At 40.5% G+C, this 57,671-nt stretch carries 54 protein-coding genes and 2 tRNA genes (2 of these 56 cut by a window edge); 19 read left to right on the forward strand and 37 right to left on the reverse strand.

The window, feature by feature from the left end; all coding sequences use genetic code 11:
- The 3 genes in view from sdhA to sdhC are tightly spaced (each overlapping or abutting the next) and all read right to left on the reverse strand, a layout consistent with a single transcriptional unit that may run on beyond the window.
- Window positions 1-1,275, reverse strand: partial view of a succinate dehydrogenase flavoprotein subunit gene (gene sdhA / locus AUR67_RS09530; RefSeq protein WP_058585092.1) — the 5' portion only. 498 nt of this gene lie to the left of the window's left edge; 1,275 of the gene's 1,773 nt are visible here — the first part of the coding sequence; it begins with the start codon at window positions 1,273-1,275; its stop codon lies beyond the left edge, outside the window.
- Complete coding sequence (sdhD, locus tag AUR67_RS09535; RefSeq protein ID WP_054551371.1) at window positions 1,276-1,623, reverse strand: succinate dehydrogenase, hydrophobic membrane anchor protein; 348 nt, start codon at window positions 1,621-1,623, stop codon at window positions 1,276-1,278.
- Window positions 1,614-1,991 carry a succinate dehydrogenase, cytochrome b556 subunit gene (gene sdhC / locus AUR67_RS09540; protein WP_082401567.1) on the reverse strand — a complete coding sequence of 126 codons (378 nt, stop codon included), beginning with the start codon at window positions 1,989-1,991 and terminating at the stop codon, window positions 1,614-1,616. The genes sdhD and sdhC overlap by 10 nt, the downstream gene beginning before the upstream one ends.
- A gap of 409 nt (window positions 1,992-2,400) precedes the next feature.
- Here sdhC and AUR67_RS09545 point away from each other — a divergent pair, with 409 nt between their 5' ends.
- From AUR67_RS09545 to AUR67_RS09555, 3 genes are all read left to right on the forward strand, one after another.
- Window positions 2,401-3,687: a citrate synthase gene (locus tag AUR67_RS09545; RefSeq protein ID WP_058585093.1), complete on the forward strand. Its 1,287-nt coding sequence runs from the start codon at window positions 2,401-2,403 to the stop codon at window positions 3,685-3,687.
- A gap of 111 nt (window positions 3,688-3,798) precedes the next feature.
- Entirely contained in the window at window positions 3,799-5,013 is a 1,215-nt protein-coding gene (locus AUR67_RS09550; RefSeq protein WP_058585094.1) for an aminotransferase class V-fold PLP-dependent enzyme, read from the forward strand.
- Window positions 5,014-5,026: 13 nt separating this feature from the next.
- Window positions 5,027-5,440 carry a SufE family protein gene (locus tag AUR67_RS09555; RefSeq protein ID WP_058585095.1) on the forward strand — a complete coding sequence of 138 codons (414 nt, stop codon included), beginning with the start codon at window positions 5,027-5,029 and terminating at the stop codon, window positions 5,438-5,440.
- A gap of 3 nt (window positions 5,441-5,443) precedes the next feature.
- Here the strand turns inward: AUR67_RS09555 and tcdA are convergent, their stop codons facing one another.
- Genes tcdA through AUR67_RS09590 form a run of 7 tightly spaced genes read right to left on the reverse strand, consistent with a single transcriptional unit; the run spans window position 5,444 to window position 12,514 of the window.
- The gene (gene tcdA / locus AUR67_RS09560; RefSeq protein ID WP_058585096.1) at window positions 5,444-6,238 is read right to left on the reverse strand and encodes a tRNA cyclic N6-threonylcarbamoyladenosine(37) synthase TcdA; all 795 of its coding nucleotides are present in this window, start codon (window positions 6,236-6,238) and stop codon (window positions 5,444-5,446) included.
- The gene (locus tag AUR67_RS09565; RefSeq protein WP_058585097.1) at window positions 6,239-6,913 is read right to left on the reverse strand and encodes a TIGR01621 family pseudouridine synthase; all 675 of its coding nucleotides are present in this window, start codon (window positions 6,911-6,913) and stop codon (window positions 6,239-6,241) included.
- 2 nt (window positions 6,914-6,915) lie between these two features.
- Window positions 6,916-7,671 (reverse strand): 3-deoxy-manno-octulosonate cytidylyltransferase, encoded by a 756-nt coding sequence (gene kdsB / locus AUR67_RS09570; RefSeq protein WP_055021960.1) that lies wholly within the window; start codon window positions 7,669-7,671, stop codon window positions 6,916-6,918.
- Complete coding sequence (locus tag AUR67_RS09575; RefSeq protein ID WP_036968654.1) at window positions 7,659-7,856, reverse strand: Trm112 family protein; 198 nt, start codon at window positions 7,854-7,856, stop codon at window positions 7,659-7,661. Before AUR67_RS09575 ends, kdsB begins: the two co-directional genes overlap by 13 nt.
- A complete protein-coding gene (gene lpxK / locus AUR67_RS09580; RefSeq protein ID WP_058585098.1) occupies window positions 7,846-8,823 on the reverse strand; it encodes a tetraacyldisaccharide 4'-kinase in 978 nt (325 codons plus the stop codon). The genes AUR67_RS09575 and lpxK overlap by 11 nt, the downstream gene beginning before the upstream one ends.
- Window positions 8,823-10,565 (reverse strand): lipid A export permease/ATP-binding protein MsbA, encoded by a 1,743-nt coding sequence (gene msbA, locus AUR67_RS09585; protein WP_058585099.1) that lies wholly within the window; start codon window positions 10,563-10,565, stop codon window positions 8,823-8,825. The genes lpxK and msbA overlap by 1 nt, the downstream gene beginning before the upstream one ends.
- A gap of 59 nt (window positions 10,566-10,624) precedes the next feature.
- The gene (locus tag AUR67_RS09590; protein ID WP_161936938.1) at window positions 10,625-12,514 is read right to left on the reverse strand and encodes a DNA internalization-related competence protein ComEC/Rec2; all 1,890 of its coding nucleotides are present in this window, start codon (window positions 12,512-12,514) and stop codon (window positions 10,625-10,627) included.
- Between AUR67_RS09590 and AUR67_RS21475 the strand changes: the two genes are divergently transcribed.
- Window positions 12,453-12,581, forward strand: a complete 129-nt coding sequence (locus tag AUR67_RS21475; protein WP_268801426.1) for a hypothetical protein — start codon at window positions 12,453-12,455, stop codon at window positions 12,579-12,581. The two genes, AUR67_RS09590 and AUR67_RS21475, sit on opposite strands and share 62 nt — an antisense overlap.
- 293 nt (window positions 12,582-12,874) lie before the next feature.
- The gene (locus AUR67_RS09595) at window positions 12,875-13,384 is read left to right on the forward strand and encodes a DUF2062 domain-containing protein (protein WP_054561579.1); all 510 of its coding nucleotides are present in this window, start codon (window positions 12,875-12,877) and stop codon (window positions 13,382-13,384) included.
- Between the two features lie 92 nt (window positions 13,385-13,476).
- Here the strand turns inward: AUR67_RS09595 and AUR67_RS09600 are convergent, their stop codons facing one another.
- The 21 genes from AUR67_RS09600 to AUR67_RS09700 all read right to left on the reverse strand — a co-directional run bounded on the left by AUR67_RS09600 (window position 13,477) and on the right by AUR67_RS09700 (window position 42,577).
- Window positions 13,477-15,213 carry a DUF3466 family protein gene (locus tag AUR67_RS09600; protein WP_058585101.1) on the reverse strand — a complete coding sequence of 579 codons (1,737 nt, stop codon included), beginning with the start codon at window positions 15,211-15,213 and terminating at the stop codon, window positions 13,477-13,479.
- An 11-nt stretch (window positions 15,214-15,224) separates the two neighbouring features.
- The gene (locus AUR67_RS09605) at window positions 15,225-17,135 is read right to left on the reverse strand and encodes an ABC transporter ATP-binding protein (RefSeq protein ID WP_058585102.1); all 1,911 of its coding nucleotides are present in this window, start codon (window positions 17,133-17,135) and stop codon (window positions 15,225-15,227) included.
- A gap of 14 nt (window positions 17,136-17,149) precedes the next feature.
- Window positions 17,150-17,383 (reverse strand): glutaredoxin family protein, encoded by a 234-nt coding sequence (locus tag AUR67_RS09610; RefSeq protein WP_054551385.1) that lies wholly within the window; start codon window positions 17,381-17,383, stop codon window positions 17,150-17,152.
- Window positions 17,376-19,493 (reverse strand): bifunctional 23S rRNA (guanine(2069)-N(7))-methyltransferase RlmK/23S rRNA (guanine(2445)-N(2))-methyltransferase RlmL, encoded by a 2,118-nt coding sequence (gene rlmKL / locus AUR67_RS09615; RefSeq protein WP_058585103.1) that lies wholly within the window; start codon window positions 19,491-19,493, stop codon window positions 17,376-17,378. Before rlmKL ends, AUR67_RS09610 begins: the two co-directional genes overlap by 8 nt.
- A gap of 178 nt (window positions 19,494-19,671) precedes the next feature.
- Entirely contained in the window at window positions 19,672-20,202 is a 531-nt protein-coding gene (locus AUR67_RS09620; protein ID WP_058585104.1) for a cell division protein ZapC domain-containing protein, read from the reverse strand.
- A gap of 120 nt (window positions 20,203-20,322) precedes the next feature.
- The gene (pyrD, locus tag AUR67_RS09625; RefSeq protein ID WP_058585105.1) at window positions 20,323-21,333 is read right to left on the reverse strand and encodes a quinone-dependent dihydroorotate dehydrogenase; all 1,011 of its coding nucleotides are present in this window, start codon (window positions 21,331-21,333) and stop codon (window positions 20,323-20,325) included.
- A 114-nt stretch (window positions 21,334-21,447) separates the two neighbouring features.
- A complete protein-coding gene (locus tag AUR67_RS09630) occupies window positions 21,448-26,286 on the reverse strand; it encodes an NAD-glutamate dehydrogenase (RefSeq protein WP_058585106.1) in 4,839 nt (1,612 codons plus the stop codon).
- A gap of 212 nt (window positions 26,287-26,498) precedes the next feature.
- A complete protein-coding gene (locus AUR67_RS09635; protein ID WP_058585107.1) occupies window positions 26,499-28,823 on the reverse strand; it encodes an efflux RND transporter permease subunit in 2,325 nt (774 codons plus the stop codon).
- Window positions 28,823-29,827 carry a WD40/YVTN/BNR-like repeat-containing protein gene (locus AUR67_RS09640; RefSeq protein ID WP_058585108.1) on the reverse strand — a complete coding sequence of 335 codons (1,005 nt, stop codon included), beginning with the start codon at window positions 29,825-29,827 and terminating at the stop codon, window positions 28,823-28,825. Before AUR67_RS09640 ends, AUR67_RS09635 begins: the two co-directional genes overlap by 1 nt.
- Before the next feature lie 123 nt (window positions 29,828-29,950).
- Window positions 29,951-31,315 (reverse strand): DUF1329 domain-containing protein, encoded by a 1,365-nt coding sequence (locus AUR67_RS09645; RefSeq protein ID WP_058585133.1) that lies wholly within the window; start codon window positions 31,313-31,315, stop codon window positions 29,951-29,953.
- Window positions 31,316-31,327: 12 nt separating this feature from the next.
- Window positions 31,328-33,412: a DUF1302 domain-containing protein gene (locus AUR67_RS09650; protein ID WP_058585109.1), complete on the reverse strand. Its 2,085-nt coding sequence runs from the start codon at window positions 33,410-33,412 to the stop codon at window positions 31,328-31,330.
- Between the two features lie 298 nt (window positions 33,413-33,710).
- Window positions 33,711-33,932, reverse strand: a complete 222-nt coding sequence (locus AUR67_RS09655) for a DUF2835 domain-containing protein (RefSeq protein WP_058585110.1) — start codon at window positions 33,930-33,932, stop codon at window positions 33,711-33,713.
- On the reverse strand, window positions 33,932-36,526 hold the full coding sequence (gene pepN / locus AUR67_RS09660; RefSeq protein ID WP_058585111.1) for an aminopeptidase N: 2,595 nt from the start codon (window positions 36,524-36,526) through the stop codon (window positions 33,932-33,934). Before pepN ends, AUR67_RS09655 begins: the two co-directional genes overlap by 1 nt.
- Window positions 36,527-36,567: 41 nt before the next feature.
- On the reverse strand, window positions 36,568-38,049 hold the full coding sequence (nhaC, locus tag AUR67_RS09665; protein WP_054561590.1) for a Na+/H+ antiporter NhaC: 1,482 nt from the start codon (window positions 38,047-38,049) through the stop codon (window positions 36,568-36,570).
- A 178-nt stretch (window positions 38,050-38,227) separates the two neighbouring features.
- Window positions 38,228-40,252 carry a carboxy terminal-processing peptidase gene (gene prc, locus AUR67_RS09670; protein ID WP_058585112.1) on the reverse strand — a complete coding sequence of 675 codons (2,025 nt, stop codon included), beginning with the start codon at window positions 40,250-40,252 and terminating at the stop codon, window positions 38,228-38,230.
- Between the two features lie 27 nt (window positions 40,253-40,279).
- Entirely contained in the window at window positions 40,280-40,930 is a 651-nt protein-coding gene (gene proQ / locus AUR67_RS09675) for an RNA chaperone ProQ (protein WP_055022158.1), read from the reverse strand.
- A gap of 14 nt (window positions 40,931-40,944) precedes the next feature.
- Window positions 40,945-41,223 carry a hypothetical protein gene (locus AUR67_RS09680; protein ID WP_054561593.1) on the reverse strand — a complete coding sequence of 93 codons (279 nt, stop codon included), beginning with the start codon at window positions 41,221-41,223 and terminating at the stop codon, window positions 40,945-40,947.
- A complete protein-coding gene (locus tag AUR67_RS09685; RefSeq protein WP_054561594.1) occupies window positions 41,220-41,681 on the reverse strand; it encodes a GAF domain-containing protein in 462 nt (153 codons plus the stop codon). Before AUR67_RS09685 ends, AUR67_RS09680 begins: the two co-directional genes overlap by 4 nt.
- A gap of 125 nt (window positions 41,682-41,806) precedes the next feature.
- Window positions 41,807-42,202, reverse strand: a complete 396-nt coding sequence (locus AUR67_RS09690) for a hypothetical protein (RefSeq protein ID WP_054561595.1) — start codon at window positions 42,200-42,202, stop codon at window positions 41,807-41,809.
- A 152-nt stretch (window positions 42,203-42,354) separates the two neighbouring features.
- Window positions 42,355-42,445: transfer RNA gene (locus AUR67_RS09695), tRNA-Ser, on the reverse strand.
- Window positions 42,446-42,486: 41 nt separating this feature from the next.
- A tRNA-Ser gene (locus tag AUR67_RS09700) sits at window positions 42,487-42,577 on the reverse strand.
- Between the two features lie 259 nt (window positions 42,578-42,836).
- On the opposite strand from AUR67_RS09700, the gene AUR67_RS09705 reads away from it, so the two are divergent.
- From AUR67_RS09705 to AUR67_RS09760, 12 genes are all read left to right on the forward strand, one after another.
- Complete coding sequence (locus AUR67_RS09705; RefSeq protein ID WP_058585113.1) at window positions 42,837-43,502, forward strand: Bax inhibitor-1/YccA family protein; 666 nt, start codon at window positions 42,837-42,839, stop codon at window positions 43,500-43,502.
- A gap of 55 nt (window positions 43,503-43,557) precedes the next feature.
- Window positions 43,558-43,911, forward strand: a complete 354-nt coding sequence (gene tusD, locus AUR67_RS09710) for a sulfurtransferase complex subunit TusD (protein ID WP_058585114.1) — start codon at window positions 43,558-43,560, stop codon at window positions 43,909-43,911.
- Entirely contained in the window at window positions 43,908-44,264 is a 357-nt protein-coding gene (tusC, locus tag AUR67_RS09715) for a sulfurtransferase complex subunit TusC (RefSeq protein WP_058585115.1), read from the forward strand. Before tusD ends, tusC begins: the two co-directional genes overlap by 4 nt.
- A 47-nt stretch (window positions 44,265-44,311) precedes the next feature.
- Window positions 44,312-44,527 (forward strand): DsrH/TusB family sulfur relay protein, encoded by a 216-nt coding sequence (locus AUR67_RS09720; RefSeq protein ID WP_235591819.1) that lies wholly within the window; start codon window positions 44,312-44,314, stop codon window positions 44,525-44,527.
- Between the two features lie 3 nt (window positions 44,528-44,530).
- Window positions 44,531-44,860 (forward strand): TusE/DsrC/DsvC family sulfur relay protein, encoded by a 330-nt coding sequence (locus AUR67_RS09725; RefSeq protein ID WP_058585117.1) that lies wholly within the window; start codon window positions 44,531-44,533, stop codon window positions 44,858-44,860.
- Window positions 44,860-45,507, forward strand: a complete 648-nt coding sequence (locus AUR67_RS09730) for an rRNA large subunit pseudouridine synthase E (RefSeq protein ID WP_058585118.1) — start codon at window positions 44,860-44,862, stop codon at window positions 45,505-45,507. Before AUR67_RS09725 ends, AUR67_RS09730 begins: the two co-directional genes overlap by 1 nt.
- Entirely contained in the window at window positions 45,500-45,934 is a 435-nt protein-coding gene (locus AUR67_RS09735; protein ID WP_058585119.1) for an NUDIX hydrolase, read from the forward strand. The genes AUR67_RS09730 and AUR67_RS09735 overlap by 8 nt, the downstream gene beginning before the upstream one ends.
- A gap of 177 nt (window positions 45,935-46,111) precedes the next feature.
- A complete protein-coding gene (mnmA, locus tag AUR67_RS09740) occupies window positions 46,112-47,212 on the forward strand; it encodes a tRNA 2-thiouridine(34) synthase MnmA (RefSeq protein ID WP_058585134.1) in 1,101 nt (366 codons plus the stop codon).
- Complete coding sequence (hflD, locus tag AUR67_RS09745) at window positions 47,212-47,814, forward strand: high frequency lysogenization protein HflD (protein WP_054561602.1); 603 nt, start codon at window positions 47,212-47,214, stop codon at window positions 47,812-47,814. The genes mnmA and hflD overlap by 1 nt, the downstream gene beginning before the upstream one ends.
- A 33-nt stretch (window positions 47,815-47,847) precedes the next feature.
- Entirely contained in the window at window positions 47,848-49,218 is a 1,371-nt protein-coding gene (gene purB / locus AUR67_RS09750) for an adenylosuccinate lyase (protein ID WP_054561603.1), read from the forward strand.
- Window positions 49,219-49,291: 73 nt separating this feature from the next.
- A complete protein-coding gene (locus tag AUR67_RS09755; RefSeq protein ID WP_058585120.1) occupies window positions 49,292-50,437 on the forward strand; it encodes a cupin domain-containing protein in 1,146 nt (381 codons plus the stop codon).
- A 12-nt stretch (window positions 50,438-50,449) separates the two neighbouring features.
- Window positions 50,450-50,908, forward strand: a complete 459-nt coding sequence (locus tag AUR67_RS09760; protein ID WP_054561605.1) for a GNAT family N-acetyltransferase — start codon at window positions 50,450-50,452, stop codon at window positions 50,906-50,908.
- Between the two features lie 54 nt (window positions 50,909-50,962).
- On the opposite strand, the gene AUR67_RS09765 is transcribed toward AUR67_RS09760, so the two are convergent.
- The 6 genes from AUR67_RS09765 to AUR67_RS09790 all read right to left on the reverse strand — a co-directional run bounded on the left by AUR67_RS09765 (window position 50,963) and on the right by AUR67_RS09790 (window position 56,176).
- Entirely contained in the window at window positions 50,963-51,409 is a 447-nt protein-coding gene (locus AUR67_RS09765; protein WP_054561606.1) for a DUF4826 family protein, read from the reverse strand.
- A 113-nt stretch (window positions 51,410-51,522) separates the two neighbouring features.
- Window positions 51,523-52,053, reverse strand: coding sequence for a DUF924 family protein (locus AUR67_RS09770; protein WP_058585121.1), 531 nt, complete (start codon window positions 52,051-52,053; stop codon window positions 51,523-51,525).
- A 9-nt stretch (window positions 52,054-52,062) separates the two neighbouring features.
- Complete coding sequence (locus AUR67_RS09775) at window positions 52,063-53,307, reverse strand: lipoprotein-releasing ABC transporter permease subunit (RefSeq protein ID WP_058585122.1); 1,245 nt, start codon at window positions 53,305-53,307, stop codon at window positions 52,063-52,065.
- Entirely contained in the window at window positions 53,297-53,995 is a 699-nt protein-coding gene (gene lolD, locus AUR67_RS09780; RefSeq protein ID WP_054551414.1) for a lipoprotein-releasing ABC transporter ATP-binding protein LolD, read from the reverse strand. Before lolD ends, AUR67_RS09775 begins: the two co-directional genes overlap by 11 nt.
- On the reverse strand, window positions 53,988-55,205 hold the full coding sequence (locus AUR67_RS09785) for a lipoprotein-releasing ABC transporter permease subunit (protein WP_058585123.1): 1,218 nt from the start codon (window positions 55,203-55,205) through the stop codon (window positions 53,988-53,990). The genes lolD and AUR67_RS09785 overlap by 8 nt, the downstream gene beginning before the upstream one ends.
- Before the next feature lie 89 nt (window positions 55,206-55,294).
- Window positions 55,295-56,176, reverse strand: a complete 882-nt coding sequence (locus AUR67_RS09790; RefSeq protein ID WP_082665611.1) for a LysR family transcriptional regulator — start codon at window positions 56,174-56,176, stop codon at window positions 55,295-55,297.
- A gap of 110 nt (window positions 56,177-56,286) precedes the next feature.
- Here AUR67_RS09790 and AUR67_RS09795 point away from each other — a divergent pair, with 110 nt between their 5' ends.
- Both AUR67_RS09795 and fghA read left to right on the forward strand, forming a co-directional pair.
- Entirely contained in the window at window positions 56,287-57,408 is a 1,122-nt protein-coding gene (locus AUR67_RS09795; protein ID WP_058585125.1) for an S-(hydroxymethyl)glutathione dehydrogenase/class III alcohol dehydrogenase, read from the forward strand.
- 55 nt (window positions 57,409-57,463) lie between these two features.
- Window positions 57,464-57,671: the beginning of an S-formylglutathione hydrolase gene (gene fghA / locus AUR67_RS09800; protein WP_058585126.1), read on the forward strand. Its footprint extends 629 nt past the window's final position; the window shows 208 of its 837 coding nt (coding positions 1-208); it begins with the start codon at window positions 57,464-57,466; the stop codon falls past the right edge of the window.

Here is a 57,671-nt window from a genome sequence, read left to right on the forward strand (position 1 = left end):
ACCGTTAAGGTACTTACCTAAGAAGTTACCAGCAGCGCGGCCGAATACAACTAAGTCAAGTAGCGAGTTACCACCTAGGCGGTTAGCACCGTGTACAGATACACAAGCAATCTCACCAACAGCGAATAAACCTTCAACTACTTTCTCTTGGCCGTTTGCATCAATTTGTAATGCTTGACCATTTACGTTAGTTGGAACACCACCCATCATGTAGTGACATGTTGGGATAACTGGAATTGGTTCTTTAGCTGGATCAACGTGTGCGAACGTTTTCGCAAGGTCACATACGCCTGGAAGACGTAGGTTAAGCGTTTCTTCACCTAAGTGGTCAAGCTTAAGCTTGATGTGAGGACCATAAGGACCTTCACAGCCACGACCCTCACGGATCTCAGTCATCATTGAACGAGCAACAACGTCACGAGACGCTAAGTCTTTTGCATTTGGTGCGTAACGCTCCATGAAGCGTTCGCCGTCTTTGTTCAGAAGGTAACCACCTTCACCACGACAACCTTCAGTCACAAGTACACCGGCACCGGCGATACCTGTTGGGTGGAACTGCCACATTTCCATATCTTGCATTGCAACACCAGCACGTGTAGCCATACCAACACCGTCACCAGTATTGATGTGTGCATTCGTTGTCGATGCGTAGATACGGCCTGCACCACCTGTTGCTAAAACAACAGCTTTTGACTTGAAGTAAACAACTTCGCCAGACTCGATGTCGATTGCTGTACAACCAACAACGTTACCGTCGCTGTTTTTAACTAAATCTAGTGCGTACCACTCAGAAAATACGTTAGTTTTGTTCTTAACGTTCTGTTGGTATAAACAGTGTAATAGCGCGTGACCAGTACGGTCAGCAGCTGCTGCAGTACGTGCAGCCTGTTCACCACCAAAGTTTTTCGACTGGCCGCCGAAAGGACGTTGGTAAACACGGCCATTTTCAAAACGAGAAAATGGTAAACCCATGTTTTCTAATTCAGTAATAGCTTCTGGGCCTGTTTTACACATATATTCGATAGCGTCTTGGTCACCGATGAAATCGGAACCTTTAACAGTATCGTACATGTGCCATTCCCAGTTATCTTCATGTGAGTTACCCAGAGCAACCGTAATACCACCCTGTGCTGACACAGTGTGAGAACGTGTAGGGAAAACTTTTGAGATAAGCGCACAGGTTTTGCCTGATTCAGTGATAGCTAGTGCTGCGCGCATACCCGCACCACCGGCACCAATCACTACAGCGTCAAATTCACGAACAGAATAATTCACTTAAACACCCCATAAAACGATTAGACCAATTGCTACGTAAGCAACAGCCATAAGGTTTAATACAAAGCCTAAAACAGCACGTAATTTAGCGCATTTAACATAGTCAGTAAGAACTTGCCAAAGGCCGATACGGGTGTGAACCATGATGCAAACTAGGGTAATTAAGGTAAACCCTTTCATTGCTAGGTTAGAGAATAGGCCTTGCCAGGCTTCGAAAGTGACTTCTGGCGTACATAAAAAATAGCCGATAATAAAAATCGCGTAAGCGCTGATTATTAATGCTGTTGCACGTAGTGATACGAAATCTTGTACACCATCACGTTTAAGAGTTGCTTGATTTAAAACCATATCCACACTCCTGCTAGAATTGCAGCTACAACACCTAAAGCTAATGCAACTTTAGCGCTGAAGTTACCTGATTCAAGTTCTTCCCAGTGACCCATGTCCATAATGATATGACGGATACCACCGATTAAGTGATACGCCAATACAGAAATGGTGCCCCATGCTATGAATTTGGCAATGAATCCGCTGAACAGACCCTTGACGAATTCAAAACCTTCTGCAGAAGAAAGAGACTCAGACCAAGCCCAAATGACAAACGTTAAAGCAAAAAATAATGCAACACCGGTGACGCGGTGAAAAATTGATGCTTTAGCCGTTGCCGGCATAGATATAGTTGTTAGATCTAGATTTACAGGTCTTTGCTTTTTCACAGTTACTTGCCCATCTTGCCCACTAAGGAGCTCATCTACTTGTTTTTCTAAAACCCATCAAAATGAATTTCGATGGAACTATCTAAGTAAACCGTGTTGATACACAAAAAGTTCACACTTATGCAAAACTCAAATGTAAAAATAAAGTTTACCTACAGACAATACGGTATAAAACCTTGGATAGTATATATAGCCAAAGGTCTTTTTACAATTCTTGTTTAGTAAGAGACGTTTGCGAATTAGCCAATAGTATAATATTTAATCCTGGCAGAATATTTATTATCCATTTGTGCATAATGTTTATAAAAATTGACTTTATACCCCTCTTTCACGTTAAAATGAAAAGAATGTGCTTAAACAGATTCAGAACATAACAATCAGAGTTGTTATCTTAATAGGAGATAAATAGATGGCGGATAAGAAAGCCACGGTCCATATTGATGGTCTTGATCCAATCGAACTTCCAATTTACCAAGGCACTGCTGGCCAAGACGTAATCGACGTACGTACGTTAGGTTCACACGGTCACTTCACTTACGACCCAGGTTTCATGTCGACCGGTTCTTGTGAATCTTCAATCACTTACATCGATGGCGGCAAAGGTGTTTTATTACACCGTGGTTACCCAATCGAGCAATTAGCTGATGAATCAAACTACATCGAGCTTTGCTACTTACTATTAAACGGCGAATTACCGACTAAAGAACAATACGAAGCGTTTGCTCAAGAAATCACGCACAACACAATGCTTGATACTAAAATCGCAAACTTCTTCCAAGGTTTCCGCTTTGACGCTCACCCAATGGCAATGCTGTGTGGTGTTGTAGGTGCTCTTTCTTCTTTCTACCACGAAGATTTAGACATCACTGACGCAACACAACGTAAAACAAGCGCAATCAAGCTAGTTGCTAAATTACCAACTATCGCTGCGATGGCTTACAAATACAATGTAGGTCAACCGTTTGTTTACCCGCGTAACGACTTAAGCTTCGCTGAAAACTTCTTACACATGATGTTCTCAGTACCAGCTGAAGAATACAAAGTAAGCCCTGTTCTTGCTAAAGCAATGGACAAAATCTTCATGCTTCACGCTGACCACGAGCAAAACGCATCAACGTCAACTGTTCGTCTAGCTGGTTCTTCAGGTGCTAACCCTTACGCGTGTATCGCGGCTGGTATCGCATCTCTATGGGGCCCTGCGCACGGTGGTGCTAACGAAGCATGTCTTAACATGTTAGAAGAAATCGGCTCTGTTGACCGTATCGACGAGTACGTTGCTAAAGCGAAAGATAAGTCTGATCCTTTCCGTCTTATGGGCTTTGGTCACCGTGTATACAAAAACTTCGACCCACGTGCGACAGTAATGCGTCAAACATGTCACGAAGTACTTGAAGAGCTAAATATTCAAGATCCACTTCTTGATATCGCTATGAAGCTTGAGCAAATTGCTCTAGAAGACCCATACTTCGTTGAGAAGAAACTTTACCCTAACGTAGATTTCTACTCAGGTATCATCTTAAAAGCAATCGGTATTCCAACAAGCATGTTCACTGTAATCTTTGCAATGTCACGTACTGTTGGTTGGATCTCTCACTGGGATGAGATGCTTTCTCAACCTGGTCACAAGATCAGCCGTCCTCGTCAGTTATACACTGGTGAAACTTCACGCGATTACGTACCAACAGACAAGCGTTAATACGAATTTGCGTTTAAAAAAGGCCGCTATGCGGCCTTTTTTGTTGCTCTGCACTTGTCTATTTGTGCAAAGTAATTAAAATCGTCGCATTCTTGTAGCTTAAGGCCTTCCATGTTCGATATCACAAAAATACGTGCTGACTTTCCAATACTGAATGAAACAGTCAATGAGCAGCCTTTGGTGTATTTAGACTCAGCGGCTACCTCGCAAAAGCCACAGGCAGTTATTAATGCTCTTAGCCGTTTTTATAGCCACGAGAACGCCAATGTGCACCGCGGCCGCCATACACTCAGTGAAAACGCGACACGCCAATATGAGCATACACGAACGCTACTTGCAGATTATTTTTCTGTAAAAAATAATGAGATAGTGTGGACCAAAGGGGCAACCGAATCGATAAATTTAATCGCAAATGGTCTGGCTTCGAGGCTTAATCCTGGCGATAAAATTGCCCTATCTGCTATTGAACATCACGCTAACATAGTCCCTTGGCAACAGCTAGCTCAGCGTACCGGTGCAGAAGTCATTATTTTGCCGATAGAAAATGATTTAATTATTAATAGCGTGCACTGTAGTGAATTTATCAAGCAACAAAAGCCAAAAATTGTCGCTATTACCCATGCATCAAATACCCTTGGTAACATCACTGATTTAGCGCCAATCATTAGCGCATGTAAAGCCATTAATGCTATTTCTGTTGTTGATGGTGCGCAGGCAGCGATGCATTTACGCCCTAATTTACAAGAAATTTCCTGTGATTTTTACGTATTTTCTGCCCATAAAATGCTCGGGCCGACAGGTTTAGGAGGCCTATATGGCCGATTTGAGCTGTTAGATTCGCTCGATGTATACCAAACCGGTGGCGAAATGATCGAAACAGTAACCCTAACACACAGCACTTTTCGTGATGCACCGGGTAAATTTGAAGCAGGAACACCGAATATTGCAGGTGTCATTGCCTTTAGTGAGGCTATAAATTATTTAACATCGTTAGATTTTCAGCAAATGCGTCAACATGAGCATACAGTTTTTGACTATGCGATAAAACAATTATCAGCTATTGATGGTATTAATATCTATTCAAACCAAACAGATAACATTGGTAACATTAGTTTTAATTATCGCGATGAACATCCGTTTGATTTAGCCACCCTACTTGATGGATTTGGCGTTGCCGTGCGTAGTGGTCATCATTGTACGCAACCTATAATGAGCCATTTAAATATACCAGGAACTGTACGAGCAAGTTTTGCGTTATATAACAATAAAGCTGATGTCGATGCCTTTATCAGTGCTGTTAAAAGTAGTATCGAGTTATTAGATTAATTTTGGATAAGTTATGAATTCAGCGTTTGAAGCCGTTAGTAAAAACATTGAAACAGCTGCTGGCTGGCAGCAAAAATATCGCCAAATAATGCTCTTAGGTAAGCAATTACCTGTTATGCCTGACGTGCTCAAAGTAGATGATGCCCTAGTTAAAGGCTGTGAAAGTAAAGTTTGGCTATATATCGACTTTGATCATACTGAAAACAGCCTGGTTTTAGCGGGCGATTCAGATACTCGCATCGTTAAAGGACTATTGGCTTTAATTTTAGCCTTATACAATGGTCTAACACCGGAGCAAGCAGCGCAAATTAATGCCTATGATGAATTTGAACGACTCGGTCTAATTAGCCATTTGAGCCCTTCTCGTGGTAATGGTATTAAAGCCATGGTTGATAAAATTCAAACCATGGCTGAACAAAAACAATAAGTTTTATAAACTACGCTGTTTTTTATCAAGGTATTTTCTAATCGCTTTGGCTGCAACAAAAAAGCCAAAGCTGCCTGTCACCATGGTTGCAGAGCCAAAACCATTATTACAGTCCATATTCATTGAACCATCTGCACCTTGTTTTGCTTGGCAAACCTCACCTTCAGAGGTTGGATATACAAGCTGCTCTGTAGAATAAACACAATCGACGTTAAATTTTCGCTTTGGATTGCTACTAAAGTTGTACTGTTTTCGCAAAATATAACGTACTTTTGCAAGCAATGGATCATGAGTTGTCTTTGCAACGTCACCAAAACTGATTTGACTAGGGTCGGTTTGCCCGCCTGCTCCTCCGGTGGTAATAACCGGTAGTTTTATGCGTTTACAGTGAGCAATAAGCGCAGCTTTTTCTTTTACAGCATCAATACAATCAATCACATAGTCAAAGCCTTGAATATGCTCACGAATGTTATCTAGCGTAATAAAATCGTCAATAACATTAATTTTGATATCTGGATTTATAAGCTCACAACGTGTTTTCATCGCTTCTACTTTTGCTTCGCCTACGGTGCCAGTTAAAGCATGAATTTGCCGATTAACATTGGTTGCACAAATATCATCTAAATCAATGAGGGTTAGTTGTCCTACACCCGTTCGAGCCAATGCTTCAGCAGCCCAACTACCTACGCCACCAATACCAATGACACAAAAATGTGCTTGTTGTAACCAATCACATTGTTGATGGCCATATAAACGTTTAATGCCACCAAAACGGATGTCTTGTGTTGTTTCTTTCATTTACCAATCCAACGTCCAAGGAGCGGTCCACTCTTTGAATTCGTCTGAGTTAAAAACTTCATTAAGATGAGCACCTAAAGTGTAATCACATCGATACTCTTTAAGCTGCTCTTTATAGCTAAATTGTAGTGCATAGGCATGCAAGTTTGTGCGTTCGTCTTTACTACCAGCATACGTACTATCACCTAGAATTGGAGCGCCTAAGCTTTTCATCGCGACTCTAAGCTGATGTGTCTTACCAGAGAATGGCTTCAACAAGTATGCACGAAGCCCTGGTCGAATACTTTTTGAGTAAAAGCGTGTGATAGCAGGATTCGTTTGGCTCTTTAACAGCTTAAATGCACCACGACGACTTTTTTGCATATCCCCTTTTATCCAACCTTGCTTTTTCTTAGGCTTAGTATCACTAAGAGCTAGATAAAACTTATTTATTTTATGATCAGAAAATAGCGAAGTGAATTCGGCTGCGGCTTCTTTGTTACGGGCTAAAATGATCAAACCAGAGGTCACTTTATCTAGCCTATGAACCGGATAGAGCTTCTCATTAACAAGCTCTTCAGCAAGTACGACAAAACCAGCACATTGTTCACTATGAAAGCTCACACCTGCTGGTTTATAAAAAACAAAGAAGTCATCTTCACTGGCATGAAGATGAACATTGTTTACATCATGCATTTTTAGTTGCCAAGCACTGCAATAACGCGCGCTAAGTCTTCAGGGGTGTCTACGCCTGCTTGCGGTGCACACAGAGCTTTTGCTATTTTAATTTTGTGACCATGATAAAGTACGCGAAGCTGCTCTAATGACTCTAAAAGCTCTAATCGAGATTCTGGTAATTCGATGTAGTCCTTAATAAAGCCAGCACGATAAGCATAAATGCCAATATGGCGCGCAAAATCAGCAAGATTTAGCTTATCTCGGTCATCATTCATCATCGCATCACGATGATAAGGGATTGGCGAACGCGAAAAATACAGTGCGTTGTTGTCTGCATCGTTAATGACTTTCACGCAATTGGGATTAAATATATCATCAATCTCATCAATGCTGGTGCTCAAAGTCGCCATTGGCGCATCAGAATCAGCAAGTAGCATGGCAACTTGAGATACATTTTCGCTTGCCAATAAAGGCTCATCACCTTGCACGTTGACAACAATAGTGTCACTTTCAAGTTTTAACTGTTCAACAACTTCAGCTAAACGTTCTGTGCCAGATTGGTGATCTTCTCGTGTCATCAATACATTATCAGTAAACTTCTTTACTGCATCAAACACTGTTTGATGATCAGTCGCTACATAAACTTGTGAAGCACCTGAAGCAACCGCTTTTTCATAAACATGTTGGATCATTGGTTTACCACAAATATCAGCAAGTGGTTTACCTGGTAAACGCGTCGATGCGTAGCGAGCTGGGATAACGACTACGAATTCCACTTATCAACCTCTTCTTGGCTTAATTCACGGGCTTCATTTTCTAAAAGCACCGGGATATCGTCTTTGATTGGGTACGCTAGTTTCGCAGCAGTACTGATAAGCTCTTGATTTTCTTTATCAAGACGTAATTTACCTTTACACACTGGGCAAGCGATAATTTCAAGTAATTTTGTATCAAAGGCCATTGAGGATCCCTTTTTGTTTTAATAATAAATTAAGTTTTTCGATAACTGCTGCTGTTGGCTTTGCATCAACAGGTAAATAATACCAATTTGGTTTAGCAAAACTAAAGCATTTAACTGCATCTTTTTCTGTCATAAATACAGCGTCATCTGCAAAATCGCTAAAGTCATTTGCTTGGTAGGCATAATGATCACGAAAATGATGAGTTGATAGTAAGTTAATGCCTTGCTGCTCAAGGCTTATTTCAAAGCGTTTGGGGTTACCAATAGCACTCACCGCATGGCCTTTATCTTGAACTGAATTAGCAAGTTCTGAATTACTTACGGTTCGAAATGGGCTTGATGCTAAATCATAGCGGCTTTGAGCGTTACCACCATTTTCTATGACTAAATCAACCGATTTTAAGCGCGCTTTGGTTTCACGAAGTGGACCAGCAGGCATTAATAAACCGTTACCAAATTGGCGCTCACTATCAACAATACAACATTCGATATCACGCGCCATTTTATAATGCTGCATGCCATCATCAGAAATAATGACATCGATATCATGTTGCTCTAATTTTTTTATACTCGCTTGTCGGTCAGGGCCAACCATTACAACACAACCTAGGCGGCGTTTAATAAGTACTGGTTCATCACCAGCTTGCGCTGTACTCGTTTGTTCAGTCACTAACAAAGGATACGAATCAGACTGACCACCATAGCCACGACTGATCACCGCCACTTTTAAACCTTGCTGCTGTAAGTACTCAGCGAGCCAAATAACAAATGGCGTTTTGCCGTTTCCACCCACACTAATGTTACCAACAACAATGACAGGAACATGCGCTTTAAATGCTTTTAAAATATTAAGCTTATAAAACAAAGCGCGAAGTGTTGAGATAAGCCAAAAAAGCACACTGAAAGGCAACAGTAAAACACTGATTAAACCTGGCTTTTTATACCAGCTTTTTTCAATAACACTCACTATTGCTCACCAAACTGCATTTTACATAACGCACTATAGGTACCGTCTTTTTTAAGCAGCTCGCTATGCGTGCCCTTTTCGATAACTTGACCATGGTCGATGACATAAATGCAATCACTGTTTTCTATTGTTGATAAACGGTGTGCTATCACAATCGATGTTTTTTCTTTCATTAAGCTATCAAGTGCTTGCTGGATCAGTTTTTCAGATTCAGTATCAAGTGCAGATGTTGCCTCATCTAGAATCAAAATAGGGGCATCTTTTAATATTGCACGCGCAATGGCTATTCGCTGACGCTGGCCGCCTGACAGCATAACGCCGTTTTCACCCACCATGGTATCTAAACCTTCTGGTAAGTCTTTAACAAACTCCCAAACATGGGCTTGCTTGGCAACGGCCATTAACTCCTCGTTTGTTAATTCGCGGTCGAGGCCATAGCAAATGTTATTCGTTATGGTGTCGTTAAATAAAACCACTTGCTGTGAAACGAGTGCAAATTGCTTACGTAAGTCTGTCAGTTTGTAATCAGCAATGTTGACGCCATCAAGCAAAATTTCACTGTCACCTTCAAGCTCATAATAACGTGGTAATAAATTTGAGATGGTCGATTTACCTGAGCCAGAACGGCCAACCAATGCGATGCTTTCGCCAGCATTAATCGAAAGTGATAAATTCTTTAATACAGGCTCATCTTTCGTTGGGTATTTAAAGGTCACATTGCTTACTTCAATTTTCCCAGTTACTTTGTCAACGCTGTAAGTGCCAGTGTCTTTTTCTACTTCTTCATCAAGTACTAAAAAGATACTTTGCGCTGCCGAAATACCACGTTGTAAGTCGCTATTAACGTTTGAAAGTTGCTTCAGTGGGCGTAATAACATCATCATTGATGAAATAAGTAATACGAAGTCACCTGAACTGATGGTATCAATCATCGACGGCATAGACACAACCCATAAAATCACGGCCATCGCGCTTGCTGCCAAAATTTGGATAACAGAAACGCTTAACGCTTTAGTTGCATCCATTTTAATGCGCTGCTGACGATTATGATTATTAATAGCCGAGAATTGCGATATCTCTTGCTGTTGACCACCAAAGCCATGAATCACCTTGTGACCAGATAGCATTTGCTCTGAGCTGCGAGTTACTTGGCCCATAGCAGATTGGATTTTTTTCGAAATCATACGAAAACGTTTCGACACAAAGGCAACGATCACGGCCACCAGCGGAATAATGACTAAAAATATTAGTGATAGCTTCCAGCTGGTATAAAACATATTAAATAGTAAGAAAACAACAAATGCCCCTTCTCTTACAACAATTAACAGGGCTTTGGTAATGGCTTGTTGAACCTGCTCAGTATCAAAGGTGATTTTAGAGATTAAATCGCCATTTGAATTTTTATCATGAAAAGACACCGGCAGATGTAAAATATGTTCGAATAATTGTTGGCGCAACGTTCTTACAACTTGCGAGCCAACATAACTTAAACAGTACGACGACATATAGTTAAACATGCCACGACCTAATACCAATGCAATCACAACAAATGGTGCATAAGTTAAAACATCAGTGTTACGATCATTTAAACCTTCATCAATGAAGGGCTTCATTAAATTGATAAACAATGCATCCATGGCTGAATAGCCAATCATGCCTACAATGGCGAAAAACGCGATTAACTTATAATCACCCACATAACTGATTAATCGCTTATAGATTTGGGATGTAGTTTGATCCATAACACTCTCTTATTCATAGACTTCGACTATTGTAGCCTTTAGGGGGTAAAAACAAAACGTCAATCTTGTTCGAACCAATAACTTTCCTGCTCTCGCGCAAATTCTAAGCGATAAGTATCTGAATAAAATTTTATGCGTATGTGGCCATATTCTGCCGTCGATAACTGCTTTATATGGTGTTGGTTATAACGATTTACAACCTCAGGATGAGGAAAGCGCCATTGCCCTTGATAAGCAGATGAATGGATAACCACTTCAGGGTTTACTGCACCTATAAATTCATAACTTGAAGAGGTATTACTACCATGATGGGGGCTTATTAAAATAGTCGCTCCTAAATCCATCCCTTCTTCAACAAGCTTAGTTTCTGCCGCTGAAGATATATCCCCAGTCAGTAACACTGAATAATTAAAACCCGTTACTTTTAATAAACACGACTGATCATTACGACTTGCATTTTCTACATTTGCTGTAAAACTTCTGATTTTAAGCTTATCAAGCTTGAGCGTTGTTGTTTTGCACTTATTTCCCAGCCCCTGAGGATGAAAGATAGCTAGAGTGTCTTGAAACCCTGCCATTTGCCAACTTGATAAACCGCCAGAATGGTCGTTATCTAAGTGGCTTATTATTGTGGCGATAACAGATAGCTGCTGTTTATTGATGTTGTTTAGTAATACGCGGTGTACATAATCATAACGCCCAAAGTACTGTGGGCCTAAATCATAAATTATCGCTTTATTTTTGTGGCTTACCATCACCATTAAGCCATGACCGACATCAAACACATCCAACTGAAACTTAGCTTCTGGCTGTAATTCACTATCGACGGCATATATACAAACAGGAATTAAGCACACATATTTATTTGGACTAAAGTACAACAGCAGAAGAGTAATGTAACTTATGATCAATAATAAAAAATTAAACTCATTAAACGACAACCAACGCCAGTCACTAGGGATAGAAAGCAGTAATTCATAACTAAAATACAGCGCACTGTCGACGAGTGATAACAAACCAGAAATATCCAGTAGGCTAGAAACCAAACTATAAAAAATTAACAAAGGCAATAACAGCACACCAACCAAGGGCACAGCAATAAGGTTAATCAATAAACCTATGACACTAGTGCCTGAGAAGTAAAATAAGGATAGAGGCAGTAAACCGACAAATAAAGCGCACTGAACTTGCAGTAGCTGTGCAAATCGCTTTAAAAAACCAAGCGACAAATTAACTGTGTTTTTAGTCAGTAAAAAGATGATCGTAACGGCCAAAAAACTGAAATAGAGCCCGGGGTTCAAAAGTGCAAATGGGTCTACAACCAACACAACACTCAAAGCGTACAAAATTGAACGCCAACGCACTGGGTTTTTCCCTAGGTTATAAATAACAAGGTAACAGCCTAACATCAGCAGCGCTCGGCTTGCGGAAACTATAAAATCACTTAAGTAGACATAGACGAACGAGCAACAGAACCCTACAAAAACAAATAACTTATTTAATTGAATTGATTGTTTTACGCTTAAATGACTCACTCTTAACAGCCACTTACTACTATAAAAGCCGACTGCAAAGATAAGTCCGATATGAAGACCTGAAATAGCAAGCAGATGCGACAAGCCTAATTCACGTAGGTGCTTTCTATCTTCATAGCTTATTTTACTTTTGTCACCGGTTAAAAGCGCATAATAAAGCCATTGTAATTGGGTGTTTGCCGTCACTTTTTCAATATATGTGCGGTAACTCACTCGAAGGGAGTCATATCGATGATGATTTAAATAGCTTATCTCCCCTACGCTTCGGCCTTTATAAAATACTCGCTCAAGTAATGCTTGCCGCTCTCTATCAAAACTATAGAAATTTTTTACCGATCGGTATGGTTTAAGTTTGAGTTCTGCGCTTAATTCATCTCCACTAGTAACAGGTTTATCTGAAGTAATGCTTAGCATTGCATTAGGAGCAGGCCGTATGTTTGTAGAGCAAGATTCAATATTTTTCAGACTTGCTTTAATGTAATAAGGGCTTTGTTCACTGTAAGTTTCAACTACCTCAAATCGAACTAATCGGCTTCGTTGATAATCGATTTGACAGTCATAGATGGAGTAAAAAATGAAGTAATGAAAAATCACTACTAAAATAGCGCAAATAAACCCTGACAATAGAGTTAAAAAAGGCTTAAAATAGGCACCTGCTAGCAATACAGCAAAACTCATTATATAAAACGCCGCAGTGCCAAATGTATATAGGGTGAAAAAACAGCCTATGACAAAGCCGCTGCATAACCAAATAGATGTAAATGGTTGCTTTAAATGGCTAAGAAAACGATCCAACGCTTTTTACCTGATCATAACAAGGTAAAAGAACACAAGTATTTAAGAATTTTTGGTCGTTTATTGCATGATGCCAATTTATGGCACTTAAATAGACGCTCAGCACGCGGTGCATTTGCAGTTGGTTTATTTTTTGCATTCATCCCTGTTCCTTTTCAAATGGTTCTTGCAGCCGCCCTGGCTATTCCATTTCGAGTAAATTTACCGATTTCTGTTGCAACAGTGTGGATCACTAACCCACTGACCATGCCTCCTATTTTCTATTGTTCATATATTGTAGGCACCATTGCCCTTGCTCAACCACAGCAGCACTTCCAATTTGAACCAAGCTGGCAATGGTTTATAGATAGCCTTACAACAATTGGCCCAGCATTTTTAGTTGGCTCATTTATATGTGCAACAGCTGCGGCAATCATTGGTTATTTTGGTACCGACATGCTTTGGAAACGTTCAGTCCGTAAAGCATGGATACATCGCCATAAAAAATAACTGATTTCAGTATAGACAAAAAACCCAGCTTAAAGCTGGGTTTTTTATTTCTTGCAAGAAAGCTATTTGCTTTGCAAACAACTCTCTAATTATTACTTCTTACGAAATACACGACGTGCTGCTGCAAATGGTAATAGCAATAATGCATACCAAGGGAAGCTTGCTGATTGACGCTCGTATTGTTCAATCTCTTCTGCAGGACATTCTTCAACGCTGCCGTCAATTGGTGTTAACTTAACAGCCACTGCGACACTTTCATATTCGATATTGCCATTAACATCGACTACAACGTTACCGAATGAATCTGTCTTTTCAACAGTTTTAGTCGCAACACCGAAGATTTCATTATTGTTGTTAATTGATTTCGCTTCAGCAACCGTGTATTTAAAGCGAGTCTCACCATCTTCTTCATAACAAGGTAATAAATCGTTTAAGTTAACAACTGAATCTTCACCAATGGTGTACATGAAACCTTCACGACGACGCGTAGAAGTATTGTAAATATCTGTTTCGCCCTCACCAACAACAATACCATTGTCATTGATATCGTTAGCTAATGAACTTGAGCTTGAGAAGTAATCCGTTGGGAAAACAACACTATCGCTATTTTTATCGTAGTAGAAAAATTTTGTACGCGTTGTACCGTCGATACGCTTGCTCGCGTAGCCAACAATAACATCATCATTATTTACCGCTAAAGGCTGACCAGAAATCCAATCATCCTCTTGGTCGATAAATTCTTTTACTTCACCATTTTCGAAAATAACAGGCATAGTAATACGTGTACTATTACTCTTGTAACGCACATCAGACGTACCAACCACTAAACCATTTTCGTTGATCGCAAGTGCGTTACTACGGAACGCGAAATCTTCGTCATCTTCAGGCGTTAAACCTAAGCCATACATTTCTGTATTAGTGATGTTTAGATTACTGTCTAATGTCCACTTAACAGCTCGTTTATTATAAATACCCGTTGAATAAGTACGGTTGTACGCTTCTACACAGTCTGAAACTGGTTCATCTTCGCCGTCACAGTTATCAGTAATATCATCCAGTGGATCAACCGCAATATCCGTTGACACAGTACCTACTACTTCATAGCCATTTGCTGTTTTGATAATGTCATTAGCTGAGCTAACACCACCATACTCATCAAACTCTGGTGCTATTTCAACTTTCACACCGTCTTCGCTGATAACAATTGCACGGCTAATGAAGTCTCTTAAAAAGTGGGTTTCTTCTTCATCTTCATCTGTTTGAGTGAACGATGTTTTTTCGTAAGGTGCACTGCCCCAACCAACCATCACACCGTCATCTGTTACAGCATTTAATAAGTTAGAAGTCGAGCGTGTTAAGCCGTCAAAATCAAGAGACTGTTCATCAAATATAACTTGCTCTGAAGCACCTTCAGATGTGTAAAGGGTTGCAATTGCACTTGATAGTTTTTGATATTCAGAGTCAGTTGAATTACTTGTTAAAAAACTTACCATAAATGCATGAGCATCGGCATTTGTATTTACCGCATCGTTATTCTCAATATCATCAAGCGTGAATGTAATTTCTTTATCAATGAGTTCATACTGCTTTTTAGCTGTATCATAAGCATCTTTGATCGACGAATCTGTAAAATCGATATAAGAGACATCAACGGGTAATTTGTAAAGGCCATTTGCTAAGCCTATGATGTGACCGTTTTCACTAACATCTGTTACGTAGTTAAATTTAGCGCCATCAATTCCACCTAATTCTTCTAATTTATAGGTTGCGCTTATCGCTGAGGTACTTAGGGTGGCTAAAATACTGGCAGCGAGTAATTTGTATTTCATTTTAATCCTTACTACTGATTCTTTAAATCTTCGAGTTCTTCCCAGCGCTCAAAAGCGGCTTCAAGCTCAGACTCTAACTCGGCTAAATGGTTCAATGCTTCTGTTGTAATTGCAGCATCTTGCTTAAAAAAGTCAGGGTCATTAACCACAACTTGCTGAGCGTCTAACGCTTTTTCAAGTTGTTCCACTTTACTGGGTAATTCTTCTAATTCAAGTTTTAATTTGTAAGAGAGTTTATTACTTTTCTTTGGTGTTTTATCTTGGCTAACAACGGCCGGCTTTTCTTGTTTAATTTGTTGCTGTTGTTGTTTTTCTTGCTCTGCTAAATGAGCTGCATACGCTTCATAGTCGCTATAGCCTCCAACAATGTCGGTGATCTTGCCGTTACCTTCAAATGCCCATACAGAATTACAGGTATTATCAATAAATTCACGGTCATGGCTTACAATCAGCACTGTGCCCTGATATTGGTTGATGATCTCTTCTAAGAGCTCTAAAGTTTCAATATCAAGGTCATTGGTTGGCTCATCGAGAACAATAATGTTAGATGGCTTTAAAAATAACTTTGCTAATAATAAGCGGTTTTTCTCACCACCTGAAAGCGCTTTTACTGGCGTACGCGCTCTTGCCGGTGGAAATAAGAAGTCTTGTAAGTACCCTAGCACATGACGTGAGCGCCCGCCCATCATCACTTCTTGCTTACCTTCAGCGACGTTATCTTGTACTGTGGCTTCTTCATCAAGCTTTTGACGATATTGGTCAAAATAAGCAAACTCTAAGTTAACACCTTGCTTAACACTACCGCTATCTGCTGTTAAGTCACCAAATAAAATTTTAAGCAGTGTTGTTTTACCAATACCATTTGGCCCAACAAGGCCAACACGATCGCCACGCATAACAAGGGTTGAAAAGTCTTTTGCGATCACTTTATCTTTAAATGCATGACAGATGTTTTTCGCTTCGAATACTAATTTACCTGAACGATCTGCTGTTTCAATATTGAAGTCGGTTTTACCTACCTGATCAACACGCTGCTTACGCTCTTTACGTAACTCTTTTAAAGCGCGCACACGGCCTTCATTACGCGTTCTACGTGCTTTAATACCTTGGCGGATCCACGCTTCTTCTTCTGCTAAGCGCTTATCAAATAATGCGTTTTGTGTTTCTTCTACTTTTAAATCATGGGCTTTTTGTTCAAGGTAGGTCGCGTAATCGCCAGGGTACGAAACCAGCTTGCCACGGTCTAAATCAAGAATACGGGTTGCAACTGCTCGAATAAATGCACGGTCGTGAGAAATAAAAACGATACCGCCTTTAAACTCTTTTAAAAACTGCTCAAGCCAAATAACACTACTCATATCTAAGTGGTTGGTAGGCTCATCAAGTAGCAGTAAATCGGGTTCACTAACCAAGGCTCTTGCAAGAGCAACTTTACGTAACCAACCACCCGATAATGATTCAAGCTTGGCTTCTGGATCTAGCTCTAAACGAGATAAAACGAGCTGAATGCGGGTATCAAAACGCCAGCCATCAACAGTTTCTAATTGATTAGATAAACGCTCTAATTTGTTAAGTAATTTATCGTTATAGTCAGTTTGCATTTGATTACTAACTTGGTGATATTCTATCAGTAAGTTAGCGATGTCAGGCATGCCCTGCGCTACATAATCAAATACTGAGCCTGCCGCCCCTTTTGGTGGATCTTGCTCTAAACGAGAAATGCGAATACCGCCTAATTGGTTGATTTCGCCATCATCCAATGTCACTTGGCCATCAAGCACTTTTAGTAGTGTTGATTTACCAGCACCGTTTCGACCAACGATACAAACACGCTCACCTGACTCAATAACGGCATCGGCATCATCTAGTAGTGGATGCGTACCATAAGCGAGTTGAGCTTTGGCTATTCTGATTAAATCCATCGTGATTACTACTCTTATTCTTTATTATCAGCAATAAATTGCGCTAATTGCTCAGCATCAAAAGGCCAAAATAATTTCTCGCCTTGATGAGATTCCACAACCGGAATACTGGTTTGGTAAAGTTCAATCAGCTGTTCACTGTCCATAATGTCTTTTGCTACAAACGAAGCGTTTGCAGCAATTAATAATTCATCGGCCATTTCACACAGATGACAGCCATCAGTGTGGTACAAAGTAAAATTAGCCATGAGTAATAAGCCAGCTATTATGAATTTGCTTATTACGTTTAAAATCTGGTGATAAAGTCTTGTCAGAAATGTTTTCTGCTTTTAAACCCAGACCCATTAGCCCTACTTCATCCATACTAAAGCCACGCTTATTGTTTGAGAATATAAGCGTACCGTTCGGGCTTAAAATCTTCTTAACCCAGGTAAGAAGTTTGATGTGGTCGCGTTGAACATCAAACGCATCTTTCATACGTTTTGAGTTGGAGAACGTCGGTGGATCTAAGAAAATTAAATCATATTGGCCTTGTGCATACTCAAGCCACTTCAAGCAGTCTGCTTGCTCAAAACGATAACGGGTATTACTGATATCATTCAGAGCAAAGTTTTCTTGCGCCCACTTTAAGTAAGTTTTTGACATATCAACCGTGGTAATGGCTTTAGCACCACCCACAGCAGCATGCACAGATGCGCTGCCTGTATAAGCAAACAAGTTTAAGAAACGTTTGCCTTGTGCGTTTTGTTGGATATAACGACGAGCTAATCGGTGATCTAAGAACAAACCTGTATCTAAATAATCAAATAAGTTTACTTTGAACTTAGCGCCAAACTCTTCAACTACTTGAGTACGATTTTGTTTTGCTACCTTGGTATATTGCTCTTCACCTTTTTGCTTTTTACGCACTTTAACTGCAATATTTTCTGGTGCTATCTTTAACTGCTCAGAGGTCAAGCTGATCACATCTTGCAAACGTTTTTGAGCCGTATTGTCATCGATTTCTTTAGGTGCAGCATATTCAAAAATAACCGCTGAATCATCGTATACATCAACAGCTACGTTATATTCTGGAATATCCGCATCATAAACACGGTAGCAGCTTACTTCATTTTGCTTTAACCAGTTCTTTAAATTTTGCTTATTTTTCTTTAAACGGTTTGCAAAGGCTGTTGAACCTTCAAAATTAAGAGCCGGCTTATCTTCTTTGCTAAGTTCTACTTGTTTATCGTCAAGTTGGTAAAGATTTAATACAACATCTAACGGGCCATTTTTAAACTTATAGCGTTTTAACTTAACTAACTTTAATAACTTAAATAAGCTTTCGTCAGTGCCAAGTAAAGCAAGTTTCCAATGATTAAAGTGCTTTTTGAAGCCAACACCTAAACTACGGTGTAAGTTAATCAGCTCAGCCATTGAGCCTAAACGTTCACCATAAGGTAAGTTTGAAATCACCACACCAGGTAGTTTCGCAACTGAGGTTAACTTAGTGGCATCGCTTTGTTTAAACTTAATAACATTACCAAGGTCAGCACGCTCTGCGTTTTCTTGAGCTTTTGAAATCACACTGGCGTCAATATCATGGCCAATAAGCCAAAGTTTAGGATCTGTAATTTGGGCCGTTAGTTCTGCTTTTAATTCTTTGTATTTTTGAATTCGGAAACTAGGCAGGCGCTCAAAGGCAAAACCTTCACGGAATAAGCCCGGCGCTTCATTGCGTGCCATGCTTGCAGCTTCAATTAAAATGGTACCAGAGCCACAACATGGATCGAATAAAGGTTGCTGTACGTTTTCAAGCCAACCACTTCGTTTCACAAGAGCTGCAGCTAAATGCTCTTTAATCGGCGCTTTACCTTGATCTTGACGATAACCACGCTCAGATAAACGCGGGCCAGAATAATCGATATAAAGCGCAACACCTTGACGGTTCAACCTTGCTACAACACGTACATTGGCATTGTATTTATCAACATCAGGACGTTGCTCGAATAAATCCGCGAAGTAATCAACAATCGCATCTTTTACAACTAGACCTGAAAATTGCGTATTTTTTAAGTCGTTATTTGTACCACTAAAATCAACAGCAAAGGTTTGTTTAGGGCCAAACCACTCCTGCCAAGGCTGCAAGCGCGCAAATTGATAAAGGCTGTCTTTGTCTTTTACGCCTTCTTTTTCTTCTATCAGCATCATGATACGAGTCGCAAAACGGCTCGATAAACAAATCTTTTGTGCTAATAAGCTATCTGCTTCAAAACGTACAGAGCCCACGGTTTGTTTTGAGACTTCTGCACCTAGTGCTGTAAGCTCATCAACAAGTAAATTTTCTATTCCGATAGAAGTAAGTGCGATAAATTGCAAAGTAAAAACCCTTAAATGCTAATTGCGCAGGATTATAGCATAGCTTGGCGAACAAAAACGCCAACATTTGCAGGGATATTAGCTGGATTTTTACTTAGCTCACTAGGTTACAAATCTCGCGCCGCGATTAAATCGCCCCTAGAGTGAACAAATTTTAATTGACAAAGGTCAACACGCCCTAGGCTGATTTAAACTGTTTTTGTTGAATATAAACAGGATGGATACGGTTATTTAAAACCTTAATAGCCTCAAACTGTTCAAGAGAAAGGTTTTCGTCTAGTTGAAAGTGTTGGCTTAAGTTAATACACACTGAGGCTTCGCTTGAGTGGTCAACAATTAAAAACTCACCTTCTTGTGCCTGTGAGCACAACTTCACTACAGCTTCGACACTTGGCTGGCTGCCATGATACTCATGAAAGAACCAACTTTTTGCAAGTACTGGCTTTAAATGAAATTTGACCGCAGTGGCATTTAGCGCGATTTGGCAAAGCTCTGCAGGGTTCCATAGTGAGAAAGTTTCGAGGTATTGATAAACTTGCTGATAAAATGCAGCGTCTTCAAGGCTAAAGTTAGGCTCTTGTAAAACAGCATCGGTGAGTTGGCGAAGTTTGTAAGGCGTGCACAGTTGTATATCTTGGTCTAGGTCAACCAAAAGACGATTATTTTTTGCACAAGCAAGCCATTTCCATTGCTTAGATGCTTGTAACATGTCTCCTCCCTAACGAATAAATACTGTGCGCATAATCACAAATTATAACTAAAGCAGACCATTAATAAAATGATTTATTAGAACATTTTATTAATGATCAATTGCTTAGATAACTGATCCTTATAAGCTATTTAGGATCGTTTTTACCAATTCTGGGCCTTTATAAATGAAACCAGTGTAAACTTGTATAAGGTCTGCACCTGCTGCAAATTTCTCTTTTGCCGAATCAGCATCATCGATGCCACCCACACCAATGATAGGTAGTTTACCTTCGGTTAAGCGCTTAAGTTCACTAACCACGTGGGTTGAACGCTGACGCACAGGCTGGCCTGATAAACCACCCGCTTCATTTGCGTACTGTTGACCTTGTACCATTGCGCGCTCAAGTGTGGTGTTTGTAGCAATAACACCATCGATCTTATTGTTGATCAATGACTCACTAACTTGGCCGATTTGTACTTCATCAAGATCAGGGGCGATCTTAACTAGCATAGGCACTTGTTTGTTATGTTTAGCAACTAGATCAAGTTGCTCATTCTTTAAGCTTTGCAATAAGTCATCAAGCGCTTCGCCGTATTGTAAATCACGAAGACCTGGGGTATTCGGTGAAGAAATATTTACTGTGATATACGATGCATGCTCAAATACTTTTCGCATACAGTGAATGTAATCATCTTTACCCTGCTCGTTTGGTGTATCTTTATTTTTACCAATATTAATACCTAGAATACCGTCGTATTTCGCTGCTTTAACATTGTTAACTAGGTTATCAACGCCCTTATTGTTAAAGCCCATGCGGTTAATAATCGCATTTGATTCAGGTAAGCGGAAAATACGTGGTTTATCGTTACCCGCTTGAGGACGTGGTGTAACAGTACCTACTTCAACAAAACCAAAACCCATTTGCGAAAATGCATCAATACACTCGGCATTTTTATCTAAGCCTGCCGCTAAACCTACTGGGTTTTTAAACTCTAAACCTAGAAAATTGACGGGTTTATTAGGGACAGATTGAGACCACGCAGCACTCAATGGCGTATGAGCAAATCGGCGTAAATTATTAAGTGCAAATTCATGAGCCCACTCCGCATCACGGGTAAACATAAAACGGCGAGCTAGATCATAAAACATGGTTTGTTCCTTAGGTAAAAATAAACAAGGTAGCCGTTTATAAACGGACCATTGCAAATTAAGGGCAAAAAAATACCCCAGCGAGCTGGGGTATGTATTTTAACGACTTTTCACTTATTTGGAAGTGTCACAGTTGTGGCTTAACAACATTAGTTCACGAAGTGCCACTGAGAACTTCGCAAAATCATGGCTTTGCGATGTTTTGAACTCAGATAGCATCTGCTTCCAACGTTGTAATAGTAGATCTTGGTTATCCATCCACTCATCAATTTGTGCATCAATGTCTTTGCTGTCTGCAGCAAAGCTATTAAGTACCACAGCTGATAATGTACGTTGTTGCCAATCCAGCTCTTCACGGTAAGAAGCACGAGCAAGTGCTTGCCAGTGGTTCGCAACTGGTTGGTTGGTGATTTGGTCAAGGAACCAATGTAAGCCCATACGCGCACCTAGCTTGAAGTAGGTGTTAGAAACCATATCAATGCTACGCTCTGAGTTATAAGCGATTTCAGCTAAGTCCATTACAGAGAATAAGCTTGATAGTGACACAATACGTGTTGCAAGGGCTTTTGGTACATTGCTGTCAATTAGCTTCTCTGCCGCTTTTACTAAGCGCTCGCTTTCTTTTTCAACCATGTAGCTGTTTAAGTTTTCACTTAAATCAGCAAATGTTGGTGCAAAGAACTCAATTGCTTGCTCAATCGTTTGTGCTTTATTGCGATGACGTAAGAACCAACGTGTTGCACGACGAACCGTACGACGTAATTGATATAGCATTTCTGTTTGTACAGCTGCTGGGATCTTATTATCAAGTGCAACAATTGATGACCATGTTTCTGGCATCTGGAACACTTCTTTTGCAATTGAGTAGCAAAGTGCGATTTCAGCTTCGTTAGCACCTGTTTCTTCGTGCATACGAACCATAAAGTTAAGACCCATATCGTTAACGATGTTATTTGCAAGTTTCGTTGCAATAATCTCTTTACGAAGTGGGTGGTTATCCATTGCATCGTTGAACTTCTCACGAAGTGGCACTGGGAACGACTTAACTAATAACTGACGGTAGTAAGGGTTTTCAGTGATTTCATCAACCACTAGAGACTCTTTAAGAACCATCTTCGCGTAAGAAACAAGTACAGAAAGCTCTGGACGAGTTAAATCTTTACCCGCTGCTGCGCGCTCTGCAAGTTCTTCATCAGTTGGAATGAACTCGATTGCACGGTTAAGCTTGCCATCTTTTTCAAGGGCATGGATGAAACGTACTTTTTCTTTAAGCGTTGACGTACCTTTTGATTGAGTAATCGATAAGGTATGCGTTTGACGGTAACAGTCTTTTAATACTAACTCAGACACTTCATCAGTCATTGAATAAAGTAACTCATCACGCTGTTTACGTGTTAAGTCACCTTCAGCAACTAGGCCATTAAGTAAGATCTTGATGTTTACTTCGTTATCTGAACACGCAACACCACCTACGTTATCGATGAAGTCAGTGTTAACACGACCGCCTATAGCCGCAAATTCGATACGACCTAATTGAGTCGCACCTAAGTTACCGCCCTCACCTAAGATCTTCGCACCAAGCTCAGAACCGTTAATACGAAGTGCATCATTAGCACGGTCACCAACATCAGCATCAGTCTCTTTAGAGTTCTTGATGTAAGTACCGATACCACCATTCCAAAGTAAATCAAACTCCATCATAAGAGCTGCTTTGATTAACTCGTTAGGTGTCATGCTCGCTTTCTTAGTGCCAAGCATTTTCTTCATTTCTGGGCTTAAGCTAATTGATTTAGCCGCACGAGAGAAAATGCCACCACCTTGTGAAATAAGGTCTTTATTGTAATCTTCCCAAGAAGAACGCGGTAGATTAAATAAACGCTCACGCTCTGGGTAAGATGTCGCTGCATCTGGATTTGGATCAACAAAGATGTGCATGTGGTTAAACGCTACTTGTAAGCGAATGTGCTTAGAAAGCAACATACCATTACCAAATACGTCACCCGCCATATCGCCGATTGCCACCACAGTGAAATCAGTTGTTTGACAGTCAATGTCCATTTCACGGAAATGACGTTTAACAGATTCCCACGCACCTTTTGCTGTGATACCCATTTTCTTGTGGTCGTAACCTACCGAGCCACCTGATGCGAATGCATCACCTAGCCAGAAGTTATATTCATTTGCGATGCCGTTTGCAATATCAGAGAAAGTCGCAGTACCCTTATCGGCAGCAACAACTAAATACGGGTCATCTTCATCATGACGAACAACATTAACTGGTGGAACAATCTCACCACGTTCAATGTTATCTGTGATATCTAATAAACCACGGATGAAAATCTTGTAACACTCTTGGCCTTCTTTGAAGAATGCTTCACGGTCTGTCGGTAGCTGTTTACATACGAAACCACCTTTCGAACCTACTGGCACGATAACCGTGTTTTTAACTTGTTGCGCTTTAACAAGACCCAGCACTTCAGTACGGAAATCTTCACGACGGTCAGACCAACGTAAACCACCACGAGCAACTTTACCACCACGTAAATGTACACCTTCAACGCGCGGCGAGTATACAAAGATCTCAAACGCAGGCAGTGGTAATGGCATTTCTGGGATCATAGAAGGCTGAACTTTGAACGATACGTATGACTTAAATTGGCCGTCCGCTTCTTTTTGGAAGAAGTTCGTTCTAAGAGTTGCGTTGATCATATCAACGTATAAACGGATGATACGGTCATCATCTAGGTTCGCTACGTTTTCTAGTTCAAGATTAACTTGTGCAACTAGCTTCTCAAGTGTCTTCTCACTGCCAGGGTTCTTAACTGAGAACTTTTTAGTGAATAAGTTAACGATTTGCGATGCAATGTGTGGGTAATTTGCAAATGTGCTTTCGATGTAAGTTTGCGAGAAAGTTACACCAATTTGACGCATGTATTTAGCGTAGGCACGTAGAATAGACGCTTCACGACCTGTTAAGCCACCCATTAATACTAAACGGTTGAAACCATCGTTTTCTAAGCGGTTATTCCACACGTTCGTTAACGCTGCACGGAAACGCGCTGACACTTTATCAAAGTCAGCAATACCCTTGTTGTCAATTAGCATGGTGAAGTCCATGATCCAATTAACTTTACCGTCAGTCGTTTTTACTGAGTAAGGTGTTTCACCTACTACGCGTAAACCAAAGTTTTCTAACATCGGCATTACGTCAGATAAGTGGATTGGTACATCTTTATGGAATAAGCTTAAACGAACAACATTTGTGTTTGCTTCTTCTTGTGGACGGTAGAACAACATCTCAAGTTTGTTCTCGTCGTTTAGAAGTTCTAGCTTTTCAATATCAACAACCGCTGCACTTGGTAGAACCTGGTCTTTATAGGCACTTGCAAACGCTTGTGCATATTTACGGTTTAGTTCTTTACCGCGTGCTTCACCTGCGCTTTCAAGTAGTGCAGATTGGAGTCTATCTTCCCAAGTACGGGCAGCTTCAATTAGGTTGTTTTCGATGTCTTTCACGTTATATTCAATATTATTGTCAGTCACACGCACCGTGTAATGTGTACGGGCTAATGTTGACTCAGAGAAGAAAGTAGTAAATTCGACTTTTTCGTCAGAATTAAATGCATTGGCTAAGATACGTTGCGTTTCACGACGTAGTGCCGTGTTATAGCGCTCACGCGGAACATATACCATGCAAGAGAAGAAACGGCCATATGCGTCTTTACGCACAAAAATACGGCACATATCACGCTCTTGTACTTGTAATACGCCCATGGCAACTTCAAGTAGTTCAGCTTCACGTGCTTGCACAAGTTCATCACGTGGATACGTTTCTAAAATATTTAATACCGCTTTATATGCATGAGTGCCTTTAGCAAAGTCACACATTTCCATAATGCGGTTAATCTTACTTTTCAGTACAGGTACATCAGCGGCGCTGTTGTTGTAAAAGCTTGATGAGAATAAACCAAGGAAGCGGTCTTCACCAATTACATTGCCCTCATCATCAAAACGCTTGATACCCACGTAGTCGATGTATGCAGGACGATGTACACGAGACACTGAATTTGTTTTCGTTAAAATTAATAAGTTGCTGCTTCGCGCTTCTTGGCGCGCTACTTCAGGTAACTCAGAAAGTAAACGGCTATGCTCTTCGTCTGTGTTTTTCATTAGACCAAGGCTAGTGCCCTTTTTACCTTTTAACTGGTAATCACCTTGCACTGGCGAAAGTTCATACTCACGGTAACCCATTAGCGTAAAGTTATCTTTAGCTAACCAGTCTAAAAACTCTACCGTTTCTGCAACTTCGCTTTCGTTATTATTATGGTGGCGTTTAGGTAAGTCTTTCGTTACCGCAATTAGCTTTTCACGAATTGGCTGCCAATCTTCTACAGCGATAGATACGTCAACTAACACAGACTCAAGTTCTTTTTTGAAAGACTCAATTACTTTTGCATCTGTTTGACGATCAATTTCGATAAAGAACACAGTTTTTGTCGACGTTGATTCTTGCTCTGCTTTTAAGCTTGAAATACCGGTGATTTTAGCATTTTTATCACGTTGGATTTTCAGCGGAGAGTGAAGTAATAAGTGAGAAGCGATGTTTGCGCGAGTCATGGCCATGCGCACAGAATCAACGAGGAAAGGCATGTCTTTCGCGATGATTTCAACAATAGTGTGCGATGACTGCCAGCCATCTTTTGCTACTTCAGGATTGAAAACACGGACAACCGCGTCATCAGAATTATTTTTTTCTAGCGAGTTCCATAGGCTTAGTGCAGCGCCATATAAGTCACTATCGTTGCGATGAGCCAAATCCTCTTTAGACATATTGCTGTACAAGGCTTTGGCGAATTTCTCAACGAGTAACACATTATCAGCGTGAACTTTTTTCTGGATCAGCTTACAGACATTATCTAAGATAACCGAGGCTTGCCCTTCATTTCGTGTCATTGTATGTTCCTTAATCTATACTACTTATCGATTAGTAGAATATTTGTACAGCCATTTATTAGCGTGGAGTCAGGTAAATTCTAACTCTTTTACAGCTAATAAACAGCCTTTTCGATGAAATCATTTTAAGCTTTTCAGCTATTTGGTCATCTATTCACAAAATATAGATATAAATGGCCATTACTGGCCATATTGGAGCACAATTATTCACATTATTTTTTCTGGTCAGTCCAGAGAAAGCTACCAATTGCAGGTAAAAGTAGTACTGCACCCAACATGTTAACCAAAAACATGAAGGTTAGCAGGATACCCATATCCACTTGGAACTTCAGATCAGAGAAAATCCATGTGCTAACACCAATGGCTAAGGTAATACCTGTGAACAGCACTGCACTACCACGCTCTGCTAACGCATTACGATAAGCTACTTCCAGTGCCACACCTTGTTTTAGCTGCCCCATCATTGATGAAAGTATGTAAATCCCGTAATCGACACCAATACCAACACCTAAAGCGATAACTGGTAATGTCGACACTGTTAAACCTATTTCAAGTTGTACCATCAACGCTTGCGCTAAGGTTGATACGATGTACAGAGGTAATACAACCGCGACCGTTGCCTTAACACTTCTAAAGCTAATTAAGCATAGCAGGATTACGGCGCCGTAAACGTAAAGCATCATAGGTAGCTGTGCAGCCGATACCGACTCGTTCGTTGCAGCCATCACACCGACAGGGCCTGACGCTAGCTTAAACTTTAATTCATCGGTTTCTTCAGCCTTAGCAAACTCTTTAACTTTAGCTACCACATGGTCAATTGTTTCTGCTTTGTGGTCATTTAAGAAAATAATCACAGGCATTACAGAGCAGTTACCATCAAGTAAACCTGAGCTTGTTTCAACGCGTGAAGTAGCTTGCACTAAACTTGCCGTGTTGCGCGGCAGGCTTTGCCATTTTAGGTTACCTTCGTTGAAGCCGGCATTCACAGATTGCGCAACTGAGCTTAAGCTCACAGCGGATTGTACCCCTGCAACGTTTTCCATCTGCCATTGGAAACGACTAATACGCTCCATAACATCATGCTCAGTACACGCAGCAGGATACGCTTCTACAATCACTTTTAGGATATCTGATGAAATAGTGTATTTATCAGAAATCAAAAAGGTGTCTTGGTTATAGCGGGCATCTTGGTGCAAAGATGGCGCACCAGCATGTAAGTCACCAATACGCATTTTGTCAGCTTGCCAGTAACCCACTGCAAATAACACAGCCGTTAAGACGATAATAAAACCAGCTGTTTTACGATCAGTCGCTTTTACTAATAGCTCGCGTAACTTGTCTAGTAGATTTGGTTTGTCTGTGTGAGTACCTGCTTGAATATGCACAGAGCCTTCAAAGCGCATGTACGATGCCCATACAGGTAATAAAATTAAGTTAGTGAAAATAATTACCGCTACACCCAAACTCGCTGTGATAGCAAGTTCACGAATAATACCAATATCAATGGTGAGTAAGGTTAAAAAACCAATTGTGTCTGATAGCAGTGCAATACCACCTGGGATCAGAAGTGCTCTAAAGCTTGCCTGACAACAAACCCGAGTTGAACTACCCGTAGACACTTTTTTACCGATGTCATTAATCATTTGCACGCCATGGCTTACACCAATCGCAAACACTAAAAACGGCACTAAAATTGACATAGGGTCTAAACCAAAGCCTAAGCTTGAAAGCAAGCCTAACTGCCAAACAACAGCAATGATTGAACAGGCAATTGGTAAAATAGTCAGTTTTAAAGAATGGCAGAACAGCCAAACCATTACGAATGTGAAAGCAATGGCAATAGCAAAAAATAACAGTACGCCTTTAGCACCCTCTGCTACATCCCCTGCCATTTTCGCAAAACCGATAATATGAATACTGACCTTGTCAGTACTTAGCGGTTCACGAACTTGTGTTTCTAGCTTTTCTGCAAACGCTAAAGTGTCGAGTTTTTCTTGCGTTTGTGGGTCAGTCTCGAGTAGCTGAGCGGTTACCATTGCACACGAATAGTCACTGGCAATCATGCGACCAACGACTTTTGCTTTTTCGATGTTCTCTTTAACTACCGCAAGACCACGTTTATCAGCGGTGAAGTTTGCCGGAATAATTGGACCGCCAGCAAAACCATCTTCAACCACTTCAACAAAGCGCGCACTTGGTGCGAAGATTGAATTTACCAATGGGCGATTTACACCCGGGATAAAGTAAAGCTGATCATGAACTGCTTTAAGTTGGGTGAAAAATTCCTCATTAAAAATATCACCATCTGCATCACAGACAGAAATTAAAATGCTGTTAGCTCCGCCAAACTGTTTTTCATGTTTGGTGTAAACTTTCATGTAGTCATGATTAAGCGGAATATTTTTATTAAACGACGCGTCTAATTGAATTTGTGTTGCTTTGAATAATAAGAAACAGGTGATCAAAGCAAAGGAAATAATTGCGAATAAGCGATGACGAAACACCGCTCTTTCTAAAATATCTAAAAAACCACGCATTACGGATTCAACTCCTTCACTTTAATGCCATTTTCTGAAGCCATAATTAGTTTGTCTTGAAACACAACACCATCAAGTAACGATTTACCATCAGCCATTTGTTGTTCTGTTAATTGGCCATCCTCAATTTGGAAAATCACCCCGCTGTTGGCAAATAATAACCACTGGTTGTTGTATTTAATTGCGCTATTTACGGTTGCATAATTGTCGTGTGGTATTTGTTGCCACTGTTCACTGCCTGCTTGGCGAGTGAAAATGTTGCCTCGAAGGCCTGCAACTAGATCTTCACCACCTTGATCTGCAGTTGACGCAAACGTAAAGAAAGAGCCCATATAGATCTCTTCAAGACGCTGCCATGTTTGACCATTGTCAAAACTTTGTGCCATTAAACCCATTTCACCGGCTAGAAATAGACTCTCCTCAGTTTTAACGATGCGATTAAAATGCGGCAGTATTGAAGCAGTTTCAATTTCATAGCCTTCTGGGTCACTGTCTTTTAAATCATTGAGGTATTCACGGTCTTCTTCAAATAACAGGCTATCTAAAAAACGTTTCTGCCACGTTTGGCCACCATCGTTAGTTTCAAAAAACATTCCGTATGCACCAACTGCATAGCCATGTTTTTCAGTAGTAAATAAAATATCTAAACATGGCTTATCCATGTTTGGTAAAGATTGCTGTAACTGCCAGGTTTTTCCTGCATCTACAGTATTAATGATGGTTGCATCATGACCACAGGCCCAGCCTAAATCGTTATTATAAAAATCAACGGCTGTTAACAGCACTTGAGTAGGCACACTGGCTTGTTGCCAAGTTTGAGCGTCTGTACTTGTGATAACCACACCGTGTTTGCCAACTGCAATGAGATTAGGGCCAGCTAGTTCAATGTCGGTGAGAAGAGTTTTGTTTGCGTTAACAGCGCTAATCGCTTGTTGCGGCATAGGCATGTCTTGAGCAAAACATGAAGCACTATAAGCAAGACAGGCATAAAGCAAATACTTCATAAAGATAAATCGCCTTCGAAAAAATAAAAAGAGAAGTCAAAAAAGCCACTGAGAAATCTATTGCGTGTACTGATGACTTACGCGAATTGCAAAAGGCACCTGGGGTCAGGTGCCTTAATTTGATTAACGACCTTCGCGGCGTAATGCGCTTGAAGTAAACTCGTTATCGTTGAATGATTGTGAGAAATCATACATTTTTTCTTGGTTGTCTAAACCAATTGCTAAATAACGACGAGAGTTAAGGTCATGGTAAACTTCTAGCGTACTCCAATGAGTTGGTACTTCATAGTAGTTAAGACCATGCGCCATCGCTACACGATACATTTGATCACGGTTATCATAGATATCCGTTACATGTACTTGCCAGCTGTCTTCATCAATATAGAAAACACGTTTTTTATAGATATGACGCGTGCCATCTTTAAGGTTCGCTTCAACAACCCAAACACGGTGTTTTTCATAACGAACATGTTCAGGATTGATATGACCTGCTTGCAGAATATCATCGTAGCTTAGTTTGTCGCTGTGAAGCTTATAGCTGTTATAAGGAATATAAAGCTCTTGCTTACCTTTTAATGTCCAATTGTAACGATTTGGAGAACCGTTGAACATATCAAAGTCATCAGTTGTACGTAAGCTATCTGCAGCTGTTCCCGGTGCATCATAGGCAACATTAGGTGCACGACGAACACGACGCTGACCTGAGTTGTATGTCCATGCTTGGCGTGGCGTTAAGATTTGGTCCATTGTTTCATGAACTAGTAACGCAGTACCAGCAAGACGCGCTGGCTCAGTTACTTTTTGCTTAAACTTAAACAAGATATTAGATTCTTGTAGCTTTTCAGGCGTTGCTTCAGGTGATGAATACTCAACTAACAGTTGCTCATCAAAACCTACATAGTTATATGAACCAGATGCTGTCGGTGCAGCTTGGCCACCAGAACGCTCAATTGATAAACCACGGAAACGTAATAAGTGGTTCCAAATAGCTTCTAAGCCATCTTTAGGGATTGGGAACGGAACACCCACAGCAGTGTTTTTAATACCGTTACCGCCTTCTACTAACTCAGCTGTCGTTGCATACTTTTTAGTTGCATCATATACAAACTGAGGATAAGACGCGCTACGACGTGTTGGATAGATGTTCATCTTAAACGTATCAGGATAAGTATTGAATAATTCAATTTGACCTGGGCTTAAGAAATCTTTGTACTCGGCTACATTCGATTTATCAATCGTGAATAAGATTTTATCATCAGCATACGGATCAGGATGATGCATTCCCGGTTTATAACCAGCAGGTGGTGTTGTGATACCACCATCCCAAGCTGGGATAGAACCGTCTTTATTCGCAGCTTTTTCTGCGCCAATAGGTGTTAAATCTTTACCTAAACGTGCCGCTTCATCAGCGGTAATTTTTGCAAGTACACTTGAGCTTGCGAAAACGCCACAAAATGCTGCAGCAATGAGGGTAGGTTTTCTAATAATCATAATTTACCCTTAGATTGAATATTTAATATTGAAAGATACATAATCGCGGTCAGAGAAAGTATTCGTTGCGCCACCACCCCAGAATGAGTTGTAGCTAAAGTCGAACGACCACGCATTTTGATAGTTGAAGTTCATAGTAACACCGAGCGATTTACGGTCTTCAACAAATAGGAACATTGGATCAGGTGTAATACCATTCACATCGTGCGAGAACACAAAACGTGGAGAGAAGTTAACACCACTGAAGAAGTTATAATAATCACCTTTCGCAATTAAACGATAACCCCACGCAGAAGCCGTTGGGAACGGGTTCGTTTCAGGACCATTAGAAAGACCTAAGTGCAGTGTTGAATAATCATCACTTAATGGGCCTTGCATAATACCGCTTCGACCAGTACCAGCAACATTTAAACGAAGCTCATCGTAATCTGGCATATCGTTAATGCGTACACCACCAATTTCACCAACTACCGCCCAGCTATCAGCTCCAAGTGAAGGGCCAAATAGGTGTGTTGCTGTAAATTGTAATTGTGCAGTGTTACGTAGGATAAATCCTTGTGCTACTTCACCAGGGCCTACAACGCTTGTAGCATCGCCTGGGCTCATTTGTGAAATACCAGCAAAGTCAGGACGAATACCTGCAACTGCTAATTGCTCTGGCATACCCGCATATAAAAGCTCTACGTCATCAATTTGCAGAGGCTCATCTTGGCGGAATGCAAATTCACCAGCAAGTGCCGTTTCGCCTACTGATGTATTGAAGCTAAGACCGTACAGTTTAATATCTTCTGGGTATTCTAACTGACCTTTAGTGAACGCTTGTAAACTAGTTACATTATCTTCTGTGATATCTGTAGTTAATAACATACCGATATCAGCAGCGATTGCCGCATCAGTGAAGTTTGATACCTGACCAGAAATTACCGGACGACGGCTATGATAGTTAATGTGGTATAACGCCACTTCAGTGTCGTTTAATTCAGGTAAGTACATACCTAAACGTAAACCATACTGGCCGCCATCGTCTGGCTCGTTTTTACCTGCACCACCTTTGCCTTTTAACGCCACTTTGGTTGGGTAAGCTAAGTACATTTGCGCCATCATTGCTTGGCCTTGTGCAGATGTAGGATCAACACCTTGCGAGCGAACAATGTCATCTAAATTATTTAAGCTTTCAGTTAAGAACGCTAAATCGATATCCGGGTTAGACGTGAAGCCCAATTGGATATTTTGCTGATAACCATTTTCTGACGCGAAATCGTTCGTCGAGAAGTATGTACCAGCCGCTGGAAGACGTGTTTCATGCCACTCATATTGGTAGAAACCTTCTAGCGTTAAGTTATCTGTGATGCCTAGTGATGCCCAAAGCATACCAACAGGTATGAAAGCTTCTTTTAACTCTGCACCTGGCGCTTTTAAACGATCGATATCAACTGGGTTAACGTTAATACCATGAGAAATCAAGGTACTCTCACCCCAGTTCACAACTTGTTGGCCTAAACGAATAGACAGCGGGTTACGGCCTTCATTTAAATCAAAGTTTGCCCATACATAAGCGTCTAGTAAACGTAAATCAGCACACACTTGTTCTTTTGTGTCGTCATCGTCACATGGGTCTACTTTGTTACCTGATGTTGGGTTGCTATAAGCGAAATCACCATCCATCAATGCAAAGTCGTAAAAATACATAAAGCGAGTGAAGAAACCAAAATTATCTTTGCTGATTGATAACTCATGGTTACCTTTTAATAATTTTGAGAATGAATCGCCACTATCAAAATTGAGGTTACCTGCATCACCATTATTTGAGTATGCACCTGGTTGGTTCCATACATCAGCAGAAGAATAAATAGGATTTAAAGCAGAATGATAACCCGTCCAGTCAAATGAAGGATTATTACTCTTACCTATATGTTGAAAATCTCGGTCTTCAACACGAATGCTTTGGCCATAAGAGAAGTTAGAGTCAAAACGTATATCGAAGTCACCTAACTCAAAGTTTGCCGCATGCAAAGATGTGCTTGAGAGTCCGAGTGTAGCCGCCGCGAGTCCCAAAGCTATTTTGTTTTTAACAAAAAGCGATCGTTTTATCATTGTGTTCATCCCCCTGTAACGGGTTGTTTTGTGATCAAATTGTTGTTTTTAGTATCTTTCTAACGATAGAAGCGAAACAGTAAAATTACAATATAGAACGCGTTCAATCGGTTAATATTTATTTAAAAATGTGACGTTTACGTATTGGTAAGACGTCATACCAGATATTTTATACACGTAAATTAACAATAGAACAAATCGAATTAACAAAAATATAATAAATTTAGCGAATTGGGGACAGTGAAATTTAGCATTTTAGACGACAAATATTACAAAAAAAGCAGCTAATGCTGCTTTTTTAACTAATTTTCTCGAGTTTTAAAAACTGATTTTCAGCCGTTAATGTCAACCTAAAGCGCCCTCTTATTCCTAGCGAAGAAATAAAAGGACGCAAATGGTTAGCGTCAAAGCGAACTGTCTTACCACCATCTTCTGTGACTTGCACAGATTTATATTTACCATGATAGTAATCAAGACACTCTGAGTAACTCAGATACAAGGCAAAATAGTACTCTGTCATTAACTTTCGAGTGCTTTCTCTACTTTTTCAAACAGATCATCACTGAGGCCGTCTAAATCAGCTAAACGTTGAAGTTGTGCTTTCATTGCCGCAGAACGATTTTCATCATAGCGTTTCCATGACATAAATGGCGTTAGCATGCGTGATGCATTTTGCGGGTTAATATCATTAAGCTTCACTAATAAGTCACCTAATAGCTGGTACCCTTCACCATCGGCTCGATGGAATTGAGTGATATTAAAGTGGCTAAAGCTACCAACCAAAGCACGAACACGATTAGGATTACCAAAGTCAAAACTTGGGTGATCATAGAGCGCTTTAATATCACTAATACTCGTTGCTGAATCTTTCATCGCTTGCAGTGCAAACCATTTATCCATAACGAGTACATCATGACGCCATTTAGCATCAAACTCTGTTAAAAGAGTATCACATAGTGAGTGATTTGCTTTTACTACAGCACTTAATGCAGCAAGTGCATTAGTCATATTATTACTGTGGGCAGACTCTTCGATAAGGCCATTAACGTCGCTGTGATTTGTTTTCGCTAAATAGTGTAAACAAAGTTGCTTAAGAGCACGCACTGCAACGGCTGTAGCAGATGTTGAACCATCATCTTCAAGCGCGTTATAACAATTAACCAATGATTCTGTTAGGAAGTTAGCAATTTGCGATTCAAATGCATTTTGAACAGCAATAATGTCATCAACAGGGATGACGGCATATTCTGCCGCAAGAGTATCGTAGCTAGGTAGTTTTAACAGCTCAGCAATCAGTGCAAGGTCACCTTCACGATTATCAACTAATAGCTTTAATGCTGACAAGATATCATCAGATAAGCATGCTTCACCACTGGCAATCGCCGCTTTCATTTCATTAGTAAATAAGCGCTGCTGAGCATCCCAACGTGAAAAGTCACTGCGAGCAAAACGCATAATATGTAACAGATCCGCTGCAGATGTATTTTGATTAACGATGCATGGCGCAGAGAAATCTTCTAGTAGCACTGCGACTGGGCGCTGTTTAATGCCCTCGAAAACAAACTGCTGTGTTTTTTCTGTGACATTCAATACCGAATCTTGTGGCTGATTATCAATCACAAGAGGTAGCGTCTGCCCTTCACTATCTAAAAGTTCAATAGCAAATGGAATATGCAGTAAGGCATTGTTAGGCTGATTATCAGGTGCAAACTGCTCAATGCTTAATGTGAAAGTTTGGTTTTGTTCATCATACGCTTGCTCAATATTGAGCTTAGGTGTACCCGCTTGACTATACCAGCGCTTAAATTGCGTTAAATCAATGCCAGACGCATCACTCATGGCAGCCACAAAATCATCACAAGTAACTGCTTGTCCGTCATGGCGCTCGAAATACAATGCCATACCTTGCTGGAACTTCTCTTCTCCCAGTAAGGTGTGCATCATACGAATAACTTCAGCCCCTTTGTCATACACAGTCACTGTATAAAAGTTATTCATTTCAATGACTTTTTCAGGGCGAATTGGGTGAGCCATCGGGCCTGCATCTTCACTAAATTGGTGAGTACGCATGACTTTAACCGCATCAATGCGATTAAGCGCACGTGAGCCTAAATCACTACTAAACTCTTGGTCACGGAAAACCGTTAAGCCTTCTTTTAACGACAGTTGGAACCAGTCACGGCAAGTCACACGGTTGCCGGTCCAGTTATGGAAGTACTCGTGACCTACAATTGATTCAATCGTATGATAATCTTTGTCTGTGGCTGTTTCTTGATTAGCAAGAACACATTTAGAGTTAAAGATATTCAGGCCTTTATTTTCCATTGCACCCATGTTGAAGAAATCAACGGCAACAATCATGTAAATATCTAAATCGTATTCAAGGTTAAAACGCTCTTCATCCCATTGCATTGATTTCTTTAAAGAAGTCATGGCATGAGGCGTTTTTGATAAATTACCTTTATCAACAAACAAAGCTAATTCAACTTTTCGCCCAGACTGCGTCGTGTAATGGTCACGTAACACGTCAAAATCACCGGCGACTAATGCAAATAAGTAGCTAGGCTTTTTAAATGGGTCTTGCCATTTTACAAAATGACGACCGTCATCTAAGTTACCTGATTCAATTTGGTTACCATTAGACAGTAAGTGAGTGTACTTTTTGTCGGCAATAATTGTGACATCAAAGCTGGCAAGTACGTCTGGGCGGTCAAGGTAATAGGTAATCTTTCTAAAACCTTCAGCTTCACATTGCGTACAGTAAGCACCACCCGACAAGTACAAACCTTCTAAAGAGGTATTCGTTTGCGGATCAATATGGTTTTCAATTTTCAGAATAAAGCTTTCAGGTAAGTTATGAATGATCAGCTTTTCATCTTCTAGCGTGTAATCATCATACGCTTTGTCATCAACCATCAATGAAATAAGCGTTAAATCAACACCATCTAGCGCAAGATCTGCATTGCTTTCATCGGTACGATTGATTGTCATTGTTGACTGCACTGATGTTTTTAAAGGGGCTAATTCGAAACGTAAATCGATGTGTTGGATTGAAAATTGTGGGGCTTGGTAATCTTTTAAATATTGAGCTTGAGGTTTACTCGTAGCAGACATTACTGACTCCAAATGGCCCTGCTTAGCAGGGCCTAAATAGTTTATTCGGCGTTAGCTTCTTGTTTAAGATGTTTTGGGGTAATACGTAAAATTTTGATACCAAAATAGGCATAAACAACCGCTAAGAATGGATTAATTAAATTAAAGAACGCGTACATTGCATAGTCAAATGGATTGATTAGTAAAACACTTTGCATATAGGCACCACAGGTATTCCAAGGAATAAGTGGGCTAGTAATTGTGCCACCATCTTCTAATGTGCGAGATAAGTTAACAGGCTTTAAACCGCGTTTTTCATATTCGTCTTTAAACATACGTCCAGGAACAACAATCGCGATATATTGGTCAGCTGCAACCGCATTGGTACCAATACACGTTGCAATCGTTGCAGTGATAAGAGAACCCGTGCTTTTAGCAATTTTTAAGATGCTCTTAACGAACATATCAAGTAAGCCGGTTTTTTCCATGATAGCGCCAAACATCAAGGCCGTCATAATCAGCCAAGTGGTTGTTAGCATGCCAGCCATACCACCACCGCTTAATAGTGAATCCATTTTTTCATCGCCAGTGTCAATGCTGAAACCATCGAAGAATGTTGTCCAAACTAATTTGAAGTAACCAATTGCTTGGCCTTGTGATGCATCAATTTGACTATTAATTAAATCTGATTGAAATAACATAGCCCAAATTGCACCTAACACCGCACCAATCGAAATAGCTGGGAAAGCTGGCATTTTACGAATTGCTAAAAACAGCAACACCACCAGTGGTACTAGCATTTCAAAACCAATATTAAAGTTTTGTTCTAATAAATTAACGATTTCATCAATACGTCCAGCTTCAGCAGAACCGCCGGCATTAAAGCCCATAAAAATAAAAATAATTAACGCAATAATGAAGCTTGGCACTGTAGTCCAAAGCATGTGATGAATATGCTCAAATAAGTCAGCCCCTGCCACTGCTGGTGCTAAGTTCGTTGTTTCAGAAAGTGGGCTTAATTTATCACCAAAGTAGGCACCAGAAATGACAGCACCTGCCGTGACGACTTGCTCTAAACCAAGACCAGTTGCAACACCTAATAACGCCACACCGATAGTCGCAGCTGTAGTCCAAGAGCTACCAATACTCATAGCCACAATGCCACAAATCAAACAGCTAGCGGCATAGAACCAGCTAGGATTGATAATTTGTAAGCCATAGTAAATTAGAGTGGGTACTGTGCCAGATAACAGCCAAGTACCGATTAAGGCACCCACCATTAACAGTATAATGATTGCTCCAAGGGATAAGGTGATCCCCTCGATCATGGCTTGTTCTAGTTTCTTCCAGGTGTAACCATTTTTTAAGCCAATTAATGCCGCGGTAAATGTAGCGAATAATAAAGCGATTTGGTTAGGACCCGATGATGAGTTATCACCGAATAAATAAACAGCAGCGCCTAGTAGGCACACGAGCACAGTAATTGGAATTAAGGCATCTAAAAAACTGGCCTGTTTAATTGGCTTCTCTTCAATTGAATTCAAAAGATAGTCTCCTACACGTCTTATGTGGCGTGTTTAATTATTATTGTAAGCTTTGACGCAAAACTTCAGTGGCCTTATGCAGCCAGATTTTGTGATTATACCAATCTAACCTGTTTTAGGTAGCAAAAAAGGCGCTTAAGCGCCTTTTTATTAATCGATATTGCTAATTAATTGCTAATTATTTCTTAGCGATACGACCATATTTTATATAATCTTGGGTGATTAATGCCGCTTCTTCTAAGAAAGGGTCTAGCTCGTCAAGGCTATCAGGTAAATCGTCAAGCTTCTCTACTGGCTTTTCACCAAGGCGAACAAGTCGTTCATTAGCACGTTCTAACGCGCGTTCTTCACCTTCGTCTTTCTCTTTTAGACGCGTCGCTTCAACCAATGAGATAGTCTTACGGTCTTTCTCTTCTTGATAGCGCTCAATGTCAGCAAACACATAACCAAATTCAGGCTCATCTGCAATACGCGCATCATGAAGCTTATTAACGTAAGCAATCGCTGGTTTTAGGTTATCAACCGAGTTGTACTTAGCACGTATGATGCTATCCCAAGGTAGCGCGTTGTCTTGTTGACTCTCGCCCCACTCTGATGGCTCAATTGCCGATGGGAATGACACGTCTGGGATCACACCTTTGTGCTGTGTGCTTCCGCCGTTAATTCGGTAGAATTTTGCAATGGTATACTGCACGCTACCTAATGGGTGGTCGTATAGGTCATAAGCACGGCCAAGTGGTTTGTGCTGCTGTACAGTACCCTTACCAAAGGTTTGCTCACCAATCACAATTGCACGGCCGTAATCTTGCATTGCTGCTGCAAAAATCTCTGAGGCAGATGCACTGTAGCGATCAACTAATACAGTAAGTGGGCCATCATAAAAAGTGACGCCGTCACGGTCTTTTTGCTCTTCAATACGATTATTTAGCGTATGAATTTGTACTACAGGACCTTGATCGATAAATAAGCCAGAAAGCTGAGTCGCTTCGTAAAGTGAACCGCCGCCGTTTTGACGTAAATCGATGATGATACCATCTACTTTGGCTTCTTTTAATTTTGCAATTTCAACTTTAACGTCTTGTGATAAATTGTTGTAGAAACCAGGGATTTCAATCACACCAATTTTGCTGGTTAAGTCTGAGTATTTTGCTTCGAATACTTCAGATTTAGCAGCGCGGTCTTCTAAGCGAATTTTATCACGCGTGATTTCAACCACTTTTGGTGTGCCGTGAGCATCCGCCCCTTTTAGATATTGCAGGCGAACTTTTGTCCCTTTAGGGCCTTTGATTAAATCAACTACGTCATCTAAACGCCAGCCAATCACATCAACAAATTCTTCACCTTCTTGGGCAACACCAATAATTCGGTCATCTGCTTTAATTTGTTCAGACTTATCAGCCGGACCGCCAGGTACTAAGCTACGGATAACTGTGTAATCTTCGTCATAACTAAGTACCGCACCAATACCTTCTAATTCAAGATCCATGTCCATCTTGAATTGCTCAGCGCGACGAGGTGATAAATAAGAGGTATGCGCTTCAATGCTTCGTGCGAATGAATTCATCACGATTTGAAACGCATCTTCACTGTTCGTTTGTACTAAACGCTTTTGCGCGTTGTGGTAACGTTTGGTCAAGACTTCTTTAATGCCTTGCCAATCTTTACCAGTCATTTTTAATCGTAAAGCATCGTATTTAACGCGCTGACGCCAAAGTTCATCAAGCTCTGCTTGGCTTGTTGCCCAATTTGCGTCTTCGCGGTCAAACAGATACTCATCTTCTTTATCGAACTTCATTTCGTTTTCAAGTAACGATAAAGAATAGTCATAGCGTTCAAAACGACGCTTTAAACTTAAGTTAAAAATATCAAAGGCAAATCCCAATTTACCTGTCGACAATGCATTATCAAACTGGTCTTTATATTGCTCAAACGAGGCAATATCAGAGGCTAAAAACACATTTTTATTGTAGTCGAGAGATTCAATGTAACGATCAAAAACCTTCTCAGATAATTCATCGTTAAATTTAATTGGTTTGTAGTGTGCACGAGTAAATAAGTTTGTCACCCGTTTGCTTGCCGTACTATGTTGGCTTTCTTGCTTGAGTACTGGCAGGTCTTTTTCAGTCAGATTGTCTGAAGATGCCAATAATGAACCTGAAAACAGGGCAGCGACTAACGGAATGAGCGTAAACTTTTTACTCATACACAACTCCTTTATTTTTTACAGCTATTAAATGATATACAGGCTGTCTGCTTTGGTCTTAACTTGCATCCCTGTTACTAACTCAACGTGAACTTCGTCTTTATTCACTTCAGTAATAACCGCGTTTACAAGTGCTTGGCCAAGTTTAACTTTAACTTTGCTATTAACCTTGACCTCTGAGGCAGGTAAAGGTTCAACTTTTCCTGAACGTTTTGCAGGAGCAGCTTTAGCAGGCTTATTATTTACTTTAGCGCCTTTTTCGCCAGATTTAGCGTGGTGGCCACTATTCTTTTTGTAAGATTTTGTGTCACCGTCTTTACGTGGACGTTGTGGCTTCTTACGCTTCGCCATTTTAGCGCGGCTTTCTTCTAACGCTTTTTGTGCGTGCTCAATGTGCTCTTGTTCTACTTTTTCGTCTTGATTACCATCAAGGTCGATACGGAACTCAGACTTAGTCACAGCTTCTAAATAGCGCCAGTTTGAGGTGTACTTTCTTAGTGCTTGACGAACCTGAGTTTTACTTACTTTCTCAGAACCTTCAATACGCTCAGCGATATCTTTAAAGATACCTACTTTTAGCGGCTGAATACCGTCTTTTTGTTTAAAACATTTTGGAAATTCTTGGTATAAGAAATCCAGTACTTCATTAATATCTTTTAGCTTGTTTGTGGTTTCCATGTTAGAACCTTTTATTACATCTTTTCATCAAGTGATGAATCGACATAGTGTGTTACCCAGTCGGTCAACTCTTCGAAGTCCGCTTCAATAAGCGCTAAATCACCTCGAAGGTGTTCCCAAATACCATTTATAATTTCATCAATTGATTCACAGTCAAGGTCATCCGGTAGACGTTCCCATGCCATGTGAATCAAGTCGTTGAGCCTTTCGGCAACAACTTCTTCTTCCCCTTCCCAATCACCAACATCTTGGATTGCAAAGAGGTAATCTTGCACATTTAGCAAATCTTTCATTTTAGATTTGCCTCAAAGCATTTTACCAATGCTTCTAAACCAGCTTGATCATCAGCATCGAATCGCGCAATGCTTGGGCTGTCGATATCAAGTACAGCAAATACTTTACCGTCTTTGAAAATCGGCACAACTACTTCTGAGTTAGATGCAGCATCACAGGCAATATGACCAGCAAATGCATGCACGTCTTCAATGAGTTGTGTTTGTTGTGTTTGCGCGGCAGTTCCACATACCCCTTTACCTACTGGAATACGGATACATGCAGGATTACCTTGAAACGGCCCTAGCACTAATTCTTCAGGTGAATCCATTAAATAAAAGCCCGCCCAATTGATATCCTCTAAAGAGGTAAATAACAGCGCACTAATATTTGCCATGTTGGCAATAACATTTGATTCACCAGTGATTAGCGACTCAGTTTGTTTAACTAATGACTGGTAAAAATCTTGCTTTTGCATACCAAACTACTTCTTATTAAACATACAGTAGCTAAAGGTACTCTTTGTAGACGACAAATGAAACCTTTTAAGGGCAAAAAAAAACATTTTGCCCTCAATTTCAGTCAGCTTGATTAAATATTCTGCTATTGATGAGAAGATTGTGTTGTAAGGCCCTGTCTTAAACCAAATAAAAACAGTCCAGCTGCCAGAGCAGACATCACAGCATTGACTATAAAAGCCATACCAGTTGTAGCGCTAAGTAAGTAGCTGAAAATAGCGCCACCTAGTAAGCCAAGTGTCAGAACACCTGAATAATTAACCTTTGCATACTTATACATAAGTAAATAACCAGGTACCACAAACGCTGCCATAGTAAGACCCACAATGTGGGCATTGGCGATTGCGCTAACGAATAAGTTAAAGAAAATGTTTAAACCATTTCCTTCAAGTGTAAACGCATAATAAAGGCCTAAGATACAACCGATGATCACAGGCGATAATAAAGAAAGTCCTACACTCTTTGCTAAACGATGTTTCATAAATTCCCTAATGTCACAAAGATAATACGAGAAGTGTTAAGCATGGACTAACTAGTTAAAATGCGAAATATCGACAATAGTCGTAATTTGCAGAACAAATGAAAAGCACAAGAAACAAAAAAGCCGCTGAATAAATTCAGCGGCTTCAATGATGGTGGAGAGATAGGGATTTGAACCCTAGAGGGGCTACAAACCCCTGCCGGTTTTCAAGACCGGTGCATTCGACCACTCTGCCATCTCTCCGAATGCAAAAAACTACCCGCTTACGCCAGTAGTAAAAATAATGGTGGAGAGATAGGGATTTGAACCCTAGAGGGGCTACAAACCCCTGCCGGTTTTCAAGACCGGTGCATTCGACCACTCTGCCATCTCTCCGACGGCGTGCATAATAGATAATGCGGCCGTGCTTGTGAAGCTTTTTTTTCAAAAAACTGTTTAAGTGATTAAAAAACAATTAATTTGCTCAGCATTAGTACAACAGCGTTTAGATTGTGCGCAACATTGAACTTTTCGATTATTTATCTTGTCTATTGATCCACAATAGTTTGCCCAAATATATAACTCTTGATAGGCTTAGTTCAGTTTAATAATTGGAACTAACGAACGTATAAGTTCATTTAAAGGAGCTCTAACAATGGCGTTTAATCAATCGTACAATACTGCAAGACCAGTAATGTCGACTATTGAAACCAATAAAGTTTTAAAGAATACCTATTTCTTACTGGCGATGACACTGGCATTTAGCGCAGTGACAGCAGGTATATCAATGGCAATGAATCTACCTTATTTTATGGGGTTAGTATTTAGCTTGATTTCACTTGGTGTGCTTTTTGTTGTTCACAAAAAGGCAGACAGTGCTTCAGGAGTTGCTTGGGTATTTGTTTTCACAGGTTTGATGGGCGCAGGGCTTGGTCCAATGCTTAACTACTACGCTGCAATGCCAAATGGCCCTATGCTTATTATGCAAGCGTTAGGCTCTACTGCGTTAATCTTCTTTGGTTTGTCGGCCTATGCGCTTACCACTAAAAAAGACTTCTCATTCATGGGTGGCTTTTTAACTGTGGGTTTAATCGTGGTTATTATTGCAAGCCTAGTTAACTTATTTATTGGCAGCTCAATTACCTTTATGGTTATTAATGCTGCAGTTGTGCTAATTATGTCTGGTTTAATCTTATTTGACACTAGCCGTATCATTAATGGCGGCGAGACTAATTACATCCGCGCAACAGTTGCTTTATACCTGAACGTATATAATTTATTTACATCTCTTCTTTACCTACTTGGTGGAAGTGATGACTAATTAAATAGTTCTGCTAAAATAGCCCCTTTCTAGGGGCTTTTTTATTGGATGCGTTTTGGCACAATTTGTACTTTCTCTTCATACCGCGCCGACCGATCACGACACAACTCAACGGCTAATTAAATATGCACAGGCCTGTCTTGACTCTGGTCACTCAATTGCAGCTATCTTTCTTTATCAAGCTGGTGTTTACCACGCAAGTAACCATTTAGAACTTGCCAGCGACGAGCTTCCAATTAATCGCTTGTGGCAGTCGTTAAGTGAGCAAGAGATCCCTCTACTGCTATGTGTCACTGCTGCTGAAAAGCGTGGCTTAGATATCAATAACACAGGCGTGTTTACCGTCGCTGGGCTTGCAGAATTTGCGATGCTTGTCAGTGAAGCGGATAAATGGGTGCAATTTAAATGAAAAACATTTTAGTAATAAGCCAACATAGCCCATTTGATGATCAACATATTCGTGAATCACTCGACACCACACTAATTTTTGCCGCTATTGAACAAAACATTAGTTGGCTTCTAAGTGGTGAGGCTGTTTTAGCTTTGAAAAAAAATCAACAACCAGAGCAGCTTGGCATTAAAAACTATTTTAAAACCATTAAAACCCTTGAGTTATACGATGTTGAAAACATATATGTATGTGAAAAGTCGTTGATGGATTTTAACCTTTCAGAAGATAGTCTGATTATCGATGTTAAAGTAGCTAACTTTGAGCAACAGCGAGACTTAATTAGCCAACAGCATCAGGTGGTGACCTTATGAGTACCTTGCATATTTTTTCAAAACCCTTAGCTCACTATTGCAATAATATGTTGGCAAATTTAATTTCTTCAGAAGATACAGTACTACTTGTTAGTGACGCTTGTTATAACAACATGCAGTTTAAGCAGTTCTCTTCAGCAATTCATTTACTTGAAGAAGATGCTGCAGCCCGTGATATTTCATTTAATCAAGGCGATATCGCAATAAACTATGCGCAGTTTGTAGAAATGACTTTAAACGCAAAAAACACGATTACTTGGTAAACCATGCTTGAATTTAATAACAAACAGATAGAAACAGACAAACAAGGGTATTTACTTGATTCAAGCGATTGGTGTGAAGAGCTTGCACCCATTATTGCTGAGCAAGAGAACATTACCTTAAGTGAGCAGCACTGGGAAGTTGTGCATTTTGTGCGTGATTTTTACGTAGAGTACAACACCAGCCCTGCAATACGCATGCTGGTCAAAGCAATGGCCCAAAAGCTAGGTGAGGAAAAAGGTAATAGCATGTATTTGTATAAGCTATTCCCTAAAGGCCCAGCAAAGCAAGCGACTAAAATTGCAGGTTTACCTAAACCGGCTAGGTGTATTTAATGGTTAATAAAGGCAATAGCAAACCACGTCGCAGTAGCGGTCGTACTTATTCAAGGCCGACTCAAAAACGCCAAGTTAAAAAAGCAATTAGCCCTGAGCAGCGTAAAGTGGTGCTATTTAACAAACCATTTGATGTGCTTTGCCAATTTACCGATGACCAAAACCGCAAAACGCTTGCCGACTTTATTACTATTAAAGACGTGTATGCAGCAGGACGCCTAGACAGAGATAGCGAAGGACTGTTGCTTCTTACCAACTGCGGTAAATTACAACACACACTTACTGAACCCAATAAAAAAACAGCTAAAACTTATTGGGTGCAAGTAGAAGGTGATGTTACTGATGAGGCTATCTTTGCACTTAACAAAGGTGTAGAGCTTAAAGATGGCATGACCAAGCCTGCCAAAGTTAGGCGTATTGACGAGCCGTCAATTTGGCCACGTACCCCGCCCGTTCGCGAGCGCAAAAACATACCAACCAGCTGGCTAGAAATCTCTATCACTGAGGGGCGTAATCGCCAAGTTCGCCGTATGACAGCGCATGTTGGCTTCCCTACTTTGCGCTTAATTCGTTACAGCATTGGTAACTATACCCTTGATGGATTAGATAATGGCCAGTTTAAAGTAGTGAAAAACCCTGATGCATAAACCCAATGTCACAGTGGCCGCCATCGTCACATGCCAAGACAAATTTTTACTTGTTAAAGAGCGCGATAAACACACAGGTGATATTTGCTATAACCAGCCTGCGGGTCATTTAGAAGCCAATGAAACCTTATCAGAAGCAGCTCATCGCGAACTTATTGAAGAAACAGGCATTAGCCTTAATGCCAATCACCTTGTTGGCATTTATAATTTGCATGCCGCAAATGGCGTTCACTATATGCGTTTTAGCTTTGCTTTTAATAGCCCAGAGCTGTTTGAACCATCTCCCCAAGATGATGACATTCTTAGCGCAGATTGGTTTAGCCTTGAGCAAATTAAAAACCTGCCACTTAGAAGCCCTCTGGTTTTAAAATGCATTGAAGATCATATAGCTGGTAAAGCCTACCCACTTAGTTTGATTTATCAATAACCGCTGTGATTTTGGCTGGTTTGGGTGTCTAAAAGTTTGCTATGCCCAAACCACTATTACTCGCAATCAATACCTTGCCTAAATCGCTTTTAATTCCAACTGAAACTCGCATCTTGAGGTGGTTTGGGTATATAATATCGGCCTTTCCATAGCAGTTAAAAAATGACAGCGAATATTATGAGCGAAAATAGTCACATTAAAGTCATCGTGGGTATGTCCGGCGGTGTTGATTCTTCTGTATCAGCGTATTTATTAAAGCAACAAGGCTATCAAGTTGAAGGCCTGTTCATGAAAAACTGGGAAGAAGACGATAATGATGAATATTGCGCTGCAGCTGAAGACCTACAAGATGCACAAGCTGTATGCGATAAGCTAGGTATTGAGCTTCACACTGTAAATTTTGCAGCCGAATACTGGGACAACGTGTTTGAATACTTTTTAGCAGAGTACAAAGCAGGTCGTACACCAAACCCAGACATCATGTGTAATAAAGAAATCAAATTCAAAGCATTTTTAGAATTTGCAGCACAAGCACTTGGTGCTGATTACATCGCTACTGGCCACTATGTTCGCCGTGAAAAGCGCGGTGATAAATTTGTAATGTGTCGTGGCCTTGATGACAACAAAGATCAAAGCTATTTCTTATACACTCTAAGCCATGAGCATATTGCGCAAACACTTTTCCCTGTTGGCGATATTGCCAAGCCTGAAGTACGCCGCATCGCTGAAGAGCAAGACTTAATCACCCACGATAAAAAAGACAGTACCGGTATTTGTTTTATTGGTGAGCGTAAATTTAAAGACTTCTTACAGAAGTTCTTACCAGCACAGCCAGGTAAAATTGAAGATACCGATGGCAACGAAGTGGGTGAGCACGAAGGCTTGATGTACCACACACTTGGTCAACGTAAAGGTCTATTAATTGGCGGCATGAAAGAAGGTTCGGGTGAACCTTGGTATGTAGTTGATAAAGACGTTGATCGTAACGTATTAGTGGTTGGTCAAGGTAAAGACCACCCTCGCCTGTACAGCAATGGTTTAAATGCAAACCAGCTTCACTGGGTTGACCGCGAAGGCCCTAAAGGGACCACACGCTGTACTGTTAAAACTCGTTATCGCCAAGAAGATATCAGCTGTACTTTACTTGTTGGTGAAGATGGTATGGCACGCGTATTATTTGATGAGCCACAAAAAGCAGTGACACCGGGCCAATCAGCCGTATTCTACGCTGACGAAGTATGTTTAGGTGGTGGTATTATTGATTCGGTGATCAAATAATGACAGAGCACCAAGTCATGGCTTTAGCTGCCATGTGTCAAGTTGCTAAACAAGTACAAAAAGTTGCGCAATATGGCCAAGGCAGTGATCACGAATTAGAAAAATTACTAAACTGTATTGTCGAAACATCACCAAATAGCCCTGAAGACGTGTATCAGGGTAAACATAATTTACGTGAAGGCTATCGCATTTTGATTGCACAGCTTTCTGCCGGCGCAGACAAAGACGTCGAAATCGTAAAATATGTGGGTGGTTTAATGCAATTAGAACGTGCATTAAGTTCAAAACAAAACAGCTTAAATGAATTAGGTCGTCGCATTGATGATGTTAAACGTCGCCTCGACCATTTTGCTATCACAGATGATACTGTAGTAGCAGCGCTTGCTGATATTTACTCATCGGTGCTAAGCCCCCTTGGGCATCGTATTCAAGTGTATGGCAAGCCAGAGTTATTAAAACAGCAGCTCACGCAAAACAAAATTCGTGCCCTATTATTGGCCGGAATTCGTAGTGCCGTGTTATGGCGACAAATGGGCGGTAAACGCCGTCACTTTTTCTTTGCAAAAAGAAAAATCCTCGCCATTGCTAAACAATCAATTTAATTATCGTTCAAACTAGACAATTTAGGAGTCATTATGGAGCTTTCAGCGTTAACCGCTATCTCTCCGGTAGATGGTCGCTATGGCAGCAAGACCACGGAACTACGCAGTATTTTCAGCGAATTTGGTTTAATCAAATACCGTGTAACTGTTGAAGTTCGTTGGTTACAAGCTTTATCTGCAGCAAGCGCAATCAAAGAAGTACCGGCATTTAGCGACGAGGCTAATGCTTTACTTAATGCCATTGTTGATAACTTTAGCGAAGCTGATGCAGCACGCGTTAAAGAGATCGAGCGCACAACTAACCATGACGTAAAAGCAGTTGAATACCTACTTAAAGAAAAAGTAGCTGATAACGCAGAGCTTAACGCAGTTAACGAATTCATTCACTTTGCCTGTACTTCAGAAGACATCAATAACCTGTCTCACGGTTTAATGCTTACCGAAGCGCGTGACAAAGTATTACTTCCATACTGTGACCAACTTCTAAATGCATTAAAAGAAAAAGCAGTTGAGTACAAGTCAGTTGCAATGATGACACGTACCCACGGTCAACCAGCTACTCCTTCTACAATGGGTAAAGAGTTTGCAAACGTCTACATGCGCTTAAAGCGTCAACGTGACCAAATTGCTAACGTAGAAATGTTAGGTAAAATCAACGGTGCAGTAGGTAACTACAACGCTCACCTAAGTGCATACCCAGATTACGATTGGCACAGCCACGCTGAGCAGTTCGTAACGAGCCTAGGTTTAACGTTCAACCCGTTCACAACACAAATCGAGCCACACGATTACATTGCTGAGTTATTCGATGCAGTTGCACGTTTCAACACTGTATTACTTGATTTTGACCGTGACGTTTGGGGCTACATTGCACTTAACCACTTCAAACAAAAAACAATCGCAGGTGAGATTGGTTCATCAACTATGCCTCACAAAGTAAACCCGATTGATTTTGAAAACTCTGAAGGTAACTTAGGTATTGCTAACGCTATCTTTACTCACCTTGCGCAAAAACTACCTGTTTCTCGCTGGCAACGTGACTTAACTGACTCAACAGTGTTACGTAACCTAGGTGTTGGTATGGGCTACACACTTATCGCTTACCAAGCGACATTAAAAGGTGTTAGCAAGCTTGAAGTAAACGAAGAGCGTTTATTAGCAGAACTAGACCAAAACTGGGAATTACTAGCAGAGCCAATCCAAACGGTTATGCGTAAATATGGTATCGAAAAGCCATATGAAAAACTTAAAGACCTTACTCGTGGTAAACGCGTAAACCAAGAAATCATGGCTGATTTCATCGATGGTCTTGAGTTACCTGAAGAAGCAAAAGTAGAAATGAAAAAATTAACTCCGGCTAATTACATTGGTCGTGCTGTTGAGTTCATCGACAACTTAGCTTAAATTCAATTTAAGACTTAAAAAAGCGAAAGGCCTTCCTTTCGCTTTTTTTATATCAATTCGCTTAGGTCATGTTATGTATCAATTAACCATCAATTCATTAACCCAAGAGCAATTTTTAGCTGAGTATTGGCAGAAAAAACCATTACTTATAAAGCAAGGCTTCAAGGATTTTGCAGATCCGATTGAGCCCGAAGAATTGGCCGGTCTTGCCATGGAAGAAAGCATTGAATCACGTATTGTGACCAATCACTCAGATGATTGGCAAGCATACCATGGTCCTTTTGAAGACTTTAGCTTGCTAACTGAAAAGCACTCAACATTACTGGTGCAAGCAGTTGACCATTGGCATAGCGATGCAGCGCAACTACTGGAGCCATTTCGCTTTATTCCAAACTGGCGTATCGATGATTTAATGATCAGCTACTCTACCCCGGGTGGTGGCGTGGGTCCGCATTTAGATCAATACGACGTGTTTATTATTCAAGGTGAAGGAAAACGCCACTGGCGAGTTGGTTTACCTGATGCGAACTTAAAGCAATTTGCACAAAATAAGAGCCTGTTACAAGTTGAGCAATTTTCTGCCGTGATCGACTGTGTGTTAGAGCCGGGAGATATTCTCTATATTCCACCAGGTTGCCCACATGAAGGTTACGCAGTTGAAAATGCACTTAATTACTCTGTAGGTTTTAGAGCGCCAAATCAACGCGATTTATTATCACAATTTGCCGATCACCTCATCGATACTGAGCTTGGTAATCAACGATATGGTGATGCAGAGCTTAAGTTGCGTTCATCTAAAGGTGAACTTAACCAAACTGAAGCAGAAAAAGTAAAGCAACTTATGATTGCTGCGATTAATGATGACGCAGTATTCAAGACTTGGCTTGGTAACAGTATGAGTCAGCCAAAACATGACATGGATTTAGCGCCTTTAGAGGAGCCATATACACTAGATGACGTAAATGACTTACTCAATGATGAAGACGTTGTTTTTGAGCGTTTAGGTGGTACCCGTGCCATTTATCAAGTAATTGACGATAAAATACTTTTAAGTATTAATGGTGTTAATTATATGCATGATTTAACTGACCTTGAATTAATAACAAAGCTCACAGATCAAACCTGCTTGACCTCTGCTGACATAAATAGTTCAAAAAATAATCACATTTTCTTGAAAACCTTTACTACACTTTTAAATGAGGGTATTTGGTTTTGTTAGGAGCGTGTGTTTATGAGCTATCAAATAGATGAAGTTGAATGGAGTATCGACAAGGAACTCTTACAACAGATCAGAGAGCGAGTATTTGTATGCGAACTACATATTCCTAAAGACATTGAGTTTGATCATTTAGATAAAACAGCACATCACGTACTCGTGACCGACGAGTGTAAATGCCCAGTTGCCACTGGGCGTTTATGTAATGATGGCCTCATTGGGCGTATTGCAGTTTTACCTGAACATCGTAACCGTTCGGTTTACAAATCATTATTGAATTACTTAGTAGGCATGGCTGAAAAGCAAGGCTGTGATTGCGTCAGCATTAATTGCATATTGAACGAAGTAGATAGATTTAAACGAAATGGTTTTTCGGCTGATGGCTTAGTATTTATGGAGGCTGGTATTCCAAGGCAGCGAATGCTCTGCCCTATTAAGCAATTTGATACGCGGCCATTCACTTTGGTGCATTAAGGTATATGTTAAATAAAAAAGCTGAATAACATTATTCAGCTTTTTTATTAGAAGTTATGCAGGCTCATTTTGCCACATTTCTTCTTTTTCAAATAGCTCATATAAACCATGAGCACGGTTGATTAACAGGTTAGCAAAATCAACTTTGGTTTTATCTACCGCACCTGATTGCATTAGCTGATCAGCCTTCATTTGCCACTGCATTGAGAAATAACGTAATACTTCACGTGCATTATTTGCTGCACTTGCTTCAGCGTGATCGGTAGGTAAACGACCGGTGATCACCCAATAGCTCTTACCGTTTTGTGCTTTAAATTTCCAAATCGCTACTAATGGCGCAATAAAACGGCTTTCTTTTTCTACAACAGTTTGCGGAATAACGCCTTTTTCAGCTAAATGCTTTTGTGCATTTTGGAAACATTCTCTTTGCCAAATAACACTTTGTTTTTGCGCTTCGGCTTGTTCTTCTGGTGTTAATGGTCTTGCTTGTTTTTGTTCCATGGTGGTTACTCTTTTACAACATTTCTGACACTTTAAGGTTTAAAATGGCGCTGTGCAAGTGTTTACGGGCAATCAAAGAGCATTTAAATTTACTTGCGTACTATTCAATCAACTCAGAAAGAAGAGTTAGGCTCTGTTAAAAATTGCAGCTCTTCAGCTGTTGATTCACGACCTAAAACTTTATTGCGATGTGGGTAGCGACCAAACCTATCAATAATCACTTTGTGCTTTAGCTCAAATTCATAATTAGTCATGCCTTTAAACAATTGTTCAGCTTGCTGATGAATAACTTTCGATTCACTGTGCATAAACGGCATATAAATAAACGTAGCTTGAGAGCTAGGTAACTTTTTATCAAAGCCAAGTTCAATTGCTCTTTGAGCGAGACTTAGTGCTTGCGGGTCTTGGCTAAACGCTTTCACCGTATTACGGTAAATATTGCGTGAAAACTGATCTAACACGATAATTTCAGCTAAAGAACCTAGAGCGTCAACTCGCCAATCAGCATGCTCGCCAGCGATAACCTGCAAAAGGCATTCTGAAAACTCACGCGTAATTAATGCATCAACTTCATCTGATTGTTGATACCAAGCTTCTGGGCCTAATTCCTCAAACCAAAAATCGATAATCCTTTGCTTATCCATAAACACTCCTTAATTACCAAGAACTTTTGCAGGGTCAACTCGGGTTGCTTGCCACGCAGGGTATAAGGTTGCCAAAATAGCGAGAACAAAAGTAACAATCACCGTGATAACAATATCTTGCCAAACTAGTTTACTGGGTAAAAACTCAATAAAATAAACCCCTTGTAACGGGTTATCGCCAAATAAGTTACTTGCCCAAGTGAACAGTTCACTGATGTTTAACGCAAGCATTACACCGATGATCGTGCCTAATATCACACCAATTAAAGCTTGTGTAAAACCTTGCATTACGAAGGTTGCTAAAATGGTGCTATCTTGTGCGCCCATGGTTTTTAAAATTGCGATATTTGCCTGTTTTTCACGTACTTCCATCACTAAAGACGAAACAATATTAAAACTCGCTACCGCAATTATTAAAAACACCACGATATACACAATCGTGCGAACCATTTGAATATCTTGATATAAGCTACCCTGGGTTCTAAACCAACTCGAGACATAGACATAATCAGGAATAACTTGCCCCACACGCATCGCCGTTTGATGAGCTGCGAACACATCAGCTACTTGTAATCGTAAGCCGGTTACTTGGTTTTGCTCAAAATTCAACACACTTTGCGCTTTATCAAGGCGAATGAAAGCCGCCGTTTCATCAATTGGGCCACCCATTTTTATAATACCCGCAAGATTCAAGCTAACACGCTTTGGCGCCAATAAAGTGTTACTTTGCTGGTTTATCTGTGGGATTAATAAGGTAACTGGGTCGCCAATTTTAAGACCTAATCGGTTAACGATTTGTTGGCCTAAAAGCACATCTTCTTGTTGTAGCTGGCTAACTAAGCGCCCTTCTGTAAATTGGTTTAACGCCGACACTTGGTTTTCAAATTCAGGGCTAACACCTCGCACTTCAACTGCTTTTAACTCACTTTTATATTGCGCCATGCCGTTTACACTAATAAACGGCGCAGCACCTGTTACACCGGCTTGAGAGCGTAGTAAAGCAACTTTTGACTGCCAATTATTGATTGGTTTGTTAGGGGCAACATATTCAACCTGAGGTACAACCGATAAAAGCCGATGTACTAGCTGCTGCTCAAAACCATTAATAACTGATAAAGCAACAATTAGCACAGCGACACCTAAAAGTATGCCGATTGTCGATGCTTTAGCGATAAAACTAACAAAACCGTTTTGTCCGTCTTTTTGGCCACTATGGGCGCGAAAGCGTTTTGAAATAAAGGCACTAAGCAACATGCTGAGACTCTTTAATTGCAAGCTTACCATCATCTAAATAGGCAATTTTGCCTAGTTTATCTGCAAGTTCTAAATCATGGGTTACCACAACAAAACTGGTTTTTAAGCTAGTATTTAATTCTTTAATTAAATCGTAAATCTTAATTGCGTTTTGTTTATCTAAGTTTCCGGTTGGTTCATCGGCAAGCACCAAAGCAGGCTCGGTTACTAATGCACGTGCTATTGCAACCCGCTGCCTCTCACCACCTGATAACGCCGAAGGTTTATGTTCGCTACGATGAGATAACCCAACTTTATCTAGCATGTTACGGGCTTTTTCGGTTGCCGCTTTTGCACTTAAGCCTTTAATTAATAATGGCATTGCAACATTTTCGATGGCAGTAAATTCCATTAATAGATGGTGGAATTGATAAATAAAACCCAAATTTTCATTACGGAAACTGGCTTGTTGTTTACGGTTTAATTTAGAAACCTGCTGACCTTTAATTTCAACCTTGCCTGAGCTTTCGTTATCTAAGGTGCCTAATATATGCAATAAGGTACTTTTTCCTGAGCCAGAGCTCCCTACAACAGCTAACATTTCGCCTTGTTTAAGTGCTAAATCAACCCCTTTTAATACCGCAACCTCGTTATCGCCATCTTGATAGACTTTATTTAACTGCTGACAATTGATAACTAAATCACTCATAACGTAATACCTCTGCTGGATTCACTTTTGCAGCTTTTCTGGCAGGATACAAGGTAGCTAAAAAGCTCATCGCAATACTCCCTGCGGCAATTAAACTCAAACTCATAACATCAAATTTAACGGGTAAACTCACGCCCGCTAGTAAATTGATGCCTAACATATTCAATAATTCATTAATGTTGCTACTTAATAGCACACCAAGTAACGCACCAATACTGGTACCGATAAGGCCGTTATATAAGCCTTGGATCATAAACACGTGCTGCACTTGTAACGGAGTTAAGCCCAGTGTTTGTAAAATAGCGACTTCACTTTGCTTCTCACTGACCATCATGGTTAATGCTGAAACGATATTAAACACCGCAACGAGCACAATTAAGCCAAGTAACATCGACATAATGCGCTTTTCCATTGCCACAGCGGCAAATAGTGTGCCTTGGCTAGCTCGCCAATCAGTCACTGTGTAATCGTTTAAAATAGCTAACTGAGATTGCAATACTTGCTCAACAGCAAATGGTTCATAAAGCGATACACTCAAATTGGGTGCTGCTGATTTTGCTAGTTTTAAAACTCTGCCTAACGAATAGCCACTGGTAAATGCCAATGACATATCAATTTCTGACTGTGTTTCATAAAGTGCAGCAACGGTAAACAAGCGCTGACTCGGTACTCGACCAAGTGGGGTATACGAACTGGCATTAGGCATGATCACCCGTACTTTATCCCCAAGCGAAATACCCAATTTTCGACTCAAATAGCGGCTAATCGCAATATGGTAGTTGCTGTCCATTACTTGTGACCAATTGCCGGCAACAATTTTATCTTTTACGTTATAGATGGAGCTTCCTTCATCATAAAGGCCTTGTAACAATACGCCGTGCAAATCTTGGTTAGTTTGTAAAATGGCTTCGCCATGGCGGTATAGGTTAACTTGTTTAACATCTTGAGAATTTGCTAGTTGCTGCTTTAACTGCAGCATGGTTTCTTTCGAATTATCTTCGGCTGATACTTCAATATGTGGAATTAAACCAAGCATGTTGGTTTTAAGGTTATTTTCAAAGCCATTCATTACTGAACTAACTGTAAACAAGGCCATTAAACCAATAGCAATGCCCGCGATAGAGAAAAATGAAATAAATGAGATAAAGGCATTGCCCTTTGAGGAGCGACTATATCTCAGCCCTATAAAAAGGCTAACAGGTTGAAACATAATAAATTATGGGTATTCCAAGGGCTAAATATGCGCTCATATTAGCATAGATTTAGCTAGCATGGGATGCGCGAAATTGTAAAAAATAATTATAAATCTGATACTTGAACAGTAGCAACCAAATGGTCAAGTAATGCTTTTACATTGGTTGCGATAAACTGCCTTGGTGGATACACCCCCCATACACCTTCAGGTTCCGGTGCAACATTCGAAAGTACAGCACTCAACCTGCCATTGGCTAGGTGGTCATTGACATAGTAATCTGGTAATTGCACGATGCCTAACCCTTTGATAGCAGCGTCAACCAAGGCCCAACCACTGTTACAGGCCAAACGCCCTGCCACTTTGATGTGCTTGTCTTGGCCCTGCTCTTTTACCCGCCAGTAACTGTTATTACCAATCAGGCAATTGTGCTGATGTAATTCACTTACACTGTGTGGTTGGCCGAATTTATTGATATATTCAGGGCTACAACAAATAACAAGCCTGCGCTTACTAATGCGCCGTGCTTTTAAAGATGAATCTTTTAAATGACCAAGCCGAATAGCAAGATCATACCCATCTTCTAGTAGATTGACTTGCTCATTGCTTAAATGGCTGATCACTTCAATATCTGGGTGCTTTTGCATAAATGAATGTACCGCAGGCATGATGAAACTTTCACCATACATCACAGGAGCTGTTAGTTTTATACTACCTTTTGGTGTCAGTTGCTGCTCTGCAAGCAGTGCCGTGGCATCATCCATGGCATGCTGTAATTGTTTAGTTTGATGCGCAAACACCTGTCCTTCTTGCGTTAGCACCACTTTACGGGTTGTTCGAGTTAACAATTGGGTGTTTAATCGCTCTTCTAATTGACTGACATAACGGCTTACATGGGCCACTGACATACCCAGTAGTTTACTTGCTTTTGTAAAACTGCCTGTTTCTGCTACCGCTAAAAACTCATCAATTCCGTGCCAACGATTCATTATTACCATACTGTAAAAGTGTTTTAATAAAACGAAGATTATCATTCATTGAGAAACAAATAAAATAGACTAAGTTTAATACTTACTTCCAACAACTATAAGGGAACGTTATGACTGATTTTATTAAATCAAAAGCGGCTATCGCTTGGGGTCCAAATCAACCACTATCAATTGAAGAAGTGGATGTAATGATGCCTAAAAAAGGCGAAGTGCTTGTAAAGATTGTTGCTACAGGTGTTTGTCATACCGATGCATTTACATTATCTGGTGAAGACCCTGAAGGTATCTTCCCAGCAATCCTTGGCCATGAAGGCGGCGGTATTGTTGAAGCTGTAGGTGAAGGCGTAACACATGTTGAAGTAGGCGATCATGTTATTCCTCTTTACACTGCTGAATGTGGCGAGTGTAAAATGTGTAAATCGGGCAAAACAAATTTATGCTCTGCGGTACGTGAAACGCAAGGTAAAGGTTTAATGCCTGATGGCACAACGCGTTTCTATAAAGATGGTCAACCAATTTATCACTACATGGGTTGCTCTACCTTCTCTGAGTACACTGTATTACCTGAGATTTCACTTGCTAAAGTAAGCAAAGAAGCGCCTCTTGAAGAAATTTGTTTACTTGGTTGTGGCGTAACAACCGGCATGGGTGCTGTTACTAAAACAGCAAAAGTTCAAAAAGGCGATACTGTCGCTATTTTTGGCTTAGGTGGTATCGGTTTATCGGCGATTATCGGTGCCAAAATGGCTGGCGCTGAACGTATTATTGGTGTTGATATCAACACCAGTAAGTTTGATCTTGCTACTAAATTAGGCGCAACTGATTTAATCAACCCAAATGACTACGACAAACCAATCCAAGAAGTCATTGTTGAAATGACTGACGGTGGTGTTGATTTCTCATTTGAATGTATCGGTAACGTTAATGTAATGCGCTCTGCACTTGAGTGTTGCCACAAAGGTTGGGGCGAATCGGTAATCATTGGCGTTGCAGGTGCAGGCCAAGAGATCTCTACTCGTCCATTCCAACTGGTAACAGGCCGTGTATGGCGTGGTAGTGCATTTGGTGGCGTTAAAGGTCGCTCTGAGCTACCAGAGATTGTTGAGCGCTATATGAATGGTGAGTTTGCGTTAAACGATTTCATCACACACACCATGAAACTTGAAGATATCAATGAAGCTTTCGACTTAATGCACGAAGGTAAGAGCATCCGCTCAGTTATTCATTATTAATCTTTTAATTTGGCGCTAGGTTGATTCCTAGCGCCTTTGTTTCAAGGATTTGGTTATGCTAGAAAACATAAGCTCAACAAAAGTCAGCGGTGGCTGGCATAAACAATATACCCACCAAGCTAGCAGCACACATTGTGCTATGCGCTTTGCGATTTTTTTACCGCCAGGTGCCAGCGAAACGAATAAAGTGCCAGTGATGTATTGGTTGTCAGGTTTAACCTGTACAGATGAAAACTTTATGCAAAAAGCCGGAGCATTTAAAA

This window comes from Pseudoalteromonas sp. XI10 (genome assembly GCF_001469895.1).
GTDB lineage: Bacteria > Pseudomonadota > Gammaproteobacteria > Enterobacterales > Alteromonadaceae > Pseudoalteromonas.

Excerpts from the sequence above, each read along its gene's own strand:
- sdhD (WP_054551371.1), bottom strand. The coding sequence starts at position 1,623 with ATGGTTTTAAATCAAGCAACTCTTAAACGTGATGGTGTACAAGATTTC.
- AUR67_RS09545 (WP_058585093.1), top strand. The coding sequence starts at position 2,401 with ATGGCGGATAAGAAAGCCACGGTCCATATTGATGGTCTTGATCCAATC.
- AUR67_RS09550 (WP_058585094.1), top strand. The coding sequence starts at position 3,799 with ATGTTCGATATCACAAAAATACGTGCTGACTTTCCAATACTGAATGAA.
- AUR67_RS09555 (WP_058585095.1), top strand. The coding sequence starts at position 5,027 with ATGAATTCAGCGTTTGAAGCCGTTAGTAAAAACATTGAAACAGCTGCT.
- tcdA (WP_058585096.1), bottom strand. The coding sequence starts at position 6,238 with ATGAAAGAAACAACACAAGACATCCGTTTTGGTGGCATTAAACGTTTA.
- AUR67_RS09565 (WP_058585097.1), bottom strand. The coding sequence starts at position 6,913 with ATGCATGATGTAAACAATGTTCATCTTCATGCCAGTGAAGATGACTTC.
- AUR67_RS09575 (WP_036968654.1), bottom strand. The coding sequence starts at position 7,856 with ATGGCCTTTGATACAAAATTACTTGAAATTATCGCTTGCCCAGTGTGT.
- msbA (WP_058585099.1), bottom strand. The coding sequence starts at position 10,565 with ATGGATCAAACTACATCCCAAATCTATAAGCGATTAATCAGTTATGTG.
- AUR67_RS09590 (WP_161936938.1), bottom strand. The coding sequence starts at position 12,514 with ATGCTAAGCATTACTTCAGATAAACCTGTTACTAGTGGAGATGAATTA.
- AUR67_RS09595 (WP_054561579.1), top strand. The coding sequence starts at position 12,875 with ATGGCTAAGAAAACGATCCAACGCTTTTTACCTGATCATAACAAGGTA.
- AUR67_RS09600 (WP_058585101.1), bottom strand. The coding sequence starts at position 15,213 with ATGAAATACAAATTACTCGCTGCCAGTATTTTAGCCACCCTAAGTACC.
- AUR67_RS09605 (WP_058585102.1), bottom strand. The coding sequence starts at position 17,135 with ATGGATTTAATCAGAATAGCCAAAGCTCAACTCGCTTATGGTACGCAT.
- AUR67_RS09610 (WP_054551385.1), bottom strand. The coding sequence starts at position 17,383 with ATGGCTAATTTTACTTTGTACCACACTGATGGCTGTCATCTGTGTGAA.
- AUR67_RS09620 (WP_058585104.1), bottom strand. The coding sequence starts at position 20,202 with ATGTTACAAGCATCTAAGCAATGGAAATGGCTTGCTTGTGCAAAAAAT.
- pyrD (WP_058585105.1), bottom strand. The coding sequence starts at position 21,333 with ATGTTTTATGATCTAGCTCGCCGTTTTATGTTTACCCGTGATGCGGAG.
- AUR67_RS09630 (WP_058585106.1), bottom strand. The coding sequence starts at position 26,286 with ATGACACGAAATGAAGGGCAAGCCTCGGTTATCTTAGATAATGTCTGT.
- AUR67_RS09635 (WP_058585107.1), bottom strand. The coding sequence starts at position 28,823 with ATGCGTGGTTTTTTAGATATTTTAGAAAGAGCGGTGTTTCGTCATCGC.
- AUR67_RS09640 (WP_058585108.1), bottom strand. The coding sequence starts at position 29,827 with ATGAAGTATTTGCTTTATGCCTGTCTTGCTTATAGTGCTTCATGTTTT.
- AUR67_RS09650 (WP_058585109.1), bottom strand. The coding sequence starts at position 33,412 with ATGATAAAACGATCGCTTTTTGTTAAAAACAAAATAGCTTTGGGACTC.
- AUR67_RS09655 (WP_058585110.1), bottom strand. The coding sequence starts at position 33,932 with ATGACAGAGTACTATTTTGCCTTGTATCTGAGTTACTCAGAGTGTCTT.
- pepN (WP_058585111.1), bottom strand. The coding sequence starts at position 36,526 with ATGTCTGCTACGAGTAAACCTCAAGCTCAATATTTAAAAGATTACCAA.
- prc (WP_058585112.1), bottom strand. The coding sequence starts at position 40,252 with ATGAGTAAAAAGTTTACGCTCATTCCGTTAGTCGCTGCCCTGTTTTCA.
- proQ (WP_055022158.1), bottom strand. The coding sequence starts at position 40,930 with ATGGAAACCACAAACAAGCTAAAAGATATTAATGAAGTACTGGATTTC.
- AUR67_RS09680 (WP_054561593.1), bottom strand. The coding sequence starts at position 41,223 with ATGAAAGATTTGCTAAATGTGCAAGATTACCTCTTTGCAATCCAAGAT.
- AUR67_RS09685 (WP_054561594.1), bottom strand. The coding sequence starts at position 41,681 with ATGCAAAAGCAAGATTTTTACCAGTCATTAGTTAAACAAACTGAGTCG.
- AUR67_RS09690 (WP_054561595.1), bottom strand. The coding sequence starts at position 42,202 with ATGAAACATCGTTTAGCAAAGAGTGTAGGACTTTCTTTATTATCGCCT.
- AUR67_RS09705 (WP_058585113.1), top strand. The coding sequence starts at position 42,837 with ATGGCGTTTAATCAATCGTACAATACTGCAAGACCAGTAATGTCGACT.
- tusC (WP_058585115.1), top strand. The coding sequence starts at position 43,908 with ATGAAAAACATTTTAGTAATAAGCCAACATAGCCCATTTGATGATCAA.
- AUR67_RS09720 (WP_235591819.1), top strand. The coding sequence starts at position 44,312 with ATGTTGGCAAATTTAATTTCTTCAGAAGATACAGTACTACTTGTTAGT.
- AUR67_RS09725 (WP_058585117.1), top strand. The coding sequence starts at position 44,531 with ATGCTTGAATTTAATAACAAACAGATAGAAACAGACAAACAAGGGTAT.
- AUR67_RS09730 (WP_058585118.1), top strand. The coding sequence starts at position 44,860 with ATGGTTAATAAAGGCAATAGCAAACCACGTCGCAGTAGCGGTCGTACT.
- AUR67_RS09735 (WP_058585119.1), top strand. The coding sequence starts at position 45,500 with ATGCATAAACCCAATGTCACAGTGGCCGCCATCGTCACATGCCAAGAC.
- mnmA (WP_058585134.1), top strand. The coding sequence starts at position 46,112 with ATGAGCGAAAATAGTCACATTAAAGTCATCGTGGGTATGTCCGGCGGT.
- hflD (WP_054561602.1), top strand. The coding sequence starts at position 47,212 with ATGACAGAGCACCAAGTCATGGCTTTAGCTGCCATGTGTCAAGTTGCT.
- purB (WP_054561603.1), top strand. The coding sequence starts at position 47,848 with ATGGAGCTTTCAGCGTTAACCGCTATCTCTCCGGTAGATGGTCGCTAT.
- AUR67_RS09755 (WP_058585120.1), top strand. The coding sequence starts at position 49,292 with ATGTATCAATTAACCATCAATTCATTAACCCAAGAGCAATTTTTAGCT.
- AUR67_RS09760 (WP_054561605.1), top strand. The coding sequence starts at position 50,450 with ATGAGCTATCAAATAGATGAAGTTGAATGGAGTATCGACAAGGAACTC.
- AUR67_RS09765 (WP_054561606.1), bottom strand. The coding sequence starts at position 51,409 with ATGGAACAAAAACAAGCAAGACCATTAACACCAGAAGAACAAGCCGAA.
- AUR67_RS09770 (WP_058585121.1), bottom strand. The coding sequence starts at position 52,053 with ATGGATAAGCAAAGGATTATCGATTTTTGGTTTGAGGAATTAGGCCCA.
- AUR67_RS09775 (WP_058585122.1), bottom strand. The coding sequence starts at position 53,307 with ATGTTGCTTAGTGCCTTTATTTCAAAACGCTTTCGCGCCCATAGTGGC.
- lolD (WP_054551414.1), bottom strand. The coding sequence starts at position 53,995 with ATGAGTGATTTAGTTATCAATTGTCAGCAGTTAAATAAAGTCTATCAA.
- AUR67_RS09785 (WP_058585123.1), bottom strand. The coding sequence starts at position 55,205 with ATGTTTCAACCTGTTAGCCTTTTTATAGGGCTGAGATATAGTCGCTCC.
- AUR67_RS09790 (WP_082665611.1), bottom strand. The coding sequence starts at position 56,176 with ATGAATCGTTGGCACGGAATTGATGAGTTTTTAGCGGTAGCAGAAACA.
- AUR67_RS09795 (WP_058585125.1), top strand. The coding sequence starts at position 56,287 with ATGACTGATTTTATTAAATCAAAAGCGGCTATCGCTTGGGGTCCAAAT.